This is a genomic window from bacterium (Candidatus Blackallbacteria) CG13_big_fil_rev_8_21_14_2_50_49_14 (assembly GCA_002783405.1).
Lineage (GTDB): Bacteria > Cyanobacteriota > Sericytochromatia > UBA7694 > UBA7694.
Window position 1 is genome coordinate 1 of sequence record PFGG01000010.1, and the last position, 46420, is coordinate 46420.

Consider the following 46420-nt stretch of genomic DNA (forward strand, 5'->3'; position numbering starts at 1 on the left):
CCTCAGGGACTTTCCCCCGCCGAACGCGTTTCAGAACAAACCTTTCAGCTTCTTCCAAACTTGGCCCTCCTGCCGATTCTCACGGCTTCAGGGCATTGCGCCTTCTGCGGATCCGTTGCGCTGACCGAAGTCAGGCCCGTTTCCCTCTCGTCCTTGGCCCCTTCAGGGTTTTGCACGCTACCGAGATCGGTTGCCGTTACCGGCGCCTGCCGCTCTTGCCTTTTACTTGAAACGCTTGCGCATCTCAACCGAGACTTCAGCGGGTTTTTCCCTCTGTTTCGTGTGCCGTGCCTTGCGGCCCGACTTTACCCTCTTGGGTGTTCGCCCTTCAGGGTTTTCTTCCTGCCCGGAGACTGCCACTGCTTCCAGTGGGTTCCCTGCTTTCCGTTTCGACGGCACTCAGGTTTTGCTCCCCGGTCAGGCTGGCTTCTCTCAACTTGCGTTGAACGCCGCCCCTCTTGGGTTTCTCTCCGGGGGTTGCACCCGGAACCTTTGTTACGCTTCTTCGCTTCACCGAAGTTCGTATACTCAAGATACTAAGAAAAGGTTATGAATGTCAAGAATAGTTTATGATTTTTTTAAAATAATTTTAATTTTTATCAATTTAAACGTGATCAGTCGCACGTAAAATTGTGGGTATGCTTGATCATTTCAGACTCAACAAGCACTAGATATCCACACGCATATAAGTTTTTTCGCATGATGCCAAGTCGAAGTTTCTCTATTTTGTTAAACTGCTGATATGTCTGAATTTCACTTTTTACTCCCCCCAAACTCCCAAATCAACAACCATTGGCAGCCCCTGCTCTCCGAACTCATTCAAGCGGCAATTGACTATTTTGGAGAACAGCTTCTAGCAGTCTATCTGCTCGGCAGTATCGGGCGCGGTCAGGAACAGATCGGCAGCTCCGATTTGGATTTAGAATGGGTGCTCGACCACAAAGCCACAGAATCTGAACAGCTCTGGGCAAAAGAACTTTCTGAACAAGTCCTCTCAAACTGGCCGGATTTGCTTAAAATCGACCTGGACTTGCTTGCCCTTGAAACTTTGCAAGCGCCAGAGTCAAAGCGTCTGAGATTTATTTTTGCAAGTGATGGCATCCAACTTTGGGGGCAGAAGATTTTAAGCGAGAGCGAAACCTGGCAAGCCGGCCCAGAATTGGCTTGGCTACTGAACAGCCACTTTCGTTGGGCACGAAGCACTGTCCTCGAAAGCCTGCACAATCCAACCCTTGAAGAACAAAAAAATCCCCGTCATGTCGCGGAATGTCAGCATTGGATTTCAAAACAGGCTTTGAGATTGGGGCTGGGCTTGGCCATGTGTAAGCATCCCGTCTATACCCGAACTGTGGCAGAAATGCCGTCTCTGATTGGCAGCATTTTGCCAGAACTCTCTGATCTAATGCAAAATGTTTATGCAAGTTACCAAAGCCCAACAAATGATCTTGATTTAGCTCTCTCCTTTATGGGTAGCCTGGCTCCCCTCTACCAGAGGGCTGAGGCGCAATGGCCCAAGCCATCAGAATAAATGCATGAAAAAGCACACCTGCATGTGCAGATCCAAGAGAGATTCAGGATTGATACCAATTGAGGGGGAAATGGGTTTCAGACATCGGTTTTTTTAATAAATGACAATAGGCCTCTTCTTGTTCAGCAAAATAAGAACAGCTCAAGCACAGGCCTTCAGCTTGGATCAAATCTTCCAATTGAAGTTGATGAATAAATTCCAAGAGCGCGCGTAAGAATTGAACCTGGTGTCCATTGGGAATCTGCCCCAAACTCTGCAAAACCTTATCTGAAAAACTTTCAAGCTTTTGCGCACAACTTTTGCCAAAATCTGTTAAACAAAGATATTTTTGACGCTGATCCTTGGGATTGCTCACTTTGTATATAATCTTGTGTTGGGTCAGGCTCTGCAAAGAAATAGACAGGGTAGATTTTGAAAGTGATAGTTCTTTGGCCAGATCCGTCAAAGTCAACGGGTCAAGACTTCTTGCGATTTTTTGAACAATTCTACGCTGTAAGGGACTGAGTACCAGCTCTTCGAGCAGCAGAGGTGAATGAAAAAAACTCTGAATTCTTTCAAGGGCAGAAAAAATGGCGCTTTCGAGGCTTGGCGTTTTCTTTTCAAGATCTGCTTGCGCCATTTTTTCAAAACCCCATCTGCCTTAAAGATTTAAAACTTCACCCTTTAGAGAAGCCACTTGACCCATAATAGCAGAAAGATCGTCGGCAGCTACGCCTCCCCCCTGCAAGGTGGCCTGCAAATGCTCAGCAACCGCCATAAAATGTCCTTCATTTAAAGACAAATGAGCATGTGCTTTGCGCATATCTGCCCCTTTATATGTTTTGGGGCCGCCTAATACTTCTGAAATAAAGGCCGTCTGATGCTTGCGTTGACGTTCCATATCCGTATTCTTAAACAAATCCTTCAGACGATCATCAGCCAGGATTCTTTCATAAAATTGATCCACCAAAGCACGGACAGTGGGTTCTCCGCCATATTTTTCGTAAAGTGTCGTCATTTTGCATCCCTTTTTAGTTTGTGGTGCTAATTATTTGCACTACTAACTAAAATATTCAATTTCAACACAAATGTCAATCTCCAAATTTGCTCCCAGGTTTATAGATTGGATCTAACTCGCGAAAAGAAAGAGATTCATTGCCACAAAGCCGATCCAAAGACGGTAAAGGCAATCCTTGCAGTCATAAACTGAGAAATAGGCAGACATGATAAAATGCAGTATCACATTTACCAAAGAGGTGTCGGGCATGAGTGAAAATGGTGGCGGCAAAACCTTCGACCAGTTGAGCTGGGACGAACTGATGGAATTTGAAGCTAAACTCAGCCAACCGCTCAGTTTGAGCGAAGCAGAAATCAAGCGCTTTAACTATCGCACCATTCTTTATAAAATGGATCAACAAAACTATGTGATTCCCTTGATTGCCGAAGATCCCAATTCTGGGCAAGCCTTTCTCAGTTCTATTCTCAATGAAATGGCTGCCGATGAGTATCTGATTATTGGCAAAGAACGCTACGAGATCAGCAAAAAAGGCCGGGCTGAACTTGAAACCATGGCCGAACAATACCACTCTCTGGTAGAGCATTATGATATCTTTGCCCATGTGGATATCGACAATTCCTGCTTTTTAGAGCCCGGCGATAATCCAAAAGAACAGATCATGATTGATGGGCAGTCCTATGATCGTTTTATCGATCTGCGTGTGGCGATTATGCGCTTTAAGGGCATTGCACCCTTTGACATGGTTTTTCTCAATTTACTGCGCGAAGGCCGGATCGGTGCCAAAGAAAACTGGGAGTTTGACCTGGCCCTGGGCAAAGTTCTCTATGCCGAGGTTGAAGAGATCATCAACTCTGCTTATACCGTTAAAGATTTGACCGACCTAGGCAAAACCAATGAGAATGGAGAAATTCCTGGTTCAGATATTCTCAAAGACGTGATTGTAGCGGGCAATCAGATCAACCAGGAACGCAAACTGGCCCAGGAAGCGCCCCGTCGCAATGATGCACCTGAAGTCGCTCAGAACCAGAATACTATTCAGGTCACCCATTATAGCGAACCTGAAATCTTTGTAGACTATGTCTATGAACCCGTCAGCTATTACTCCTTCTACTATGATCCCTTTTATGTGGAACCTTGCTGGGGCTATTACCACGAACCCTGGTACTGGTAATTAAGTCTGCTCCCAGGGGCTGTCGAGATTGAGCACAATATCCTGCCCACTCACGACAGGCCCTTCGGGATTGATATGCAGTTTCTGTTCCTGCAAAAAGACTTCCATCTCGAGGATTTCCTGCTTGATTTGCTCAAAGGCTTTGCGCACCGCCGGGCTTTGCTCGACCTCTGGTGCAATCAAGGCCCTTTGTTCAATCAATTGGCGCATGCGCCGCTCACCTTTGCGGGTTTCTTGCAGGGCCATGGTCTGTCGCCAGATTTTTCGCGCACAGGAAAGATCCAAAAGGGTAATCGCCGCTTCGGGCAAATATTGTCGGCGAGAAGAATCCTGCGCCAGACGAACGGCCATCTGAATCGCATCAGGGGTCAGGCTAACGCGGTGATGGGTTTCCAGCCGCGATTTCCAATGGCTCAGCACCCGTTGACAAAACTCCTTGGGAGGTTCCGGCACCTCGAGAATCTGAAAGAGATGTTGGATCGGCGTATTGGCCTCCAATTGAGCCAATTGTGCTGGCGTGGTGGTGGCAATACAGGTCGTATGGGGCTCTTCCAGCAAGGTCAGCAGGTGCTGGGTAATCACAAATTCCATTTCTTTTTTATTGGCCAAAAAGAGCTGGTGAATATTTTCTATCACCAGGATAATATCTCCCGACTGGCGCACTTCACCAATCAGCGATTGGGTCAATTCATAGAGTTTTTCATCCGTAGCAGCTTCGGCAATCATCTTATCGACCTGCAGGCAAATCACCCGGCAATGGGCAAAGGCATAAAAGATCCGTGAATCGAGAATATGCTGGTTGAGGGCATGAATCAAAGCGGTTTTACCCACTCCATGTTCTCCCACCAGCAGCACATTGTGCTTGCGGTTCATGCCCAGAAACTGAATCAGGCGTTCGACCATCGGCTGCCACTCCACCACCATGGGCAGAGCACCGGCTTCCAGCTGGCGGGTCAGATCCTGACTGTAGCGATCCAGACTGGCTGTGCGAATGGCCAAATTTCGCTTCTGATAGCGCAGACGCAGCACATTCCAGCGCAAATGGGCAAGATGCAGGCCCCCTTTTTCAAGTGCATGCAGGCTTTTGCCTTCACTCAATTGCACCAGGCCCAAAAGGATATGATCGGGATCGACTTGGGCTTCGCCGAGCAGACTGGCTTCTTCTTCAGCCAGTTCAAAAATCGTGCGCACATCTTCAGAGAAATGTATTTCCATGCCTGGACTTTTGCGAGAGCCAGGTTCGGTTTGCAAATATGTTCTCACGGCTTGAAAATCGACCTGCTTGGAATTCAGCAGTTCCACAGCAATATTTTCAGGGTCGCGTAAAATACCCAAAAGTACATGCTCAGGAGTCACCAGGGAATTATAAGAACGGCGGGCTTCTTCCTGGGCATACATCACGGTTTTCAGGGCCTGGGGTGAAAAGTGCTCAAGCATGGGGCTGCTCCCTAAATTGATCTTGTATCAGAGCCAATTGATCATTGGCTGCGGCTGCACGCCACAAACGGCTGCACGACTCACAACGGCCACAGTGTAGGGGGCCTTCGCGGTAACAGGACCAGATCAGATCCAACGGAACCTGCAGGCGCAGAGCGGCTTGAAAAATTTCGATTTTGTTCAAATGCCCCACTTCGCTGCGCACCTCGGGTTGGCTTTGGGTTGAAAAAGCCAAAGCATGGGTAATGGCCTGACTGAATTGGGGAGTATTATCCGGAAAGGTCGCTGCTTCTTCTGCGTTAAAACCCGTCAGAATCACCGTATCACCGCCACTGTCGGCAAAACTGCCGGCGATATTGATTAAAAGCCCGTTGCGATTGGGCACCCAGACCTTCTGGGCTGAGTTTAAGGTCACACCGGCAATCGAATCCAGTTCAGAAAGTGCGACGTCTGGAATCTCCGTATCGGAATCACTGGAAAGTGCGGTCTGCGTAATCGCTCCCAACCAAGGTAGCTCGATAATCTGCAAGGGTATCTGATAATGTGCTGCCAGGGCCTGAGCGCGCTCTCGCTCCATGCCTGCAGCCCGTTGGCCATAATCAAAGCAAAGCGCCAACCTGACCTTTTGACCTCGTTCTAGCGCCAAGGCCAGCCCCACGGTTGAATCCAACCCTGCAGATAATAAGACAATTGCTGTAGACACCCCAAAGCTCCTTGTAAAGATTGGTATCACTTTACAGCTTTTACAGGGGGTTCAGCAATTCTTTTCAAGAATCAGCGAGAATACAACCGTTGACCAACACAGCAAAGAAGGCTTAAAAGTACACTTGGGGAGAAGACCGGAATCGTTTTTCTATGAAGAATACGCACGGAGCGGATATCTACCTGCCTGGCCGAGCGCTCTTAAGCAAATACACTAATAATGACCGGTCACCATATCCAGGGTTGTATAATCCCGATGGTTATACCGGCTTTTGACCGCACCAATGCCAGAACCAATCGTCACCACGGTTCCGACCACAGCACCTGCCACAGCCCCGCCCACGACCACCGTACGCATGCTGCTCTTGATACTCTGGCCAATGGTGGAGCCCAAGGCTTTGGCCTTGCCAACCACTCCTGTTGCAGCCTGAGCAGCAACCTCTGCCCCCTTTTCAACCACCGTTTCAGCCGCTTTTTCAGCCGTTTTTTCAGAAACGGTTTTAATCCCGTTTTCGAGTACGGTTTTGCCAATAAACATGGCTGTCAGCGTGGTTGCCATTTCGCCAATGCCTTTGACAATCCCGGTCTGCCCTGCATCTTTCAGGGTGTTGATCGTGCTTTTCCAAGGGGCTTTGACCCCTTCCCAAGTGGTATTGGTCTCATTGTTGATATGCACCACTGTGACTTTTTTATCACCCAAACGGCCGACATAATTAACTTTGATGCGATCCAGATTCAGTGCGCCGCCCTGTTCAGGTGAGCCATAGGCCACATACAGATTGTCTTGTTCATCTTTGAAATAGATTTCATCAATAAAATTCTGATCGGTAATCGATTTGGCCTTGGCCAAGTCAAAATCCTTAGAAACCTTGTGAATATCCGTGAGTTCATTGCCGCCAATATACGCAACAGGATTGGAAGTATTGGAGGTAAACCCTTCTGAGAGCACTTGCGTCACTGCAGGAATGACATCCGGTTCAAATTTACTCGCAGCCAATTGATCCATCAGAAAACGGGCTTCGCTTTTATCCAGTTTCTGATCCTTCAGCGCCAGCTCTTTCCACTGCTGAAACTGGGTCTGATCAATTTTACGATCTGTCAATTGGCTGAGCGTGTTCTGCAAAGCCTGGATAGGGCCAATCGCATCTGTCATGGGGCACTCTCCTTCATCTCTCCTGTATAGTCACTATCCCCCAAGACAAGGCTGGCCTTGTCTAACTTGAAGAAAACTTAAACTAAACTTGAAACAAAATTGAAAATATTCATAAAAAAAGAAGGCCGAAGCCTTCTTAAATGATCGTTTAGGAACAATGCCTAGCTTAAGCCATTCAAAACAGCTTTTGAAATCGCCTTCAAGGTTGCAAAAACACCTTGACCACTGAAAGCAACGGCTTCGAAATAGGGAACGCCTTCAGGATTCATGGCACGTTCAAGTTCTTCAATCGCCATGGCATCGGGTAAGTCACGCTTATTGTATTGAATGACCCAGGGTATTTTGCCCAAGACCATGCCATAGGAAGCGAGGTTCTCAATCATGTTCTGTTTACTATCCACATTTTCCTGAAGCTTTGAGCGGGAAGAGTCTGCCACAAAGACCAAACCATCAGCCCCATTCAAAACCAGACGACGGCTGGCATTGTATTCAACCTGTCCTGGAACGGTATACAGACTGAATTTGGTTTTAAAACCTTGAACACTGCCCAAATCAAGCGGCAAAAAGTCAAAGAACAGGGTACGTTCATTTGCAGTATTCAGAGATACCATCTCACCACGAATAGTCGGGCTCAATTGTTTGTGCAAATATTCGAGGTTGGTGGTTTTCCCCCCCATCCCCGTACCATAAAATACGAGTTTACAGTGGATTTCGCGACTTGCGTAGTTTATTAGCGCCATGGTCCCTGCCCTACCTGGGATTGACCCATATTCTTGATCTCTTCACTGATACGTTTTGTCATTTGCTGCGTTTTGAGTTTGATCATCCCCAAAGTGGTCCGCTCATCAAAAATGACGGTGATTAAGTCTTGAGAGTCAAGCAGAGAGATAAACAAATTCAGACGATCTCCCTGTTGAAACATCGTTTTAAACTCGGGTTCACCGAGTAAACGTGCAATTTCACGGGTAGATGAAAATGCACCGACAACCAGCGCAGAGAGGGCCATCACGTGAGGAGATTCCTCACCCACCATCGCAAGGTGCTGTCCACTCTTCTCTACCAGAAGAATGGAGCGGGCATTGGCTTCGGAGAATAACTCCTGCAGCAACGCAGTTATTTTGGTAATTCCCTCAGGGGTAATTACCATGCTACTGAGTTGAGGGTTTAGCATACTAATATTTCAACCTTAAACTTCTATTTTAAGTTCATCTACCCAATGTTGAATCGGTGCAGAAAACCGCTTTTCAACTTTTTGCATGACCTGTTGAATAAAGGTCACCCCGTATATAGGAGCAATCAGATCAATCATCAGTTGCAAATAGCCACTGAATACTTGTTTCTGCTCTTCAAATGTGAATGTGCGGATTTTGTCACCCACAATTCTACCACTTTGTAGTTCGATATTCCAGTTTTTTTCTTCAACAAATTTTTGAAGACGCCCTGCAATTTCCTCCTTCAACTTTAAGCCACTGATGGATTCAAACTCACTGAACAAGATATTTGCAGTTTCGAGAAAAAACTGCTGAAGTTCGACACGTTCTTCCCCAATCAGCTGAACCCGCTGAAGTTTTTCAAGCTCTACAAGGGTTTCAGCCAAAACAGAAAGATCCAAAGATGATGTTTCGGCCAACTGTGAAAGTTTAAGCGCACTGTGGCCTGTGAGTAACTTAAGAATTTCTACCTGTTCAGAACTTAAGTCATCCAGCAAAGGAGGCTCCTGCTGAAGTTGAATGACCGTATTGACTGAAAGTAAAGGGTAAATCCGCGTGAGTTTGCGCCAATTTTCAAGATGGGCAATGCCATTTTGAATCAAAGCATCCAATTCACTGCTGATGGTTTGTTCGGGCATCTCTTCAGTTTCAACAAACTCAAATTCAGCAGCCGGGTCATAGGTCATCAGATTAAATACGGCTTTCTCACCCTGTAAGCCTTCGCTTACTGCGTGATGTAACTGCCCTTGACGGACATAGATTCTACTTTGTATGGCTTTAAAGGTAATCAATAGATAGCCTGTTTTTTGACCATGCACAACGATACGGAGGACGTCAGGCAGGCTAAAATCAGCAAAGCGACCGCTAAACTTCATTCCACCACCGCTACCAGAACAGATTCATTCTGAGCATAGGATTCACCCGCAGCCGGATAGGGAATTTCAAAAGCTCCCTTTTTCCAAATCGTGCGCTTTTGTTGAACCAATTCTTCAATCTGCTCAAGAGAAACCCCCATGGCATCATTGTGCCCAACCATCCAAAGGCGAATATGCTGGCATTTATCCAGGAATTGTGACAAAGCCTGTAAATAGCTGTCGGGGTCGTGAAAGGGCTGCCCCAATTTGGCCTGTTCTGAAGGGGGCAAGATGCCCTCTAAATTAATCTGCGGGGTTCGCCGGGTCCAACATTCAGCCAATTCGGTTTTGCGATTGGTATTGCGCAGCCCATTCATGCCTGGTGGGTAGATCCAGATCAGGCTGTCTTGGGGTAAATCAGGCACCAACTCATAGGCATCCATGCAATAGGAGACATTCGGCATTTGGTTGTCACAGACAAAATGATTGACCTGCTGAACATAATGCTTCAGAACCTCCTGTGCGGGCAGAGGTTTGGGCTGTAAATAACTTTGATTATAATTCAGCCAATAGTTCATGGTGAGATAGACTGCATGGTAGGCCAAAGCCTTTAAATTGGCATTTTCACTGAATTCAGGGTAGGTATTGATATTCTGCCACCAAGCCCCCAACCAGGAGGCTTCATCCTTGGTGAAATAGTGATCTCCCCAAGCTTGAAACAGGGCATGTACAGAAGAATCCGTGGGCGCAATCATGGCCTGGTAATGTTCCGGGGTTAAAAAATCTGAACTGTTTTCAATCGATGCGCGGTTGCGCCAATAATGTGTCTGAAGAACATCACAGGCAAAAACTTGAAAGCCTCTGCGCTTAAAGAAAAGGGAAGCACGTCCTGCACCGGCAAAAGGGTCACAAAAAAGCGTAAATTCTATCTGGGCATCGGTCAATTCCTGCCAAAGCCAACCTCCAAGTGCACACTTGGAACTGTCAAGAGCGCTCATCATCATTGCAATGGATCCCTTCCTGTCACGTGTAAATAAGATACCATAAATTTATTGTTTTCGCTGAACGGAGAAAGCAGCCAATTCTTCAAGCGCCTGTCGGGCCGGACTTTCCGGCAATAATGCCAATGCTGAAACAGCTTCATCGACATATTCTTGGGCCAGTTTATGACAGGAATCAAGGGCCTTACTTTCAACCACGATTTCAATAGCTCTTTGTAAATCTTCGTCATCAACAAAACGGGTATCGATCAAGCGCTGAAGCTCTTCAGCATGTTCAGATTCCTGCAAGGCAAACCACGTGGGCAAGGTAATCTGACCCTGTGCCAGATCATTAAAAACTGATTTTCCGGTTTCCCGCTCGCTCACCGTAAAATCAAGAATATCGTCCATAATCTGAAAAGCCAATCCGACTTGATGACCATACTGATACAGCGCCTTCTGAATCGCTTCATCAGCCCCGTTGATAATGCCTGCTCCCTGACAGCCAACGGCCATCAACAGAGCCGTCTTACTTGAAATCTGTTCAAGATATTCAGCTAAAGATATTGTACTTTTGAAGCGTCTTTGAAACTGTGACAATTCTCCGTTACACATATCCATCACCATTTGCGAGAAAATGGTATTGAGTTCAACACTGGCAATAATCGAAACATAATAACAAGATCGGGCCAGGAGAAAATCTCCGGCTAAAACCGAGGTGCGATTGCCCCATTGTTGGTTTACAGTGGGCAAGCCACGGCGCAGATTGGAAGCATCGATAATATCGTCGTGAATCAGGGTGGCTGTGTGCAAAATTTCAAGCGCCATCGCCAAGAGATAATGGGGGCGCTCCAATTCAACCTCTTGATTTAAGGTGGCCTTGGCACAAAGCAAAGCCATGACCGGGCGCAAACGCTTACCACCCGCTTTCATCAAATGTGTGGCTGCTGCGATGAGCGTGGGATCATAGACTTGAAGTTCACTGATCATGATCGATTCAAGACTGTTGAGATCTTTCTCAAGCAGTTTGAAAAAACTGTGTTGCTGTATGGCTGATTTCATAACACTGGGTATTGTATCATGAGTAAAGCTTAAGAACGCATGGGATTTAGCAATGGAACGTCTGACAGGTTCAAACAAAATTTACTGGATTCATCTTTTACTCCTCACCTCTCTTCTCGGCGCGTGTGTCGTCAACCCCACCGCAACAACTCCTGATGCCACAAATCTGAAATTGCCGGATTTTGAAGACCTTCTACCAGATGGCCCCACCACGATCAACGCCCCCGTAGCCAACCCTTTGGATACCCCTCAGACAGGTAAATTCGCTGCAACACTGACAAGTTTGGGAGTCAGACTCAGCACCACAGAACTCAATACCCTCAAACGGCTGATTCAGATCAAACCCACAGGCAAATGGTCACGCACCCGCACACAAAACGCGGCTCAAACCCTGAGCGCTAATTTTAAACGCTTTGGTTCTCTGTTTCAGCCCCCCCCCAATAATGAAGAAGACTACCAACAACGCGCCGTCAGTTTTGCAGAGAAAGAAAATATCCCCTATTTTCTCGACCTGCAATATTATCTCGATTCAAACCAGTTTCTGGTGATTCGCTGGGATTCAAAAACAGGGGAATTTGTTGGAATTCAACCGGACGGCACCCTGATCAATTACCTTGTAAGTTTTGCGGTCAAGTCTCCCCGTTATGTGGAGATTGATCTTTAGCCTTTGGCGGCTGAAAGCGTTTGTTCAAAATTACGGGCGTGATCCGCATCAATAAGCGCATATTCAAAATCACAAAACTGAAAAACAGAATCGCTTTCAGCGCAGCTGAAGCTGGAGCCACCAAAATCAGCCAAACGGGAAAGCCCACCCCTACCAAACAGGGCAAACTGAAAACCACCAGCAGTGGCAGATAAAAACCAGCCCCCCATTGTCCCCCATAGCGGGTTTGGACCAAAAATGAAAGATAAAAATTCACCAAAAGCGCAACAATCAAGGCAGCGGCGAGGGGAATGATCTGGGCTGAATGCATGAACAAAGCTTTACATGAATAGATTGAAAGATACAGGCACAAAAAAATAAAAAGTCGGAGCGACTGGATTCGAACCAGCGACCTGATGGTCCCGAACCATCCGCGCTACCAAACTGCGCTACGCCCCGAATGATTCGTATTATAACATCGGCCGGCAATGAATGGTAGCACTTCAAAGCACCGTTTCAGCCTGCTTTAAGATGAATGCCTCCAGTGATTCGGTACAGTGCGAAGGAATAATCTGCGTCTCAGGAGAAATTTCGTGAAAGGCTCTGATCTTGATTAAATCCTGTTTGTACTGCACGCGATCATTCATAATCGCCATGGCGACAGGATGCGGCAAGTGAATATTTTGCCAGCCCTCTTTTAGCCAACAGGCATCGGCAATCAGAAAACAGCGCTGTTCAGATTCCAGTTTCAGCAAAACGCCCATCTGCCCTGCAAAATGGCCTTCCAAAGGAATCAATAAAATGCTCTGATCGCCAAACAGGTCATAGGTATACGCGAAGGGTTCAACAGCGGCAACGCGCAAGGGGCTGTTTTCACGATCAATCAAAAGCGCACGCTTTTCAAAATCATCGGGCAATAGACCTGGCAAAAATCCCATACGTGTGGCTGACAAGCCACGCAAGGCTCTTACCTTTTCGTATCCAGATTTCAAACAGACCAGACGGGCCTTGGGAAAATCGCGCAACCCGGTCACATGGTCGCCATGAAAATGTGAAATCAAAATAGTGTTGATTTGCTCGGGCGAGATCCCCCGGCTTTCCAATTGCGCCTTCGCGGTTTCTTCAGGCTTTAAAAAGACGGGCGTTAACTGGGCATAAAGCTTGGCAGGATAGGTACGCGTTTCCTCAAAAAAGCGAGTACTGTAGCCTGTATCAAAGAGCAGATAGCCTTGCTGGGGATGCTCAATCAAAGCAAACATAGAGGGAAATTGGCAGGTTTCTGAGGAAGCCCCTCGCAAAACCATATTTTTGCGATGGGTACAATATCCCCCCTTCAAAAGGCTCAGTTTTAACATGGTCTAATAGCGCGGAACGGAAGGATCAATTTCAAGTGACCAGGCTTCAATGCCCCCGGTTAAATTCTTCACCTGTTTGAAACCTTCCTGTTTAAAATACTCTGCAGCTCCCCGGCTGCGTCCCCCCAAGTGACAGGAGAAAATGATCAGTTGCTCTTTGTCCCAATCCTTTAAAATTTCATCTGCCAAGGCTTCTGTCAAATGGCGACTGCCTGGGATCTGGCAAATTTCACGTTCAAACTCTTCGCGCACATCGATTAAAGGGGGGGGCTGATCGGATCTGAGTAATGCTGCGACCTCTTGTACAGAGATTTCAATTTCATCTTCCACGGCCTGACTCCTGCAAAGAATTGCTTTTTTCAGTTTAGCATCTGCGAAACCTATTCACGTTATAATTCTGGTATGCAATGGCTGAAGAAATTTCTGAACCCCTCCCAAGAAAATCATTTTTTTTCATTGGAAAAAGAGTGCTTTCGTGCTGAGTATCTGCAAAGTTTGGCCCAAAACTTACTTGAAACGCCCTATCTGGCAGACAATGTTTTAAACCAACGTTTTGCCACCACACAAGGGTTTTCCATCATTTTCAGGCCCCAGCATCTGCCCAAAGTACTTCTAGAATTCCCCTTGCTTGAAACCTATCTCGCCCACATCATGCGGCCAGAATATAACCTCTATTATTTAAATGCCCTGTCTTTGCGAGAAAATTCGCTCGTAGAACGGCATATCGACCACAGTATCCGTGGGTATGGCATCGATTTACCCTATCCCAAACAGGTCAGTGTGCTCTATGTGGTCATTCCAAAGATGGAAGGAGGAGACCTGCAACTCTATGATCCCCAGGAAAACCCTTTGGCCTTGATTACACCACAAACCGGTCTAAAAGTGAATTTCAGAGGAGATCTCAAACATACCATTCTGCCCGTAAAACGCCTCGCTGAAAGCCATCAACCACGCCTCAGTCTGGTCTGCGAACAGTATCATTTAAGCCCTCAGGATTTAGAACGGGTTCCAGAATTCACCCTCAAATCCACTGTCGATTTTAAAACTTTTTTAGACAGCGAAGTCTCCTGATTCTGAGCTTATTTCAAACACGTTTTTTGTTTGAAGCTTGAAATGCGCGTCTTAGAAGCACTAGAATTTAAATTATCCGCCCCTGCAACAGGAGTTCTCGATGTTAAAAAAATTTATATGCTGTTTTTTCAGCCTGGGTCTGTGCTTTGGCTTAAGTGCCTGCAAACCCTCAGAAGCCCGCAACCAACAAGAATCGGCAAAATTTCCTGTTCAGAAAACCAATGCGGAATGGAAAAAAATACTTTCGCCTGAAGCCTACCATGTATTGCGCGAACAGGGTACAGAGCGGGCCTTTACAAGCCCCCTGCACTCAAAAAAAGACCCTGGAATTTACTATTGCCGCGCATGCAAACAACCTCTGTTCAGTTCTCAAGACAAATTCAACTCCGGCACAGGCTGGCCCAGTTTTACCCGCCCCTTGAAAAAAGAGCAGATCGGCACCTCTCTGGATCACAGTCTGTTTGGTTCAGAACGTACTGAAGTTCACTGTTCCCGCTGTGGAGGGCATTTGGGCCATGTCTTTGCTGATGGACCGGCCCCCACAGGCTTGCGATATTGCATGAATGGGGTTGCACTTGAATTTAAAGCGGGTCATCCTGTCTCTCCCTGATCGAAAAACCCAAGTCTAGATAGAACTTTGACGGTTCTTTGACAGTTTTCGCCATGCCGTGACGATTGAGCCGTTCCTCCTTTCTACAATGACATCAGAACACGATGTTTATGATGTTTAAGAATAAGGAAAACCCTATGGCTCAAGAGACAATGCGCCGCCCTCAGGCTCTGCCTGAATTTAAACCCACCCCCCTGAACCCCGGTCAATCCAGATTTGAAGTCAGCAGTTGGACCTTTTTCGCTCTGATGCATTTGGCTTGTTTTGGGGCTCTGTTCACGGGAGTCAGCCCGATCGCCTTGGGGGTCATGGCAGCCCTCTATTTTGTGCGCATGTTTGCGATTACCGCCTTTTATCACCGCTATTTCTCGCATCGCAGTTTTAAAACTTCGCGCCTTGTCCAATTTTTATTTGGCCTTTTAGGCGCAAGCGCTGCGCAACAGGGCCCACTCTGGTGGGCAGAAAAACACCGGCACCACCACTATTATTCTGATCAACCCGAAGACATACATTCCCCATTGCAAAGTGGTTTTTGGATGAGCCATATTGGTTGGATCCCCTTAAAATCAAGTGTTGGCACCAATTACAGTAAAATCCCTGATTTGGCCAAATTCCCTGAATTGGTATGGTTGAATGAAAACCATATCCTGGCTCCAGTTGCCCTGGGTCTCTTGACTTTTTTATTGGGAGAAGGACTTGCCCATTTTGCCCCCGCCTTAGGCACCCATGGGTTTCAAATGCTGGTTTGGGGATTTTTTATTTCAACCGTGATTCTCTACCACGGGACCTTTACGATCAATTCACTTTGCCATGTCTGGGGTTCCCGCCGCTATGCCACTGGTGACGGCAGCCGGAACAATTTCTGGCTGGCACTGCTCACCCTGGGTGAAGGCTGGCACAATAACCACCATTACTACGCCACCTCTACACGGCAAGGATTTTATTGGTGGGAATTGGATATCTCCTATTATCTGCTGCGACTTTTGGGACTCTTTAAGCTCGTCTGGGGCTTCAAGAAAATTCCTGAACACCTCAAAAATCGCCATTTAAAAGCATAAGCCCCTCAGCATACGCAAACACCTTGGCCGGACAGGATTGTCCGGCTTTTTTTCGAATTTAAAATTTAGCGCAGGAAAAAGCCATTGGAATTGATCCAGTCGGCATAAAGGGTAAAGGCCAGGGGTGCGGTAATTCTCAAGAGAAAAGTAGGGCCTGCTGGTTGCGGATAAACGGGAAAAGCCATGTCCACGCCTAAAATCGAGCCTGTCGGCGTAATCGCATTGATGCCGATTCCCAAACTGAACTGCATCAGACGGGGATTTAGGCTGTCTCGCCAATAGGCACCCTCATCCATAAACAGATTCGCATCAAAGGCCCAGCCTTCAAGATAAGTCCCCAGTTCTTTCTGACCTGTGAATTTTTCAAACAGGGCATCCAGTTGCAGAAGCGTAGGCCGGTAAAACAAATGAAATTCCTGGGCCGTACGCACACTGTGTTTTTCTGTAATTGAATATTCCCGTGCGCCACGCACCAGCCAATTCCCCGTATTGAGAAAGCCCCTGTAAAAAGGCACGTTCTGCCCAAAAGTCGAGCCCAGCGCATTGCGAAATAAAAACGTTCCCTGCCAATTATCTTCCATCCAGGGCGACCAAAAAGAAAAGCCAGATGCCGTTCCCTGAAGATAGCGTACATCGCCCAAACTCCCTGCCAATTGAAAACGTAAAAAATTTCCATTGCGGGGAATAATAAAATCGTCGACATCGCTGAAAATCAGGTTCATAGAGGGCAAATACAGAAGATCACTTTGCCGCCCACTTTGGCTGAGGGGGGGATTGGGGGCCTGATTATCCGGCCCATTAAAAAAAGTATCCTGAAGAATACTTAAATTTGCGACCCCTCTTAAATAGCGATGGGATTCGGGATCAGACCAAATCGGAAAACCCGAATAGAAATCGCCTCCAAAGCTCTGAATCCAGGTCAGTTGGTTGGGGTCTGAGCCCAATCCCCGGTAGATATAATCCACTTTATTGTATTGATTAAAACCTGCGGTGACACCGGGCCAGGGCAAATCATTCGAGGAAGCCCCCACCACATATTCCCAGTCCTGAACCAGATTGGAGCTTGAGCTGAGCAGGGGAATATTGTTCCGTTTGACCATCACCCGAAAAACAGAGCCTTCGAGCAGGTAATTGTCTGTAATCACCCCGGCGGTCAGGGCCGTACCGACAATATTATTGATCGCGATATTCCCCGTCGGAATAATCGCAGAAGACGTGAGAATTTCAACTTCCAGACCAATTTTGCCAGCCCCCGTTGAGCTAAAATGCAGCGCCAGAGGCAGAAATTGGTTGTGTTCCAACCAATGCAAATCCTGCAAAATCGCTTGATAATCAAAGGGGCTTCCTTCTTCTGCTGGGTATAAATTATGTCTTACCAACCAGCGCTGAAGTGGGGTGCCCCCCTTAATCGTCATGCGCTCAAGCATGATCGGATCATTAAAATGTTCCTGAATCGAAATTTGAGGCTGTTTAGAAAAAAGGTTTTGAACCTGAATCTGCACATTGGGATTGCCTCTCTGCAGATACAAATCCTGCAAAAAGCTGCTCAATTGCGCCTCAGCCCCCGGCAATTCTTCAGCCGTGGAGAGCCATTCTAAAATCCGTTGTTCCAAATAGGCTGAGGGGATTTGCTCAGGAGTATCGATAAACCTCAGTACGGGCGTCTGAAAACGTTCAGCAGCAAGCCCCGTAGGAGCATGAGCCCATGTTCCCAGTAAAATACCAAGACTGAAACAAAGCTTTTTGAAATGCTTAGGCATCACGCCGAACTGCGCGTTCAATCTGGCGTTTAATATCCCGTTCCTGCAGGGCATGGCGTTTATCAAAGAGTTTTTTTCCGCGCGCCAAGCCCAGTTCAACCTTCAGCCAATTGCGGTTCCAGTAGAGTTTTGTCACCACCAAGGTCAAACCTTTTTCTTGAATTTTACCAATCAGCCTGCGAATTTCTCGCTTATGTAATAGCAATTTGCGTGGACGGACGGGATCGTGGTTCATGATATTGCCATGGGTATAGGGGCTGATATGCATCCGATAGACCCAAATTTCCCCGGATTCCACTTGGGCATAGTTGTCCCGCAGGTTGACCTGGCCTCCACGAATGGATTTAACCTCAGTACCTGTCAACGAAATACCACATTCAAAGGTTTCAAGAATTTCATAATCGTGATAGGCTTTGCGATTAACGCTTACCACCCGATCTGGTGCTTTGTTTTTATTTGCCATTTTTTGCCATTTAAAGTCGTGGGACTGTTTGCCCATTTATTTCCAGGTCATTCTAACATATTCCATCTGGCCGGTTCAGAATCAGGTAAAGCCTGAGAAAAGGATGAATTTTTCCCAAGGAACGGTTTGCACAGCAGATTTAACCCTTCAGATTCTCGAACGGATCTCCAATATTACGTTTAAAACACTGAGAATTTTGGGAAAAAACAGGAAGTTCCTAAAGACAAACCTTTTGAAAAAAGGTACAATAATTATTAAGTCTAGATTATGGATATATTAAGCTAATGGAACCAACCTTGGTCCTTAAAACCCAAAGTTTCGCACTTCGCCTCTACAGCCTCTTGCGCGATCTGGATCCCTCTCGCTGGGGAAGCGTTCGCAAAAAAAATATTACCCACCAAATCATTGAACTTGAAGCCGAAGTGCACCGACTCTACGATCAAATGCAGAGCGTCCTGCTGACGCTCGAAGAGCAGGAAATCAAAGAAGCTCCCCTGACTGCGCTTCAGGAAACCCTCAAACCTGTGGGCAGCCTCTTGACCCAACTGAAAGATGTACACCAAGTAGAGCATCTTTCCTATGTCAATCTGTATACCCTGAGCAAACGACTTCAAAAAGCTTATCAGCGTCTTTCTGTGATGATGGAAGCTTGTCAGACTCCCATTCCCCATCTACGCCCTACCAATCTTACCCGTTCAGTTTTTCATGCGGCGAATGCAGTCTCGATCTTATTTATGATCGCCCTTGTTCCCAGCTTTGATTGGATGTTCTGGATCGCTCTGGCGTTTCTGGTTTTCTGCATCTTCACAGAAAGTCTCAAAAGAATTCATCCCAGCTTAAAAGCCCAGGTCATGCGCATTTTTGCACCGATTGCACACCCCCATGAATATGATAAAGTCAATTCTGCCACTTGGTATGGGGTCGCCCTGCTGCTGCTTTCTATGATGCCTTTGCCCTTGGGCATTGTCGCCGTCGCAGTGCTGGGTTTTGGAGATCCCGCAGCAGGTTTAATCGGCCGTAAATATGGCAAAATTCCGATGCCAGGAAACCGCACCCTCGAAGGCAGCATGACCTTCTTTTTGGTAGGTACTTTGGCTGCAAGTATCAGTCTGACCCTGATGCACCCCCTGCCTTTATACGTGAACCTGATCGTTTCGGCCGCTGCGGCCTTGACGGGTGCACTCGGTGAATTTCTGGGCAAATACCCCGATGATAATTTAAGTATTCCCCTGACCTCAGCAGGCGGAGCGGCCTTGGCTCTCAGCGTCCTGGGAATCTTCTAAACGAAAACTTATCAGGCTCCCAGGTAGTTTTAAGCGCAGAGCTGTGCTATATTTTCTCAATCAAGACGCAAGAACGCTCTGAAGCAGATTGCTTCTGACACGACGCAGTAACCCTGATGGAGGCAACCAGATGAAACTCAAAAAAATAGGACTCTCAACGCTCCTCTTTGGCTTTAGCTTATCTGCCAGCGCAGCCATTTTAGAATTTGAGAATACGCTTGAAATACCTTCCTCACAACAGGATTCCCGTGTCAAATCCCAAATCAGCCTGCTCAAAAGTGAAGGCAAGCTCTTGGATTCTGCGATTCATGCGATTGAAAACATGCCTGTTTTACGCACCCATTATCTGAATCGGTTTGAATTGGAAGGTCTGGTGCTTAAAGTTTCAAAACGAAGAGAAAAAAAGCTTGGGACTCAAGCTTCAGGCCCCCAAAAACGGGTTCAAGCCCTGGAATTAAATACCGATCAAATTCTGCTCTATTTCAAAAATTCAGATCTTGAAGAGCAACTGCTCGAAAGCTATGCACTGCTCAGAATGCAGGAAAATGCTATTTTGAAAAGCTTGGAAACGGCAAAGCTCACCCCCAATGAGCAGGAAATCAAGCTCAATGAGCTGAAAAAATGGACCCTGTTTGAACAAGGGCTGAAAACCTTTGAACAAAAAAATTGGAAAGACGCCTTTGCTTTTTTTAACCAGGTACTCAAACTGGATCCGAAACTCGCAGAGGCCTTGAATATGCGCGGCAGAACGCGAATCTCCCTTAACGATTTTAAAGGCGCACTCAAGGATTTCACTGCAGCCACCCAATTTAAATCACAGTATGCCTCTGCTTATTTTAACAAGGCCGTCGTTTTCAGCTGGCTCAAACAGAACAAACAGGCTTTAGAGGCCTTGAATCAGGCCATCGCTTATAATCAGGACAATGCACTGTACTACAATAACCGGGGCGCTTTACACAATACCCTGGGCCAGTTCGCAGATGCCGAACTGGATTTTTCACGGGCTGTCAGCTTGAGAACCCAGGAAGCCCAATTTTATCGCAATCGCGCCAAAACATGGGAATATATGCGCAACCTCGACAAGGCACAGCTTGACTATACCAATGCCGTTAACCTTGCACCCTACGAGCCCAGCTATCTGGTCGAACGAGGAAAGGTCAGAGCCCAGCAGAAAAACCTCAAGGGCGCATTGCATGATTTTACCAAAGCCCTCTTTCTCGAACCTGACTATGTCGAAGCCCTCTACAATCGGGGGCAGGTCTATACGGATATGAATCTCCGACATCTGGCAGTTTCAGACTTTACCCGTGCGATTGAACTTGAGCCCGAATCACCGTTTTTCGAACATCGTGGGATTGTGCACCGCATCAGTCTGGATCAACAAAAAAAAGCTGCAGATTATACGGTTTTGATTCAACGCCATCCCAAGGTTTTTCAATATTACTTTGAACGTGGAGAAGCTTACCTCTACAGCCGTCAAGCCGCCAAAGCCCTGGCGGATTTTGAAACCGGTATGCGTTTGGCGCAAAATGAAAAAAAATTAGCGTCTGAACACTATTTCTACCGTGGCTTGGCGTATCGGGAATTAAAACGATGCGATGCAGCCACGAAAGACTTTAAAAAAGCTTGTGATATGGGGTTGTCTGAAGCCTGCGACCATACTTGTGGTAAACAACCTGATGCAACGGCCATGCCAGCCCAACCCAAAGCGTCTGAACCCCAGAGCGAAGGCTTGGAATAGCCCTAAAGTCTGGCTATCAGGCTGTCTGGCTCAGGTAAATCCCCTTCAAGAATGCCCACCCTTTTCAGGCTGTCGAGCACTTCCTGAAGCATCGAGACTGAAATTTGAGCTTCTGTTGCCCAAAAGACGCTTTCAAACCATTCTTGGGTTTGAACAGGATCCAGTCCATAGCGTTGGCTGGCATAGGCCACAGATTTTTCAGGCGCAGCCATAAACTTTTGGGTTTGTGTATAGAGAACGTCCAAGAGCGCTCTCAGGTTCTGTGAAGCAGAGGCGATCAGTTCTTCGCGCGCAGCGATTACAAAGGATGGCCAAGGGGTTGGAAATTCACCCAATCGTTTTAAATGCCCTGAAGCAATCCGGGGAGCGGTGGTGTATTTCTCCCAGAGAAAAGCACTGGCACTGCCATCACAAACTGCTTTTTCAAGCGGGTCAATGCCCCCTGCCACAAAAAACTCCAAAGCTTCACGCGGGTGCCACCCCTGCTCAAGCGCAAAGAGCATGGCCATCAAATGTGAACCACTGCCAAAGCGGCTGATGGCAAAGGTCTTACCATGCAACTCGGAAAGCGATTTCAGGGGCGAATGGGCTGCCACATGAATGCCCCAAACCAGAGGAGAGGGAACATAGGCCCCGATCAGCCGGGTGCCGCCATGCCGAAGCATATCACTGAGGATTCCTTCGGTCAGAACCACTGCCAAATCCAGCTCGCCAGCGCGCAGATCATTGCACATCGCGCCCGTACCTGTGGGATACAAGATAAATTCCACTTGCAGACCCGCCCGCGCAAAAGCACCTTCCTCAATGGCCTGATGCCAAGGAGAGTTAAAATGTTCAGGCACGCCGCCTACTCGCAAAATCGCCGTCATGATGAGCCTCATACAAAGTAAAATTCAGGTTAAGTTTTATTATAGCTCCTCACTGAAAAAACTTGACCCCTGACGGCAATAAAATTTGTAAATTTTACACTTATGCTTTCTCCTCCTGAAAAAGTCTTTCGCTAAGGTATACTGCTCGACATGCAAAACGCGTCTATATCCTACCCTCCTGTCAGCCGCTGGGCCTTGGGCAGTTTGCTCACCCTCCTCTTTCTGGCAGCCATCGATACCACCATTCTCTCTACAGCGATGCCCCGTGTCATCGCCAAACTGGGAGGCGCAGATCTCTACCACTGGGTATTTGCAGCCTTTATGGTGGCCTCTACTGTCGCCACTCCTTTTTACGGTAAATTCGCAGATCTCTTGGGTATTCGCCGATGTATGCTGGTCGCAGCCAGTCTTTTTCTTGTGGGTTCGGCTCTCTGTGGCGCCTCGCAAACCATGCCCCAATTGATCGGCTCCCGCGCACTTCAGGGCCTGGGGGCTTCTGGCCTGATGGGGCTGACCATGATTGCCTTTGGGGTGCTATTCCCCCCCGAACAGAGAGGCGCAAAGCAAAGTCTGGTCAGCATCGTCTGGGGTTTATCAAGTTTGGTGGGCCCGCTTCTGGGTGGGCTCTTGGTCAGTGTCATGAGTTGGCACTGGATTTTTTGGCTCAACCTTCCCTTGGGCTTGGTGACCCTCTTGGTTTTTTCGCTCAGCTTTCCACAACAGCGTCTCTTAAGCGGGAAAAAGCCCTTTGATGGGTCAGGGGCAGCGCTGTTATTTTTGGGGTTGAGTTTACTGATGTTTTGTCTGGCTGCGGGCCAGCTCCAATTGTGGCCCCTGGGCTTATTGGCGGTGGTTTGCCTCTTGATTTTCTCACGGCGGCAAACCACCCAACCTGATCCCCTGATTCCCCCTCATTTTTTTAAAAGCAAATTGATCAATACCAGTTTGGGCCTGGCCATGGTTACCAATATCGCCATGTTTACCGCCCTGACCTATGTGCCCCTGTTTATACAGGAAGTGATGAAAGCATCACCAACCGCAGCAGGCATGGTGCTTACGCCCATGATGCTGGCCTGGCCCTTGGCCAGTGCAGGTGCTGGCTTAAGGGTCAATCGCATGGGATTCAGACGCCTGGTCATGCTGGGGGCGATTTTGATGTTGGTGGGTTTGAGCTGCTGGGCCTGGTTGGATCTGGCCCAGCAACCGCTGTGGTTGATCGCCATTTGTTCAGCTTTTATAGGCTGTGGCATGGGCATGATAACCTCTATGCTGGTGATCGCAGTGCAGGTAGCCGTTCACCAGGGAGAAATTGGCACGGTGTCTTCAGTCTTGAATCTCAGCCGCAATATTGGCTCATCGGGTGGGGTCAGTAGCTTGGGAGCGTTACAGGCCTTGCTGGTTCACTCCATGGGCATGGGGGGCTCCCTCAAGGTCGTGTTCATTTTACTCTGGGGCATGGGAGTGATCAGTCTCATTCTCGCCAGCCTGATTCCAGCCAAAACCCCCACTGAAGTGGCTGAAGAAAGACAAACCCTTGAGACTTAAACGCTGAGCACCTCAGCCGCAGCAGGCATAGCTTCACTCTTGCGAAAATCAGCAATAAAGACCCGAATCGCCGAGGCAATCTGATCGTAGGATTTTAATTCACGCAAATGGGCCTTGAGGTATTTGACATTGCGCACGCCATGAAAATAATTGCCATAGTGTTTGCCCATTTCAATAATGCCCCTGCGCTCCCCCTTGTAAAGAATCGAAAGGGCAAGGTGTTCGAGCAAAACCTCAACCCGCTCATCCAATTCAGGCAGCGCTAAGCTTTCACCCGTTTGCAAAAAATGCTTGGTCTGCTTAAAAATCCAAGGATTGCCGTAGCTGCCCCGTCCAATCATCACAGCATCCACGCCTGCTACCTGCAGCATCTTTTGCGCATCCTGAGGGCTAACCACATCGCCATTGCCAATCACGGGTATTTTCACGGCTTTTTTGGCCTCTCCGATCAGCTCCCAATTGGCCTGACCTTTGAATTTCTGCGTACGGGTACGGCCATGAACGGTTAAAGCCTGAATGCCACAAGATTCAAGCATTTTGGCAATTTCTACAATCGTAATCTCGCTATCGCACCAACCCAAACGGGTTTTGGCCGTCACAGGAATATTAACGGCATTGACCACGGCACGGGTAATTTCTTCCATCAATTCAGGCGTTTTTAAAAGACCGGAACCTGCGCCACTGCCCGCCACATGCTTGGAAGGGCAACCAAAATTGATATCGAGAATATCTGGGCCCGCAGCTTCGGCAATTTTTGCGGCTTGGACCATACTGGCCACACGGTTGCCATAAATCTGAATGCCAATCGGACGCTCTTCATCCAGAATTTTGAGTTTTCCCACAGCCTCGCGAATATCCCGAATCAAGCCCTCAGAGCTTACAAATTCGGTATAGACCATATCCGCCCCCTGACGCTTGCACACCAAACGAAAGGCCAAATCGGTGACATCTTCCATCGGAGCAAGAACCACGGGAGTCTGCTCAAAGTTCAGGGGGCCAATACGCACGTAAATCACCTCAAAGCTATGGATTGGGAAGGAAAAAACTCGCTATAAGAATTATGTTCCGGAAAGGCACCCCACGACAAGAATTTCTAAATAAAGATTAAAGATTAAATAAACTTAAGTAAAACCCTGACAAGTTCAGACTTTTTATCCGGATAGAATATTTAACCACCGCGTAGAGGGTATTACCATGTTTCAACTTCGTTCAGTTTTCGCTTTGAGTCTTGCAGCCATCACCGTCGGCTGTGCCTCAGCATTACCCGGCCCTGCCTTACAGGCTATGGCCCCCACAGCCCTTTACCGGCAATCTGCAAACACCGATCCTGCGACTCAAGCCCAAGCCTTCAGTGTACATTTTGTAAAAGCCTATCGTGGCCCGATTGTTGAAAATGAACCGGTTACCCGCAATGACCCCAATGGCCCTGCTGCCGCTTTGTTGCGCCTAATTCAGGCGGCTCGCGTCAGTTTAGATGGCGCATTTTATGATATTTCTGACGAAACGATTGTCAATGCTTTGATTCAAGCCAAACAAAGAGGAGTTCAGGTTCGAATTGTCACCGATACAGACAATATGACCGAGCGTGATTCCGGTCCCCAGGGGCCGCTCCGGGGTGTGATTCAAAAACTGCAAAAAGCGGGGATTCCCGTCCTCGATGACAAACGCTCGGGAATTATGCACCATAAATTTTTAGTACAGGACAATCAAAATGTCTGGATGGGTTCAACCAATCTGACTCCCACCAGTCTCTATCTTCACAATAACAATGCAATGGTCTTGCGCATCCCACAAATCGCAGCCAATTACAGCTATGAATTTAAACGGATGTTTGAACAGGGAAATTTTGGCCCCAAACCTGAGCGCCAATTGCCCTTTCCTGTCGTACAGGTTGGCAATTCTACCATCCGCACATTTTTCTCTCCCCGCGGTGGAGGCCAGGAAGCGGTGCTTGAAACCCTGCAAAGAGCCCGCAAGGATATTTCTTTTATGACCTTTTCATTCACCGATCAAAGTATCGCCAATATCATGGTGCAAAAACGCCAGGCGGGTCTTCGGGTTGAAGGTGTCTTCGATCAATGTCTGGGTTATGGCAAGTATTCTCAGTACCATACGCTACGCGCCAACCAAATCTACAGCCGCATGGATGGCAACCAGGCCCTCTTGCATCACAAAGTGCTGATCAGTGACGATACCGTGGTCACGGGTTCCTATAACTTTTCTGCCAATGCCGATAAGAGCAACAATGAAAACATGCTGATTATCCAAAACAGTTATGTCAGCTCTATGTACCGTCAGGAATACGCCCGGATTATGCAGGCTGCAAAAACCAACAATCCCCCCCCCGGTGATTGCCCAGGTCAGGACAAACCTGCTCCAACCAATCCCCCCCAACCCTAATTTCAAAAATCAGCAGGGCTCAGTGAAAATTCACTGGGCCCTTCTGCGCTTTTTGGATTTTAAGGGGTACAATGAAGTAATTTCAGAGATTAAGAGGGTAGACATGAGTCCAACACAGCCATCCAAACAGGGACAAGCCGGATTCAGAATCGGCGAATTACTGGTAAGAGAAGGGTATCTGACCATGGATGCCTTGAACAAAGTTTTGGCTCTTCAGAAGCAGCAAAAAGAAGCCCTAAGTGGCGAATACAAACCCTTTGGCCAGATTTGTCTTGAACTGAATCTAATCACCCGTGAAGAACTTCAGCGCTTTCTTAAGAAATACAATAAACGAATCTATTTGGGCGAATTATTGGTCAATATGGGCCTGATTACCCCCAAACACGTCGATTTAATTCTCCATCAACAGAAACAAAATGGAAAACGTTTTGGAGAATTGCTGGTCGAACAGAAAATCATCACCGAATCACAACTGACAGATGCACTTTCGATTCAACTCGATGTGCCTAAAATTATTCCCTCGCTGCAATTGATGGATCGCAGTCTGATGGAAGGCATGTCAGAGACCTTCGTGCGTTCCAACCAATTTTTACCCATGCACAAAGAAGGCGATCAACTGACTGTCGTCATGGGTGATCCTGGCAATCTTGAATTGCTCAAAGAACTCGAACACCAACTTCAACTCCGAATAGCGCCTGCAATTGCACCGGCATCAGAGATTTCCCGTACTATCAATGAATATTTTCACTCGGCAACTTCGATCGACAAAAAAATGGATCCCCATTTGGAGCAGGTCAAGCTGGAAGGCATTCAACCTGAAAAAGGCCAGGCGGCAGATCCCCAAGACAATTCTGCAGCGATTGCCAATTTTCTGATTTCAAATGCCATGAAAGACCGCGCCTCAGACATTCACGTCGAACCCCAGGAAAAATATATTCGCATTCGCTACCGTATTGATGGCGTTTTACATCACAAAACCGACTTGCCCAGCAATTTAGGCCCAGCCTTGGTCTCTCGCCTGAAAAAAGTCTGTCGTCTCAATCCCGATGATGTGCGCACTTTTCAAGAGGGCCGGGTCGTGGGAGATATTGCTGGCAGTAAAATTGAGCTGCGGGTTTCCACCTATCCCAGCATCTGGGGTGAAAACGTGGTTGTTCAGTTGCAGGATAAAGAAAGTGCCATGCAGGATTTGCTCCTGAATATGGATCGCACAGGATTTTCCCCCCTCTACCTGCAACGCGCCCAAAAAATTCTCAATCAGCCTGGAGGAATTGTCATGATGACAGGCCCCTCCAATACCGGAAAAACCACCACCCTTTATGCCTCTATCAATTACCTGAACCAACAGAACCGCTCAATCATTACAGCAGAAGACCCGATTGAACGCCCTGTACCTGGAACCATTCAAGGGGCTTACAATCCTGAGTCGGGGATCAGTTATGCAGATATGATAATCTCCATGCTCAAACAGGATCCCGATATCCTGGTGGTGGGTGAAATCAAAGACAAGACCACAATGGGGGCTGTTGTAGAGGCCGCACTTTCAGGCTCAAAGGTTTTGACCACCTATCCTGCCTTCGACGCGACAGGTGCACTTTTGCGTCTGATGAACCTGGGGCTCGAAGACTACCTGATTGCCTCCAGCAATATCACGGTCATGAACCAACGCCTGGTGCGCAAACTGTGTGACAGCTGTAAAACCACCTATACTCCGAAAAAAGACATCTTCAATATGCTTGGGCTGGTTGATGTTGATCCCAATTCCTATGAATTCTATCGCCCAGTGGGTTGCCCTGAGTGCAATCAACATGGTTACAAGGGTCAAACGGCAATCCATGAGGTGCTTCAAATCAACGAAGCCATTCGTGAAGCCCTGATTGACCGCAAACCTGCGGCCACCATTCGCGGCATTGCCCGCACCGAAGCCAAACTGGTGTCCATGGCAGAAGACGGTTTATTCAAAGCAATTGAAGGAGTCACTTCTGTTGAAGAAGTGCAGCGCGTGGCCTTTGTAAACGAATACGACTCTCAAACGCCCTGGGAAGCCGAAGAAATTTATCAGATCTGTTCCGGCCTGGAGCCCGAATACCTCTGATGTTTCGCTCTCTGATCGGGTTGGGGCTGTTTTTGTTTTTGACAGCCCCTACCTGGGCCAATGACAGCAGCGTCAGTTTTGTGGCCGGAGAACCTCGACTACAATCCGAAGCCCAAGTCGAAATGCGTTCAGAAGATTTGGTCTTCAGTTACCGCCCAGAACAAACCCTGCCTGCAGGCTCACTCTGTCCAAGCTGGATTGAGCCGATTCAGGGGCTTTGCCATTTGCCCGCCCACTGGGTCGCCGAACTGCGCTACCGTTTTCGCAATCTGGGCCCGGCCCGCAAGTTATTAATTGGCCTGCCCTTTGATATGCCCTTTGAACCTCCCGAGTGTGAAGCGTATTCAGATATCAATGGCCCCAATGCCTGCCAACCGATTCAAAACTTTGGCACCTGGCGAGAGGGGCAAAGAGTACCGGTTGAAGTACGTCCAACCCAACGGGAGGGTGAAATTCCCTTTAACCGGGTCTATCTCTCTCCGATTGAATTTGCAGCGGGTCAGGAACTTGAACTGCGCCATCAATACCTGACCTATCTGCGTACAGGCATCGGGGGCAGCCGCTTCAGTTATCTGCTCAGAACAGGCAGCAACTGGGCAGGCCCGATTGGCAAGGTCAAGATAGCCTTTCAATTGCCCCCCGATACCGGCCCCTGCGCCTTGAGCAATCTGCCCTTTCAGCGCCAGGGCGATTGGTTAAAGATAGATCTTCAGAATTGGAAGCCCGACCGTGATTTGCAGATCTCTTTTGCAAGCCGCGAGCGCAGTTTGATGGGAACCGATATCCCCCTTTGGGGTGACAGTGCCGAAGAAGTCTGTGCAAGTGCTGAAAAACTTAGAGATTCAGAAAAAAAGGCCTTGGCCCAAGCCGTAAGGCGGCTTTATGGGGATCCTCAATTGATCGCCCAAGCCCCCCATGGCTCCGCCTGGGAGTTTTGCCAAAATGCCGAGTACCTCTCGCCTTACCGTGAACAGGGAATCGTTTTGCCCTTTCTGGCCAGCCCCTTTTACCCACAAAATTTACCCCCCCAGCTTCTGGGTTGTTTAAAAAAATTAGAAAGCTAGTACCATGACCGCCCCCATATCTGTCTATCAAAAAGAAAAAATCGATTTTCCGCATTCGGCCCGTTCCTCGGAAGTCTGGATTGGCTCAGATCTTCTTTCTTCCTTGCCTGAACAGCTTGAAGCCAAATCTTCAGATCCCCATGTCTTTCTGATCGCCGATCAAGCCCTGCGCACCCAGGGAGAAGCTTTACTTGCAACCTTTGAATCCAAGCACTGGCGCACAGGCGTGCTTTGGGTCGAGGTCAGCGAAGCCTTCAAAGACCTGGGTGCGATTTTGAATGTTTATTCAGAAATGCTAAAAAACAGTACCCACCGCCGTTCCTGGGTTTTGGCTCTGGGAGGAGGAGTGATCGGCGATGCTGCAGGCTTTGTCGCCGCCACCTATATGCGTGGTTTGCGTTGGGTCAGCCTGCCATCCACCCTCTTGGCACAGGTTGACAGCGGCATGGGTGGCAAAACAGGGGTCAATCACCCCCAAGGCAAAAACCTAATCGGCGCTTTTCATCAACCCGAAAAGGTAATCTGCGACTTAAGTCTCTTGCACAGCCTGCCCCTGCGGGACAGAGTTTCTGGGCTGGGAGAAATGCTGAAATATGGCTTGATCTACGACGCCCATTTTTTTGAGCAGCTCAGCCGACAAAGTCAAGCCATTTTAGAACTGGAAGCTGAATGCATGGGCAAAGCGATTCAGCGCTGTATCCAATTTAAACTCCAAGCCGTGGCAAGTGATGAATATGATCTGAGCGGAGAGCGTGAAATTCTCAATTTTGGACACACCTTGGGTCATGCGCTGGAATCACTGACAGACTACCACTATTATCGCCACGGAGAAGCTGTGATTTTGGGAATGTGGGCTGCGCTTGAAATTTCGCACGCCAGTGGCTATCTTGAAACGGAATCCGCCAAAGAAATTCAAGCCAAGCTCCAAGCTTTGCCGCTCCCCAAAATCCCCGCTGAAATACATGTTGAAGCGCTACTGGATAAACTGCGCTTCGACAAAAAAACAGAAGGGCATACACTGCGTTTGATTCTCTTAGAAGCTCCCGGACAACCCCTGATCGTACGCAATACCCCCCATGAAATTCTGGTTGAAAGTTGCCAAGCCCTGTTAAAACAGTTTCAGGCTTGATTCTGCTTCAATTCCTGTAATAGATGGGTCACCAAGAGCTTTCGCTTTGAGGGCTCGCCATCGATCTGATCCAAAATCTGCATCAAGCGATCTGCAAGCGGAAAAAAGGCATAAAACAAGCTTTGATGCGGATCCATCAAAGCAGTCTGAATGCGCTTCTGTTCCTCATGGCAACTCAAGGGCAAAGGTTTTTTGCGCATCAGAAGGGCCTGCATGGCTTGGGGCAAAGGCCGTTCTCCGGGCAGACGGTGGCTGAAAAAATAGCCCTGGGCCCGACAGGCAAAGGGGCGCCAGGCATAAATAGCACACTTGCCATCCAATAAAAGTGGGCATTTAAAGGCGGCATAGGCCTGCCGGGGGTGACGGGGCCATCCGGCAGAGTCAAATAATTGAGGGGAAATGCTCTCTAAGGCAGTTTCAATGCGTTTTTTTTGGGTTTCAGGCAGCTCTGCCAGGGCTGCCTGCACCAACTCCCATTCTACAGAGGTAACTTCTGGCAAGGCAAAACTTTCACAGCAACGGCTACAGCCTTGAGCACAGCCAATTTGAGGAATCAAGGCCTGTAACCGTTCGGTCAGTAAATCCACGCCCAGTAAAAACTGCTCAAGGATCAGATTGTCTTTCAGTTCTTCTGCCAAAAAATTGATCTCTGCAACCCAGGCTTTTTGTGCTGGACTCAACTCCGAATAAAAGGCCTGAAGTTCGGCATTCTCAAACGCAAGTTCTTCAGGTTTTTGCATGGCGCAGATACCTCTCAAGATAGACCAGAAGCGTCTGAGGCGCTTGGGGATCTATTTTTTCTAAAGCCTGAAACAGGCTTTCACGCGCAGGCAAATGGATGGGTTCTTCCTACGCCATGGGCAGCATTTCTTCCCAGCGCTCTTTTTCCATATCACAGGTATAGAAGTCCTGAACAGAGTCTGAAGGCGTGCTTTCTTTCAAGCGGGTATTGCCATAGGTGCGGCAAGTCAGGGGCCGCAGGGCATAAATTTCACATCGATTCTCCGCTAAAAAGGGACAGGGCGCGACAAAAAGGGCTTCGCGAAGGGTGGGTTTTTCCTGTGCTTTCAGGCGTGAGCGCAAATACTGCTGCAAGGCTTGAAAACGCTCCTTCACAGCCTGTTTTAAAACGCTATCCCGATCCAGTTGAGCTTGAATTTGAAGCCATTCCACGGGATAGGTAATCGGACTGCCATGAAATTTACAACAATCCGCGCATCCTGCATGGCAATTCATATCAGGGTAACGGGCCTGGGTTTCAGCCTGCAATACATCAGCCTGCTCCCACAGCGCCTCAAGCGAGTCAAAGGATGGCATGGGATCAGTGCTTTTCAAGGGCTTGCGCAAAACAATAGTCAAGCGCTTCAAGTACCCAGGCAGACCAGATTTCTGGCATTCCCAATTCCAACAGGGGCCCCAATTGCTGACGTGTTTCTAGGGGCAAAAGAGAAAGGGCTTGCTGTGTTTCCTGCTGCATTTTTTGAATCAATTCAGCCGTTCCAGGCGGGATCAAGCCCTCAGGATTTGCTTCTGAAGTTTGACGTACCAGGTCTAAATACGCTGAGAAAGACATGTTCTTGGCCTCTGGATGGGCCTTAAGGTATTGCTGAAAATCAGGGCGGATACGGGAGTCAACAAAGCTTTGGGCTTGCTCAGGTGAAATTTGATACCAGGCGTGCTGATGAATCAAGGCCCTGGCAGCCGCACGAATTTTTTTACGACTTAGCTCTGGCTGGGCCAAACGTTGAGTCAGAGTGTCTGTCGCCGAAAGTTCACGCCCCAACTCCAGTAAAAATAAAGGATAAAACATCGATTGAAGTGCATCCAGAGGCATATTCGTAATCGGCAAAGACTCAAACTTGGGAACCAATTTTTGAAAGGGCTGGTTCTCCTGAAGTGCCTCATAGCGTATCCGTTTGATTTCGCGGGGCCCCTCACGGTTGGGATCTGGCCAAATATCAGAAACCAAAAGACCCGTTAGCGTATCAATTTCGACCCGGTGTTTTTCAGGATAGGTCAAATTCAGCACCCCGGCATTTTCATCTACACTCAGCGCAGTTTTCAGGGTATCCGGGTCCAACCAGGAGGAGCGCAGTTGGCCCTTTTGAGTCGTGATGGCCAAACTCAGGTTTAAATCCTGGGCATTGAGCCCCATCGCCAATAACGCAGCACCTGCTTCGAGCTTAAATTCAGAGGCTTTGTTCTGAGTGGGGAGCAGGGTTGCAATCATCAAAGCAGACCCGAGCGGATTGTCCAAACGTGACATCATTTCGCGAAAAGAGACTTTAAAACGTCGGCTGTCCTCTTGGCTGAGTATTAGAAGTTGAATGCCTGAATCTTCACTTCTGATTTCAGAATAATCCAAAACCAGCCATTTATCCTGAGCGTCAGGCAGTTGAAGCCAAGCCAGAATATAGTGGCGCTCTTTATTATATATCAGCCGGATATCCATACGTTGTTCAGGCGAAACCGCATGATAATCTGCTTGAAAAGAGGGAAGAGCATCCAGTTTCTCTGTGAGCTGAACAAAACGTGACTCTGCCGCTTGCATCGGCAACACAGCCGCCCGCACAGGCAGATTTGCCTGCAAACAGGTAAAACTCAAGCTTGCCAGAAAAATCCGCCGAAAAAGGAAGCCTCGAAAGGAATGAACACGGGGAAAAATTTTCTGAAGATTGGAAAAGAGGCTGTTATAATGAGTCAAAATCTGTATTTCCTGGAAGGTTTTATCATCATGCCAGCCCAATTTTACCATATCAAGAATCTTCGCAAACACGCCCTGATCGCCCTGAGCGCGGCCAGCCTGATGATGGGCTTTTCAGGTAAAGCCCAAGCCAACCTCGAAACCGTCAGCAAAGCCTTGCCCCCAACGGCACTCGGAGCCATGGCCCTGGATCTCAACCCCAAAGCTTGGGATTTCTATCTGAAACAAAAAGGGCTCAATAAAATGCTCATGGGAGAGGTCATCCATGAGCTGACAGATGGCTTTAAAACAGATATGGAAATCAATTTCCAGGATTTAATGGGTGGACATGTCCTGCTCGCCCTCTACCCCAATGCAAAGAGCTCAGAGGATCCATATTTCCTGGTCAGCATGGATCCCCCCAATTCAGCAGCGATCCAAAAATCCTTGGAAGCCCTCAAAAGCCACACCAAAATCCACAGAGAAACCTACCAGGGAACTGAAATTTATTACGCCTTTAAAGAGTCTGCAGAAAACGAAGCCACTGAAATCGATTTTGTATTGGCCTACCGTAACCAAACCTTGCTTTTGGGCAGTGATTTTGCGCTCATGAAACAGGCTTTGGATCTTAAAACCGCTGATCAAGGACTGCTCAAAAATACGGGTTATCAAAACGTTTTTCAAAGGCTTGGCAAGGAGCCTTTGATTCTTTGGGCAGATCTTCAAGCCATCAAAGCCAGCCTTCCCTCCAAACAGGATTTGGCATCTTTTGCACAGGATCTGGGGCCCTTGCTGATGTTCCGCAAAGACTGGAGCCTGACTTCCAGTTTGGGAATGGGCTTGCATTTCGATGCCCAAGGCTTGAAAACGCTGAATATTTCTGACTTGCAGACAAGTGGTCTTAAAAGCGCTGATCAGGCCTATATCAACCAAGTGAAGAATCCAAAGAACCTTGTCTCAATGGATGCTCTGCTCGGTCTGCTGCCCCCGCAACCGCTTGTCACCTGGATGATCAATACCCTGAGCTTGAACTTTGATGATCCTGATGCCCCCATGAATAAAATTTCAGGGGATCCTGAATTGCTCAAAATTCAACGCAAAGCGCTTCAGGAGTTTATGCAGGAAACCGGTTTGGATCTAAAAAAAGATATTCTGGCCCACAGCGATGGCCGTGTCGCCATGAGTGTTTTTTATTTGGATCGGTTCCCAGATTATCAAAGTGCCCCCGTGTTTGTAACCTTGCTCGGAAGCCCCAATGGGCCTCAATTTTTAGCCCATCTTCAAGACAAGATGAAAATTCAGAGCCCCGCTGGGGCAAACACTGGGGCACAGGATTTTATGCTTGAAAAACAAGCCTTTGAAACCTACCGTGGGGTGCCTTTCTATACTTTAGGCGGTAACTTTCATCTCGATGAAGCCATGGAAAAAGAAATGAAGATCAAAATCTGTTTTGCCGCCCTGGATCAGGTCTTGCTGATCGGCAGCAACCCCGCAGGTCTTCGCGCCATTGTGGATTATTCCCTGGGCTTGCGCAGCCCCATGAACCAAGATTCAGAATTTAAACGCGTGCGGGGCCTGATGAACAACCAGAATGAAACCCAGCTTTTTTATGCAGACCTCACGCGTTGGGCCCGTTTGGCAGACCATTTTTTACATGAAGAAAAAGACTATCAATTGTTTAAACCCCTGCTCAAGAGTTTAAAAGCCTTGGCCAGTGACAGCCAATTTACGCTAACAGGCGGGTTCGGACATTTTTTAGTAGATGCCGACCTGCAAGCTGTGAATTTTTCAGAATTGCTAGAGTCTATCCAAGCGGAGAAAACTGAAGACGCTGACAAACTCGACAAAGAAATGCCAGACCTTGAGGATACCCCAACCCCCATTTCAAGCCCTGACGCCACACCCAAACCTGAGGTTAAACCTACGCCCAAACCTGAGGTCAAGCCCACGCCCAAACCTGAGGTCAAACCTACGCCCAAACCTGAGGTCAAGCCCACACCCAAACCTGAGGTCAAGCCCACACCCAAACCTGAGGTCAAGCCCACGCCCAAGCCTGAGGTTAAACCTACGCCCAAACCTGAGGTCAAGCCCACACCCAAACCTGAGGTCAAACCTACGCCCAAGCCTGAGGTCAAGCCCACACCCAAGCCTGAGGTTAAACCTACGCCCAAGCCTGAGGTTAAACCTACGCCCAAGCCTGAGGTTAAACCTACGCCCACTCCTACACCAGACGATGATGAAGACATAGATCTTTCAGATCTTGATCTTGAGCTTGAAGAATAGCAAAAAACGTTTCTGATTGAATTGAGCTTACCTCTCCCGAAGTAATATCTTCGGGAGAGGCGTTCTAAACACCCCCCTTATTTTAGACTTATACCGTCTATTTTTCTAAAAAACATAAACAAAATTCATAAAAAAATCAGCTAAAACCTATCAGCCAATGCTTTAAATTGGGCTTAAATTCATGATTCATCAACAGGTTTTTCAAATTCAGTGCGATAATAAAATTATTCAAACTATACCTGTGGCCTTGAGAAAGAGAACCAACGCATGACAAATGTGAAAATGAATCCCGATGCCCAACTGCCTCCCCTTCCCAGTCAGCGTTTGAATCCTCAGGCCAAACCCGCAAATACGCAAGCAGCTTCTCAACCTGGCCTGAGCAGCGATGCACTACAAATCAGTGCCACCAAAAGCAGTACCCACCCAGCTCAACTCAGCTTTATTCAAGAAAGCAGCCAAACTACACCTATTCAAAGATTTCAAGGTTCCAAAGAAGAATATTTTAATTTTCTTGATCACGATCCAGAATTGCGTAAAAAAGCCAAAACTGATGCCGTGGGAGCCTTGCTTGATCTGATGGCACGTAAAGATTTACCTGCTGATCTTGAAAAAGCCTATACCCGACAAGCCGGTTCGACAGGAGGGGGGCGCATCCTTCTGGTTTTAGACTATACCCGCGGCACCCCCTCTTCAGAAACCTCGTGGCAAGCCCTGAAACAAGGCCCCATGCACTATCTTTCAAGTAAAATCATCACACCGATGTTGACCCATTTTCGTGAAGTGGATGGCGGTTCGCTTTTTCCGGGAGATGCCACCATGACCCCTGCCTTCCGTGACAGCACGCTTTGGGGCCCCAAAACCAATCAGGTAGGCCATATGCTTTGTGCCCTTGAAACAGGCGTACGCATGGGCAAGCTTTCAAAAAGCAGTATTGAAAGCAAGAGCTTTGATCTTGCCATCAAAGCAGCCACCAAAATTGCAGGTTTTGAGCATATTCAAGGCAATGCCCTGGATTTTTCACGCGCAGGGGTCATCGGCCACGAAATGAAAGGGGACGGCGATGGCGGCGGATTTTTGAGTCAAATGAAGGCCTATGATCAACTGGTCGCCAATGGAGACCCCGATAAAATCCGAACGCATTGGGATCTGGCCGTCGCGGCAGTTCACAAAAATGATCATGCCGCTGCCTATCAGCATATCTATGCGATTTCAAAAGCGATTGAAGCCCCCACTACCCCTGAAGAAGTCGCTCAAAACCTTGCAAATAAACATCCCCGCTTCGCCCCCCCCCATCAACCGCGCGAAGGCAATAGCAGCCAGGACATTGCTCTGAGTGTCTACGGATTTGCTCTTGGCTATCAGGCCATGACCCAGGGTTTAAACTCACCCGCGTCAGCCCGCAGCTTGTTTGAATCTATTCTGCGCGAAAATGGCTCACAAGCCCAAGCTATCAATCAAGCGGCTGGAATCCAGGCTCGAAAATAGAAAGCCTTTCCGTTGAATCTGAACTTGTCCAAAATTCCCAAGCCCTTTCAAACCACTGGGGTTGTGAGAGTGCTCTCAGTTCTGCCTGCGTTGGCAAATTAGCTGGGTCGAGAAAAGATTTGAGCAGAGCATGGGGCTTCCCCACACAGATATCCAAGGCTTTTCTGGCTGAATTGCCTGCGTAATGCCTTCTGTGGATCATTTGTCCGTCAAAGACCAACAAATCACCTGGAGCCAGTTGAATCAATTCCGAATCCGGCAGCATTTCAAAATGGCGATGCCCAGAAGTCTCAAATCTGACCCGAGATTCCCGTTCAGTATCCCAACGGGCATGGCTGCCGGGAATCAGTTCAATTCCTGCTTCAGGCAATAGGGGTATTCTCAAATGCAAACTCAACAACTGACTTTGCTCTTGCGACTGTTCAAAATCAGAAATAGAACTGAACTGCAGATCACGGTGCCAATAGGGGCGCTGAGCGATATCCTCAGGGTTAAAAAAAAGCTGGGTATTGTGAAAATACAAGTCTTTGCCAAAACAACTGTCCAAAGTCTCAACCAAAGCAGGAGAAATCAGATGCTCGAAAAAATTCACTCTGGCTTCCGTGCTTGAAAAATAGGCGGAATGGCTCAAAGAGTGCATATTGACCCCTTTAAAATCTGGTGGGAGTGTGCTTTGCCATTGCTTTAGAATGGGTTCAATCAAAGCCGCCAGGACCTTGACTTCTGCAGCCGAGTAAAAGGCAGGCACAACAAAATAACCCCTTTCAAAAAATGCCTGAGAACAACGATTCACAAGCCACCCACCTCCTTTTTAGCTGAATACCTAGCATACCAAATCTGCTGCCGATATTCTGCTCTGAACAGACCTGAGCTAGAATAGATTATTAAACCCCAAAGGAATCCCATGTCACGACTGACAGAAACCTGTCTTCGCCTTGAAAATCAAAAAAGACCTCAGCTTTTCACGCATTGGCATGAACAGGAAAATCGCTGCGAGCGTATTTCAGGGGCAGCCTTTTTCGAACAGGTCAATCGCATGGCCAGCGCCTTGCAAAAAAAATATCCCGCCCAAAGCCGTATTCTGCTCCTGTTCGAACCCGGATTGGGCTTCCCCTTGGCCTTTTGGGCCTGCTTAAAAGCAGGCATGGTAGCGGTTCCAACCTACCCGCCAGCAGATCCCAGAACCCGTCAGCGTTTCCTTGAGATCGCGAAAGATGCACAAGCCTCGGCGGTTTTGACCAGCGAAAAAATACTGAAAAAATTCCAATGGATTCGCTATTTACTCAGTTCGCTGCGACGCATGAAATGGCACGCCCTGGAAGAACTCTGCCAGGAAGCAATCATTGAACTGGCCCCGGCAAAAGAAACCGATCTTGCCCTGCTACAATATACTTCGGGTTCTACTGCCAGCCCCAGAGGCGTCATGCTCAGTCATGCCAATGTCTATGCCAATGCCAGTGCCTTGGCTGCCCCATGGAAGCTGATGCCCGCAATCCAAGAACATTTCGTCAGTTGGTTGCCCTTGTACCATGATATGGGACTGATGTGTGGCGTGATTTTTCCACTCTATACCGGTGCTGCCAGTACGCTTTTTTCACCGCTCTATTTTCTTCAAAAACCGAGAAGATGGCTCCAGGTTTTAAGCGAAACCCAAGGAACCATCTCAGCAGCACCCAATTTTGCCTATGAACTCTGTCTCAAAAAAATCACACCCGATCAGCTCGAGGGTTTGGATTTAAGCAACTGGCGCGTGACCCTCAATGGCGCAGAAGCCATCCAGGCTGAAACACTGCAAGCCTTCAGTGAACGCTTCTCAACAGTGGGCTTCAAAAGCAATTGTTTTTACAATGCCTACGGCCTTGCCGAAACCACCGTTTTCGTGGCCGGTGGCAAGCCGCTGAGTGAGCCGAGAATCCACAGGTTTTCGAGCCAGGCGCTGAGTCAAAACAGAATTGTGCCAGACCCCGAGGGCCGTGCCTTGGTTGGATTGGGACAGGTCTGGGAAGATACCCAGCTTCAAATTGTCAACCCTGACAGTTTAACGACCTGCGCTGAAAATGAAATTGGGGAAATTTGGCTTCAGGGCAGCAGTGTCGGCATGGGCTACTGGCACAAAACAGAGCAGACAGAAGCAACCTTCTCAGCGCAACTGGCCGATCACCCTGAGCAGGGTAAATGGCTGCGCACAGGGGATCTGGGCTTTGTTTATCAAGGGGATCTGTTTATCACAGGGCGTATCAAGGAACTCATTATTCTTCAAGGTCAAAACCACTCCCCGCCTTTAATTGAAAAGGCCGTTCAAACTGCCTCTGATGCCTTTCGCAAGGGCTGTGGCGCGGCCTTTTCAACCGGAGAAGCACCCGAACGATTGATCTTGGTACAGGAGATCAAGAAAGACTGTTCGCTTAGCCACGCGGAGCTTGAAAAAATTGCAAAAAAAGCCCTGGCCGAAAGTGAAGGACTTCGCTTGGATATTCTCTATCCAATTGAAGCGGGCAGCCTGCCCAAAACTTCCAGCGGAAAAATTCAGCGCAACCAGGTAAAACAGCTCTATTTGAAAGGAAAACTCAAAGCATGGAAGAAGTAAAACCCCGCCGTTCAGAGGTAGAATCCTGGCTGATGAATCAAATCGCATTGTCAACCGAAAAACCTGTAGACACCCTCGATCCCGATCTGCCTTTCGCCTCACTGGGTCTAGACTCAACCACAGCGGTCGCAATGAGCGGGGATCTTGAGGATCAATTTGGTTTCGAATTAGACCCCACCTTGATCTTTGAATTTCCAAGTGTCACCCGATTACTTAATCACCTGGAGGCAGAAGGTGTCCTCGCTGTTTGAACTGCTCAGACTTTTCAAAGCCAAACAGATTGAAATCAGTTTGCGCAATGGGGAATTGCATCTCAAGGCTCCCAAGGGCGCACTTTCGCCAGAATTACAGAATCAGATCAAAGCCCAGAAACAAGCTCTGATCGATCATTTAAAAGCTGAAAAGCTTGATTTCAGCCTGTTTTTTTTCGGCAAAGCCGAAGATACGCAACCCCAAGGCGCCTATGAGCTGCTCTTTCGCGCAGCACAATTTGCTGAAAAGCATGGTTTTTGTGGAATCTGGACCCCTGAACGCCATTTTGACAGTTTAGGTGCTTTTTTTCCCAGCCCTGCGGTTCTCGCTGCCGCTTTGGCACGTGAAACAAAACACATGGCCTTAAGAGCTGGAAGTGTTGTTTTGCCCCTTCAAGACCCGATTCGCGTCGTGGAAGAATGGTCGGTGGTCGATCATCTCAGTTCAGGCCGGGTGGAGCTTTCTTTTGCCACAGGCTGGCACAGCAACGATTTTGCCTTGGCACCCGAAAATTACAGAGACCGACATCAAATTCTCTATAATCGCTTGCAAGAGGTACACAAACTCTGGCGAGGCGAAAGCATTCCCCGCCAAGAGGGCAGTGGCAGCCAGATTCAAGTTCAAACTTACCCCAGACCCCTACAGCCAGATTTGCCAGTCTGGTTGACCGCCATTGGCAATCCCGATTCCTATCGCAGAATTGGGGCATCTGGCTCCCATTTGCTCACCTGTCTGCTGGATCAGGAGGTTGAAGAATTGGCCGAAAAGCTGATTCTTTACCGCCAGGCCCTTTCTGAAAATGGATTTGATCCGCAAAAGTATAAGGTGGGTGTCTTTTTACATACCTTCCTGGGTCATGAGCTTGAACAAACCCGCAGAGAAGTCGAAGCCCCCTTCAAATCCTATCTCAAATCTACGCTGCATTTATTGGGAAAATTAAGTCACAGCGCGGGCCTCAATATAGATCCCTCGCATTTTGATGCCGAAGAAGAAGCTGCTCTTTTGGATTTTGCTTTTGAACGCTATTTTTCAAGAAGGGCCTTGATGGGAACTCCCGAAAGCGTCCAGCCGCTACTGGCACAGCTCAAAGCTGCAGGTGTCAATGAAATTGCCTGCTTAATGGATTTTGGCCCCACCCCAGCTCAGATCATGCGCAGTTTGGAGTTGATCAGCCCGATGATTTCAGAAGGAATTCATCAGAGGGCTTGAAACCGCCCTTCATAAAATGCAATAATCAGATCAGCTGAGTACTTCTGCCTGCCAGGAAGAAGCACGACAGAGGCCCTGGTGAAAACCCAGGCCAGAAAGCTCATGAGGGTTTGTCTTAATGACCCATCTCTAAAGTGGTCAAAACCTTGAAGTTGTCAAAACAGCAAGAGGGTCCTTTCCTGGAAGCAGGAAACACACTTTAAAGAAGGAAAACCCTGGAGAGCCAAAATACCAAAAAGGGAAGGCTGATTCAGCCTCGCTGTGCTTGAGGAAAAAGCCTTGAAGTCGTCAAAACGGCAAGAGGGCAAGGTGCCGGAAACGGTAACCAATTCAAGCATGGAGTAAACCCTTAAAGGGAAAATTACAAAAGGGGAACTGGTATTGGCTGCGCCAATACGAAGGACTCTTACAGGGTGCAAAGCTCTGAAGTCGTCAAAACGGCAAGAGAGCCAAGCTGCTGATGGGTTGAAAGGTCTGTTGGCAGAAGACTGTAAGAGGGGAACCCCCTAAAGTGAACAAAAACCTTGAAGAAGGATCGCATGCGATAGCCTCTCCGGGCTGAAACCGTCAAGGGCGAAGCCAAACGCCGAAGATGGAGGCCACTCCTGAAATGGGTGGCGATCGGAGCAGGTAAAAACTTCAGGAAGGTGGCGTGAAAATAAACTGGCAGGTAGACAGTGTTCCGCGTTGGGGCGGATTTAGAATGAAACTGCTTAAACACTCAGGAGTCAGTGATATGCCCCCCATTCAATACTGTTCGCATTGTGCTGCCCCTGTTCAGCGCAGGATTCCGCAGGGTGATAACCGCGAACGCATCGTCTGCACAGCCTGTACCACGGTTCATTACCAAAACCCCCAGATTGTCGTCGGATGTGTTGCCTTCGCTGAAGAAGGTTATTTGCTCTGTCAGCGCGCCATTGAACCCCGTTCTGGCTTTTGGACCATTCCGGGGGGGTATTTGGAACTGAATGAATCCACGGAAGAAGGAGCCTTGCGTGAAGCCCATGAAGAAGCGGGTGCAAAACTGAATATTCTCTCACTATTGGCGGTTTACAGTCTTACGCATATTTCACAAGTACAGATACTCTATCTCGCCAAGATGCAAACCCTTAATCTATGCGCCGGAGAAGAGAGTTTGCAGGTAAAAATTTTTCCTTGGCAAAAAATCCCCTGGGATTCCTTGGCCTTTCCAAGCAACTATTGGGCATTGCACCATGCCCAAGCCATGCGAAAAAACCCAGCATTAACACCCGATCTGCGCTCTGGGAATAGCCTCCTGCCCCCAGGCTCAGCGTTGGATTACTGATGAAGCGCCCCAAGGTTGCAGTCACTGGAGCCAGTGGCTATATTGGTTCACAACTGATAGCAAGACTCCTGCCGGAATACGATATTATCGCCCTCAGCCGCTCACCGATCCAGGAAGAGCCTGGTTTGGAGTGGCGATACTGCGATCTTTTTTCACTCATACAGGCAGAAGACGGCTTAAAAGGCGCAGATTTCGCGTTCTACCTCGTACATTCCATGCTGCCTTCAGCTCACCTGACGCAAGGTCATTTCTCAGATATGGATTTAATTCTTGCGGATAATTTCGCCAGGGCCTGTGCCAGTCACGGGGTACAGCAGATAATCTATTTGGGAGGGATTATTCCGCCAGGGGCTGAGCTTTCAGAACATTTACGCAGCCGTCTCGAAGTCGAAGAATGCCTTTCTGGCCGTCAGATTCCTTTAACCTCAATACGCGCCTCGATCATAGTAGGTGCAAGAGGCTCCTCGTTTCAAATTCTTGAAAAAATGGTGAAACGTTTGCCCGTGATTCTCTGTCCCCCTTGGACCCTCTCACAAACCCAACCAATAGCCCTTCAGGACATGATCGAACTTTTAGCAGCTTGCTTGGGAAGACCCGCCTGTTTTCATCAAAAATTTGATGTGGGCGGGCCCGATATCATGAGTTATATGTCGCTTATTCAAACCACCGCTGAAGTGATGGGGCTGAAGCGCTTGATCCTGCAAGTGCCCTGGATGAGCATGCGTCTTTCACGTTGGTGGTTAAGTGAAATCACTCGCTCTCCGCACGAATTGGTAAACCCCTTGGTAGAGAGTTTAAAACACCCCATGGTGGCACAGGATCTGCGCTTACAGGAACAATTGGGTATCAAGGGATTGCCGTTTAGAGAGGCAGTTCAAAAAGCTTTAATTGCACAGAAACAAACCCCTTATAAACCCCTTAAAACTCACTCACGCTTTACCCAAAGCTTGCAGTTTCAAGATGAAATTTACCCCAAAGATTTAAAAGTGGTGCGTTCTGTTCAACGCCTGCCTTTGCCACAGGGTCGAAATGCATTGTGGATGGCGGAAAAATACACCATCTGGTTGCCACGCTTTTTAAGATTGCTGGTCCAGGTCAATGTCGATGAAAACAGAATCTGTTCTTTTTGTATGCGGGGCCTGCGTCAGCCTCTTTTGGTGCTGAAGTTTTCGCCAGAACGAAGCAGTTTGAATCGCCCCCTCTTTTATATTACGGGCGGCATCTTGGTCTCAAAACGCAAGGGGCTGATGCGGGGGCGTTTAGAATTCAGAGAGGTTTTAAAAGGCAAAACCATCATTGCCGCGATTCATGATTTCAGCCCCAGTCTGCCTTGGTTTATCTATAACTGGACCCAGGCACTGGTTCATTTATGGGTCATGGAAGGGTTTCGCCGCTATTTAGATTCACTGGACGTGCTTTAAGGGGGATGGCGCACTCGTCAGATGGGCATCCATCAGAACATAAATTAAAGTGGCTGCGGCTTCGCGGAGATTGATCGTTTTGATGCCCAGATTCTCAAAAACTTCCCGCCCTTTGACATCATTGATCACTGAAAGCATATGCACTTCAGGCTTCATTTTCTTTACAATCTGGCAAACCCTTAAATTGAGCCAATCATCTTCAGAGGTCGTGATCAAGGTTGTAATATTCTGCACATTGTTGAGTTTTTCGCGGTAAATTTTTTCATCACGGGCATCCGCAGAAATCAGATAAACCCCTTCATTTTCCAAATGTCTGAGCGATTCAATTCGCTTGGGATCGTTCTCAATCAGAATAATTCCGTCTTTTTGACTGTCTTTGAGTTGATCAATCAGTTTTTTACCTATCAAGCCTCCTCCGACGATCAAAACGCTGGAGGGCGCAATATCCAGAAGTGAAGCCATATATCTTGCTCCTGACCCTTCAATAATCACAGTAATCAAGACTGTCATAAACACCATACCACGAATAATGCCACTGCCTGGAATGCCATAGGCATCCAATTCCAGGGCAAAGAAAGTTGCTGCAGAAGCAGCTACAATCCCGCGTGGCCCCAGCCAGGCAATAAATACCCGTTCGCGCCAATTGATACGTTCAAATGCCGTCGACAAAAAGACACCCATGGGCCGAATCACCAACATCAGAATCAAGACGCAAATTGCGCCCTTTAAACCAATTCGCCACAGCAGATTCAAGTCCAAACTGGCTGAGAGCAACAAAAATACAACCGTAATGGAAAGCAGCGTCAAATCCCCTTTAAACTCTTTGATCGAGCTTTTATGGGGAAATTCAGTATTGCCAATGATCATGCCGGCCACAGCAACTGCTGCAATCCCGCTTTCATGTGAAACCAGTTCGCCCAGCATATAGGCAGAAACCGTAATCGTCAAAACGAGCAAACGTGTAACTTCACCCCGCAGAGGGCTGAATATCTGAACAATTTTTTTGGCAAGCCAGGCACAGGCTGCGCCACACAGCGCTCCCAAAACCAAACTCAACAAAACATTCCTGAAGATGGGAATCAGACTGTCACCCTGTCCGGGAGAGGCACCTGAAATGACATAGTTAAAAATGGAGATCGCTGCAATCACGCCAACGGCATCTACCAATACCGCTTCGGTTTCCAGAATGGTTTTTACTTTCTGACTGACATGAATTCTTCTCAGAATGGGCGCAATCACTGTAGGCCCTGTGACAGAAACCAAGCCCGCATAGAGCAGGGAAATTCGCCATTCAATACCGATCAAATGATGCGTCACCCAGGCCATGCCCACAATCGTGATCAAAACATTGGCTGTAATTAATCCAATGACACTGATCAAATTATGGCGCAAATGTCTGAAATCAATCATCAGGCCCCCTTCAAAAACCACGATTGCAACGGCAATCGCAATAATCGCGCGGGTACCTACAGGACTGTAGACATCGGGATTGATCAGGTTCAAACCTTGCTTACCAAGCGCACTGCCGAAAATCAGCAGAAAAATAATCGCAGGAAGCGAGGTCTTATCTGAAAGAATTTGCGCGAACAACCCCACCAAAAAGATTAAGGCCGTGGTTAAGACCAGGACCAAAGCAGGATAATGCGCAAGATAATTTGAAAGCTGTGTTAAATCATTCATTCCATCATCAATCTCCAGCCCCTATCATACCCTTGAACCAAATCTGTCGCAAATTGCTTAGCATCAACAAAACCGTCAAAGAACTGACATCCTCCCCGCCCTAAATGACGGGGGTTCCTGATTCACCGAGCAAACTTACTTAAGTCTGTTTCCAGATTCAAGCAGCGGTTTGTCTCTCTTCAGGCGTTTCGACATCTCTAGGATGTCCGGTTCCTGTATGCCCCACAGTACCGATTAAACCTAATCCTTTGCTGAGTATATTACGTGCAGCATTGTGGTCACGGTCTAACTCTAAACCGCATGTATCACAGTGATGCACCCGTTCACTCAGGCTTTTGGCAACCCTCTCCCCACAGCCACTACAATCTTGGCTGGTATGATGGGGTGAGACAATGACAAAACCCTTGGAAAATACATGGCTAAAATACTCTAACCATCGCTTAATTTGATGCCAGCTTGCATCTGAGATAGCCTTTGCTAGATTGTGGTTTTTCAGCATGTTTTTCACCTGAAGATTTTCAATGACTACCAAGTCGTGAGACTGGTATAGCGCCCTCGCTGCTTTAATAGCAAAGTCCTTGCGCTGTCTTTGTACTTTCAGATGTTTTTTAGCCAAGCGTTTAATTTGTTTTTTACGATTGGATGAGCCTTTCTGCTTCTTGGATACTCTACGCTGTGCGCATTTCAGAGCTTTTTCTGCCCGTTTCAGGGTTCTGGGGTTTTCAAGGGTATTGCCATTGCTGTCTGTCCAAAGATGGCTGATGCCCATATCCAGCCCCACAATCGAGCCTGTGCTGGTCAAATGCTCTTTGCGCTCAATATCCAGACAGAATTGGGCATAGTATCCATCTGCCCTACGCACAAGACGCACCCGTTTAATCTTGTCTTGAAATTGATTCAGACATTGTTTCCCAATGAGCTTGAGAGTGCCTATGCCACACTTGTCTGAAAAATAGATGCGTTTGCAACCATCTACCAGTTTCCAACCAGATTGTTTGTATTCAACAGAACGGTTGTCCTTTTGAAACTTAGGATACCCTTTTTTACCGGGAATCTTTTTCTTGCAGTTTTCAAAAAACTTAGAAATAGCACTCCAAGCCCTTTCTGTGGCTTGCTGTCGGGCTGTTGAGTTTAGTTTATCTGAGAATTCAAACTCTTTAGGGAGTGAAGCAGCCAGTTTGTAGAGGTCATTCTTACCAGAGCCTCGATTATCCTTCCAATACCGTACGGCTTTGTTTCTAATGAACTGCACCACACGAATGGCTTCATCTATCGCTTGATACTGATATGGCTTGCCTTTGAGTTTAAATTCATACACTAACATAAGGGTATT

43 protein-coding genes, 1 tRNA gene and 1 pseudogene are annotated in these 46420 nt (G+C 47.9%); 20 read left to right on the plus strand and 25 right to left on the minus strand.

Annotation, left to right across the window (positions count from 1 at the left end; all coding sequences use genetic code 11):
- The first annotated feature begins 742 nt into the window (after positions 1-742).
- Positions 743-1528, plus strand: a complete 786-nt coding sequence (locus COW20_01960) for a hypothetical protein (GenBank protein ID PIW50535.1) — start codon at positions 743-745, stop codon at positions 1526-1528.
- A 43-nt stretch (positions 1529-1571) separates the two neighbouring features.
- Here COW20_01960 and COW20_01965 read toward each other — a convergent pair whose 3' ends face one another.
- Together COW20_01965 and COW20_01970 are read right to left on the minus strand one after the other, a co-directional pair.
- Positions 1572-2147 (minus strand): hypothetical protein, encoded by a 576-nt coding sequence (locus COW20_01965; GenBank protein PIW50536.1) that lies wholly within the window; start codon positions 2145-2147, stop codon positions 1572-1574.
- A gap of 21 nt (positions 2148-2168) precedes the next feature.
- Positions 2169-2525, minus strand: coding sequence for a group 1 truncated hemoglobin (locus COW20_01970; protein ID PIW50537.1), 357 nt, complete (start codon positions 2523-2525; stop codon positions 2169-2171).
- Between the two features lie 247 nt (positions 2526-2772).
- Here COW20_01970 and COW20_01975 point away from each other — a divergent pair, with 247 nt between their 5' ends.
- Entirely contained in the window at positions 2773-3696 is a 924-nt protein-coding gene (locus COW20_01975; GenBank protein ID PIW50538.1) for a hypothetical protein, read from the plus strand.
- Here COW20_01975 and COW20_01980 read toward each other — a convergent pair whose 3' ends face one another.
- The 8 genes from COW20_01980 to COW20_02015 all read right to left on the minus strand — a co-directional run bounded on the left by COW20_01980 (position 3697) and on the right by COW20_02015 (position 11095).
- Positions 3697-5133, minus strand: coding sequence for a hypothetical protein (locus COW20_01980; GenBank protein ID PIW50539.1), 1437 nt, complete (start codon positions 5131-5133; stop codon positions 3697-3699).
- On the minus strand, positions 5126-5836 hold the full coding sequence (gene queC, locus COW20_01985) for a 7-cyano-7-deazaguanine synthase QueC (protein ID PIW50540.1): 711 nt from the start codon (positions 5834-5836) through the stop codon (positions 5126-5128). Before queC ends, COW20_01980 begins: the two co-directional genes overlap by 8 nt.
- Positions 5837-6049: 213 nt before the next feature.
- Positions 6050-6988: a hypothetical protein gene (locus tag COW20_01990; protein ID PIW50541.1), complete on the minus strand. Its 939-nt coding sequence runs from the start codon at positions 6986-6988 to the stop codon at positions 6050-6052.
- A gap of 161 nt (positions 6989-7149) precedes the next feature.
- Complete coding sequence (locus tag COW20_01995) at positions 7150-7728, minus strand: gliding-motility protein MglA (GenBank protein PIW50542.1); 579 nt, start codon at positions 7726-7728, stop codon at positions 7150-7152.
- A complete protein-coding gene (locus COW20_02000) occupies positions 7719-8159 on the minus strand; it encodes a dynein regulation protein LC7 (GenBank protein PIW50543.1) in 441 nt (146 codons plus the stop codon). The genes COW20_01995 and COW20_02000 overlap by 10 nt, the downstream gene beginning before the upstream one ends.
- Before the next feature lie 15 nt (positions 8160-8174).
- Positions 8175-9074 (minus strand): hypothetical protein, encoded by a 900-nt coding sequence (locus COW20_02005; GenBank protein PIW50544.1) that lies wholly within the window; start codon positions 9072-9074, stop codon positions 8175-8177.
- A complete protein-coding gene (locus COW20_02010) occupies positions 9071-10057 on the minus strand; it encodes a hypothetical protein (GenBank protein ID PIW50545.1) in 987 nt (328 codons plus the stop codon). Before COW20_02010 ends, COW20_02005 begins: the two co-directional genes overlap by 4 nt.
- A gap of 45 nt (positions 10058-10102) precedes the next feature.
- Complete coding sequence (locus COW20_02015; protein PIW50546.1) at positions 10103-11095, minus strand: solanesyl diphosphate synthase; 993 nt, start codon at positions 11093-11095, stop codon at positions 10103-10105.
- Between the two features lie 52 nt (positions 11096-11147).
- Between COW20_02015 and COW20_02020 the strand changes: the two genes are divergently transcribed.
- Positions 11148-11759, plus strand: a complete 612-nt coding sequence (locus tag COW20_02020) for a hypothetical protein (GenBank protein ID PIW50547.1) — start codon at positions 11148-11150, stop codon at positions 11757-11759.
- Here COW20_02020 and COW20_02025 read toward each other — a convergent pair.
- The 4 genes from COW20_02025 to COW20_02040 form a co-directional block, all read right to left on the minus strand.
- Positions 11725-12069: a hypothetical protein gene (locus tag COW20_02025; GenBank protein ID PIW50548.1), complete on the minus strand. Its 345-nt coding sequence runs from the start codon at positions 12067-12069 to the stop codon at positions 11725-11727. The genes COW20_02020 and COW20_02025 overlap by 35 nt on opposite strands.
- 54 nt (positions 12070-12123) lie before the next feature.
- A tRNA-Pro gene (locus tag COW20_02030) sits at positions 12124-12197 on the minus strand.
- Between the two features lie 44 nt (positions 12198-12241).
- On the minus strand, positions 12242-13093 hold the full coding sequence (locus tag COW20_02035; GenBank protein ID PIW50549.1) for an MBL fold metallo-hydrolase: 852 nt from the start codon (positions 13091-13093) through the stop codon (positions 12242-12244).
- A gap of 3 nt (positions 13094-13096) precedes the next feature.
- Positions 13097-13477, minus strand: coding sequence for a rhodanese (locus COW20_02040; protein ID PIW50550.1), 381 nt, complete (start codon positions 13475-13477; stop codon positions 13097-13099).
- Between the two features lie 18 nt (positions 13478-13495).
- Here COW20_02040 and COW20_02045 point away from each other — a divergent pair, with 18 nt between their 5' ends.
- The 3 genes from COW20_02045 to COW20_02055 all read left to right on the plus strand — a co-directional run bounded on the left by COW20_02045 (position 13496) and on the right by COW20_02055 (position 15832).
- Complete coding sequence (locus COW20_02045; protein PIW50551.1) at positions 13496-14164, plus strand: iron-regulated protein; 669 nt, start codon at positions 13496-13498, stop codon at positions 14162-14164.
- A gap of 100 nt (positions 14165-14264) precedes the next feature.
- On the plus strand, positions 14265-14774 hold the full coding sequence (gene msrB, locus COW20_02050; protein ID PIW50552.1) for a peptide-methionine (R)-S-oxide reductase: 510 nt from the start codon (positions 14265-14267) through the stop codon (positions 14772-14774).
- Positions 14775-15022: 248 nt separating this feature from the next.
- Positions 15023-15832 (plus strand): acyl-CoA desaturase, encoded by an 810-nt coding sequence (locus COW20_02055; protein PIW50575.1) that lies wholly within the window; start codon positions 15023-15025, stop codon positions 15830-15832.
- Positions 15833-15897: 65 nt separating this feature from the next.
- Here the strand turns inward: COW20_02055 and COW20_02060 are convergent, their stop codons facing one another.
- Positions 15898-17592, minus strand: coding sequence for a hypothetical protein (locus COW20_02060; GenBank protein PIW50553.1), 1695 nt, complete (start codon positions 17590-17592; stop codon positions 15898-15900).
- A complete protein-coding gene (locus tag COW20_02065) occupies positions 17585-18055 on the minus strand; it encodes an SsrA-binding protein (protein ID PIW50576.1) in 471 nt (156 codons plus the stop codon). Before COW20_02065 ends, COW20_02060 begins: the two co-directional genes overlap by 8 nt.
- Positions 18056-18339: 284 nt before the next feature.
- On the opposite strand from COW20_02065, the gene COW20_02070 reads away from it, so the two are divergent.
- Both COW20_02070 and COW20_02075 read left to right on the plus strand, forming a co-directional pair.
- Positions 18340-19338 (plus strand): hypothetical protein, encoded by a 999-nt coding sequence (locus COW20_02070; GenBank protein PIW50554.1) that lies wholly within the window; start codon positions 18340-18342, stop codon positions 19336-19338.
- Between the two features lie 130 nt (positions 19339-19468).
- Positions 19469-21079: a hypothetical protein gene (locus COW20_02075; GenBank protein PIW50555.1), complete on the plus strand. Its 1611-nt coding sequence runs from the start codon at positions 19469-19471 to the stop codon at positions 21077-21079.
- A 2-nt stretch (positions 21080-21081) separates the two neighbouring features.
- Here the strand turns inward: COW20_02075 and COW20_02080 are convergent, their stop codons facing one another.
- Complete coding sequence (locus COW20_02080) at positions 21082-21960, minus strand: ABC transporter substrate-binding protein (GenBank protein PIW50556.1); 879 nt, start codon at positions 21958-21960, stop codon at positions 21082-21084.
- A 138-nt stretch (positions 21961-22098) separates the two neighbouring features.
- Between COW20_02080 and COW20_02085 the strand changes: the two genes are divergently transcribed.
- Positions 22099-23493 carry an EmrB/QacA family drug resistance transporter gene (locus COW20_02085; GenBank protein ID PIW50557.1) on the plus strand — a complete coding sequence of 465 codons (1395 nt, stop codon included), beginning with the start codon at positions 22099-22101 and terminating at the stop codon, positions 23491-23493.
- Here COW20_02085 and COW20_02090 read toward each other — a convergent pair.
- The gene (locus tag COW20_02090; protein ID PIW50577.1) at positions 23490-24449 is read right to left on the minus strand and encodes a tRNA dihydrouridine synthase DusB; all 960 of its coding nucleotides are present in this window, start codon (positions 24447-24449) and stop codon (positions 23490-23492) included. The genes COW20_02085 and COW20_02090 overlap by 4 nt on opposite strands.
- A 238-nt stretch (positions 24450-24687) precedes the next feature.
- Here COW20_02090 and COW20_02095 point away from each other — a divergent pair, with 238 nt between their 5' ends.
- From COW20_02095 to aroB, 4 genes are read left to right on the plus strand one after another with little or no spacing between them, the layout of a single operon-like run.
- Positions 24688-25893 carry a hypothetical protein gene (locus COW20_02095; GenBank protein PIW50558.1) on the plus strand — a complete coding sequence of 402 codons (1206 nt, stop codon included), beginning with the start codon at positions 24688-24690 and terminating at the stop codon, positions 25891-25893.
- Positions 25769-27988, plus strand: a complete 2220-nt coding sequence (locus COW20_02100) for a hypothetical protein (GenBank protein PIW50559.1) — start codon at positions 25769-25771, stop codon at positions 27986-27988. The genes COW20_02095 and COW20_02100 overlap by 125 nt, the downstream gene beginning before the upstream one ends.
- On the plus strand, positions 27988-29052 hold the full coding sequence (locus COW20_02105) for a hypothetical protein (protein PIW50560.1): 1065 nt from the start codon (positions 27988-27990) through the stop codon (positions 29050-29052). Before COW20_02100 ends, COW20_02105 begins: the two co-directional genes overlap by 1 nt.
- 4 nt (positions 29053-29056) lie before the next feature.
- Positions 29057-30181, plus strand: a complete 1125-nt coding sequence (gene aroB / locus COW20_02110) for a 3-dehydroquinate synthase (GenBank protein PIW50561.1) — start codon at positions 29057-29059, stop codon at positions 30179-30181.
- On the opposite strand, the gene COW20_02115 is transcribed toward aroB, so the two are convergent.
- The 3 genes from COW20_02115 to COW20_02125 form a co-directional block, all read right to left on the minus strand.
- Entirely contained in the window at positions 30172-30921 is a 750-nt protein-coding gene (locus COW20_02115) for a hypothetical protein (GenBank protein ID PIW50562.1), read from the minus strand. The genes aroB and COW20_02115 overlap by 10 nt on opposite strands.
- 109 nt (positions 30922-31030) lie before the next feature.
- A complete protein-coding gene (locus tag COW20_02120) occupies positions 31031-31540 on the minus strand; it encodes a hypothetical protein (GenBank protein ID PIW50563.1) in 510 nt (169 codons plus the stop codon).
- Positions 31503-32786: a hypothetical protein gene (locus COW20_02125; protein ID PIW50564.1), complete on the minus strand. Its 1284-nt coding sequence runs from the start codon at positions 32784-32786 to the stop codon at positions 31503-31505. Before COW20_02125 ends, COW20_02120 begins: the two co-directional genes overlap by 38 nt.
- A gap of 42 nt (positions 32787-32828) precedes the next feature.
- Between COW20_02125 and COW20_02130 the strand changes: the two genes are divergently transcribed.
- A complete protein-coding gene (locus tag COW20_02130) occupies positions 32829-35147 on the plus strand; it encodes a hypothetical protein (protein PIW50565.1) in 2319 nt (772 codons plus the stop codon).
- A gap of 267 nt (positions 35148-35414) precedes the next feature.
- Positions 35415-36632: a hypothetical protein gene (locus COW20_02135; protein PIW50566.1), complete on the plus strand. Its 1218-nt coding sequence runs from the start codon at positions 35415-35417 to the stop codon at positions 36630-36632.
- Here the strand turns inward: COW20_02135 and COW20_02140 are convergent.
- Positions 36598-37425 (minus strand): phytanoyl-CoA dioxygenase, encoded by an 828-nt coding sequence (locus COW20_02140; GenBank protein PIW50567.1) that lies wholly within the window; start codon positions 37423-37425, stop codon positions 36598-36600. The genes COW20_02135 and COW20_02140 overlap by 35 nt on opposite strands.
- Positions 37426-37536: 111 nt before the next feature.
- On the opposite strand from COW20_02140, the gene COW20_02145 reads away from it, so the two are divergent.
- Genes COW20_02145 through COW20_02155 form a run of 3 tightly spaced genes read left to right on the plus strand, consistent with a single transcriptional unit; the run spans position 37537 to position 40680 of the window.
- Positions 37537-39219: a hypothetical protein gene (locus COW20_02145; protein ID PIW50568.1), complete on the plus strand. Its 1683-nt coding sequence runs from the start codon at positions 37537-37539 to the stop codon at positions 39217-39219.
- On the plus strand, positions 39207-39470 hold the full coding sequence (locus tag COW20_02150; GenBank protein ID PIW50569.1) for a hypothetical protein: 264 nt from the start codon (positions 39207-39209) through the stop codon (positions 39468-39470). The genes COW20_02145 and COW20_02150 overlap by 13 nt, the downstream gene beginning before the upstream one ends.
- Positions 39406-40680, plus strand: coding sequence for an LLM class flavin-dependent oxidoreductase (locus COW20_02155; GenBank protein ID PIW50570.1), 1275 nt, complete (start codon positions 39406-39408; stop codon positions 40678-40680). Before COW20_02150 ends, COW20_02155 begins: the two co-directional genes overlap by 65 nt.
- Before the next feature lie 155 nt (positions 40681-40835).
- Here COW20_02155 and COW20_02160 read toward each other — a convergent pair whose 3' ends face one another.
- Positions 40836-41018 (minus strand): hypothetical protein, encoded by a 183-nt coding sequence (locus COW20_02160; protein ID PIW50571.1) that lies wholly within the window; start codon positions 41016-41018, stop codon positions 40836-40838.
- A gap of 398 nt (positions 41019-41416) precedes the next feature.
- Between COW20_02160 and COW20_02165 the strand changes: the two genes are divergently transcribed.
- The gene (locus tag COW20_02165; protein ID PIW50572.1) at positions 41417-41986 is read left to right on the plus strand and encodes an NUDIX hydrolase; all 570 of its coding nucleotides are present in this window, start codon (positions 41417-41419) and stop codon (positions 41984-41986) included.
- Positions 41986-43407: an NmrA family protein gene (locus tag COW20_02170; protein ID PIW50573.1), complete on the plus strand. Its 1422-nt coding sequence runs from the start codon at positions 41986-41988 to the stop codon at positions 43405-43407. The genes COW20_02165 and COW20_02170 overlap by 1 nt, the downstream gene beginning before the upstream one ends.
- Here the strand turns inward: COW20_02170 and COW20_02175 are convergent.
- Together COW20_02175 and COW20_02180 are read right to left on the minus strand one after the other, a co-directional pair.
- The gene (locus COW20_02175; protein ID PIW50574.1) at positions 43390-45087 is read right to left on the minus strand and encodes a hypothetical protein; all 1698 of its coding nucleotides are present in this window, start codon (positions 45085-45087) and stop codon (positions 43390-43392) included. The two genes, COW20_02170 and COW20_02175, sit on opposite strands and share 18 nt — an antisense overlap.
- 241 nt (positions 45088-45328) lie before the next feature.
- Positions 45329-46420: pseudogene (locus tag COW20_02180) on the minus strand (transposase).

Excerpts from the sequence above, each read along its gene's own strand:
- COW20_01960 (PIW50535.1), top strand. The coding sequence starts at position 743 with ATGTCTGAATTTCACTTTTTACTCCCCCCAAACTCCCAAATCAACAAC.
- COW20_01965 (PIW50536.1), bottom strand. The coding sequence starts at position 2,147 with ATGGCGCAAGCAGATCTTGAAAAGAAAACGCCAAGCCTCGAAAGCGCC.
- COW20_01970 (PIW50537.1), bottom strand. The coding sequence starts at position 2,525 with ATGACGACACTTTACGAAAAATATGGCGGAGAACCCACTGTCCGTGCT.
- COW20_01975 (PIW50538.1), top strand. The coding sequence starts at position 2,773 with ATGAGTGAAAATGGTGGCGGCAAAACCTTCGACCAGTTGAGCTGGGAC.
- COW20_01980 (PIW50539.1), bottom strand. The coding sequence starts at position 5,133 with ATGCTTGAGCACTTTTCACCCCAGGCCCTGAAAACCGTGATGTATGCC.
- COW20_01990 (PIW50541.1), bottom strand. The coding sequence starts at position 6,988 with ATGACAGATGCGATTGGCCCTATCCAGGCTTTGCAGAACACGCTCAGC.
- COW20_01995 (PIW50542.1), bottom strand. The coding sequence starts at position 7,728 with ATGGCGCTAATAAACTACGCAAGTCGCGAAATCCACTGTAAACTCGTA.
- COW20_02000 (PIW50543.1), bottom strand. The coding sequence starts at position 8,159 with ATGCTAAACCCTCAACTCAGTAGCATGGTAATTACCCCTGAGGGAATT.
- COW20_02005 (PIW50544.1), bottom strand. The coding sequence starts at position 9,074 with ATGAAGTTTAGCGGTCGCTTTGCTGATTTTAGCCTGCCTGACGTCCTC.
- COW20_02010 (PIW50545.1), bottom strand. The coding sequence starts at position 10,057 with ATGATGATGAGCGCTCTTGACAGTTCCAAGTGTGCACTTGGAGGTTGG.
- COW20_02015 (PIW50546.1), bottom strand. The coding sequence starts at position 11,095 with ATGAAATCAGCCATACAGCAACACAGTTTTTTCAAACTGCTTGAGAAA.
- COW20_02020 (PIW50547.1), top strand. The coding sequence starts at position 11,148 with ATGGAACGTCTGACAGGTTCAAACAAAATTTACTGGATTCATCTTTTA.
- COW20_02025 (PIW50548.1), bottom strand. The coding sequence starts at position 12,069 with ATGCATTCAGCCCAGATCATTCCCCTCGCCGCTGCCTTGATTGTTGCG.
- COW20_02035 (PIW50549.1), bottom strand. The coding sequence starts at position 13,093 with ATGTTAAAACTGAGCCTTTTGAAGGGGGGATATTGTACCCATCGCAAA.
- COW20_02045 (PIW50551.1), top strand. The coding sequence starts at position 13,496 with ATGCAATGGCTGAAGAAATTTCTGAACCCCTCCCAAGAAAATCATTTT.
- msrB (PIW50552.1), top strand. The coding sequence starts at position 14,265 with ATGTTAAAAAAATTTATATGCTGTTTTTTCAGCCTGGGTCTGTGCTTT.
- COW20_02055 (PIW50575.1), top strand. The coding sequence starts at position 15,023 with ATGCATTTGGCTTGTTTTGGGGCTCTGTTCACGGGAGTCAGCCCGATC.
- COW20_02060 (PIW50553.1), bottom strand. The coding sequence starts at position 17,592 with ATGCCTAAGCATTTCAAAAAGCTTTGTTTCAGTCTTGGTATTTTACTG.
- COW20_02065 (PIW50576.1), bottom strand. The coding sequence starts at position 18,055 with ATGGCAAATAAAAACAAAGCACCAGATCGGGTGGTAAGCGTTAATCGC.
- COW20_02070 (PIW50554.1), top strand. The coding sequence starts at position 18,340 with ATGGAACCAACCTTGGTCCTTAAAACCCAAAGTTTCGCACTTCGCCTC.
- COW20_02075 (PIW50555.1), top strand. The coding sequence starts at position 19,469 with ATGAAACTCAAAAAAATAGGACTCTCAACGCTCCTCTTTGGCTTTAGC.
- COW20_02080 (PIW50556.1), bottom strand. The coding sequence starts at position 21,960 with ATGAGGCTCATCATGACGGCGATTTTGCGAGTAGGCGGCGTGCCTGAA.
- COW20_02085 (PIW50557.1), top strand. The coding sequence starts at position 22,099 with ATGCAAAACGCGTCTATATCCTACCCTCCTGTCAGCCGCTGGGCCTTG.
- COW20_02090 (PIW50577.1), bottom strand. The coding sequence starts at position 24,449 with ATGGAAGATGTCACCGATTTGGCCTTTCGTTTGGTGTGCAAGCGTCAG.
- COW20_02095 (PIW50558.1), top strand. The coding sequence starts at position 24,688 with ATGTTTCAACTTCGTTCAGTTTTCGCTTTGAGTCTTGCAGCCATCACC.
- COW20_02100 (PIW50559.1), top strand. The coding sequence starts at position 25,769 with ATGTCAGCTCTATGTACCGTCAGGAATACGCCCGGATTATGCAGGCTG.
- COW20_02105 (PIW50560.1), top strand. The coding sequence starts at position 27,988 with ATGTTTCGCTCTCTGATCGGGTTGGGGCTGTTTTTGTTTTTGACAGCC.
- aroB (PIW50561.1), top strand. The coding sequence starts at position 29,057 with ATGACCGCCCCCATATCTGTCTATCAAAAAGAAAAAATCGATTTTCCG.
- COW20_02115 (PIW50562.1), bottom strand. The coding sequence starts at position 30,921 with ATGCAAAAACCTGAAGAACTTGCGTTTGAGAATGCCGAACTTCAGGCC.
- COW20_02130 (PIW50565.1), top strand. The coding sequence starts at position 32,829 with ATGAACACGGGGAAAAATTTTCTGAAGATTGGAAAAGAGGCTGTTATA.
- COW20_02135 (PIW50566.1), top strand. The coding sequence starts at position 35,415 with ATGACAAATGTGAAAATGAATCCCGATGCCCAACTGCCTCCCCTTCCC.
- COW20_02145 (PIW50568.1), top strand. The coding sequence starts at position 37,537 with ATGTCACGACTGACAGAAACCTGTCTTCGCCTTGAAAATCAAAAAAGA.
- COW20_02150 (PIW50569.1), top strand. The coding sequence starts at position 39,207 with ATGGAAGAAGTAAAACCCCGCCGTTCAGAGGTAGAATCCTGGCTGATG.
- COW20_02160 (PIW50571.1), bottom strand. The coding sequence starts at position 41,018 with ATGCTTGAATTGGTTACCGTTTCCGGCACCTTGCCCTCTTGCCGTTTT.
- COW20_02165 (PIW50572.1), top strand. The coding sequence starts at position 41,417 with ATGCCCCCCATTCAATACTGTTCGCATTGTGCTGCCCCTGTTCAGCGC.
- COW20_02170 (PIW50573.1), top strand. The coding sequence starts at position 41,986 with ATGAAGCGCCCCAAGGTTGCAGTCACTGGAGCCAGTGGCTATATTGGT.
- COW20_02175 (PIW50574.1), bottom strand. The coding sequence starts at position 45,087 with ATGAATGATTTAACACAGCTTTCAAATTATCTTGCGCATTATCCTGCT.